Consider the following 56,642-nt stretch of genomic DNA (forward strand, 5'->3'; position numbering starts at 1 on the left):
TGGGACGCGAGCAAGGTCAACGTCAACGGCGGCGCCATCGCCCTCGGCCACCCGATCGGCGCCTCGGGCTGCCGGGTGCTGGTAACCCTGCTGCACGAGATGCTCAAGCGCGATGCCAAAAAAGGCCTCGCTACCTTGTGCATCGGCGGCGGCCAGGGCGTGGCGCTGGCCATCGAACGCTAACCCGGCCGCTCCTACAGGGAAGGCCGAAGCTGGTAGACTGCCCCGCCCAATCACTCGCAAGGCGCCCGCATGTCTTCCTTGAATCAGGCGCTGCGCGCCGCCCTCGATCATCGCCAGGACCTGCTCGTCGAGCTGCATCAGCAAGGCACCGACTGCTATCGGCTGTTCCATGGCAGCCAGGAAGGCGCCGGGGGCCTGACCATCGACCGTTACGGCCCACAGCTGCTGGTGCAAAGTTTTCACCAGACGCTGGAACGCGATGCCTTGCTGCAATTGCATGAGACTGTCCAGGAGCAGCTGGGCCTGGAAACCCTGCTGGTCTATAACGATCGCTCCCGGGGCAACTCACGCATCGACCGCGAAGATCCGGTTTACCGCGCCGAAGAAGAGGCACTGAAAGACCTGGTCGGCCACGAATGGGGCTTGAACTACCGGGTACGCGGCCGCCATGCCGGCCAGGACCCGCTGCTGTTTCTCGACCTGCGTAACGCCCGTGGCTGGGTCAAGGCCCACAGCGCCGGCAAAAGCGTGCTGAACCTGTTCGCCTATACCTGCGGCGTCGGCCTGAGTGCCGCGGCAGGTGGCGCCCGCGAGGTGTGCAACCTGGACTTCGCCGAGGGCAACCTGGCCGTCGGCCGCGAGAACGGCCAGCTCAATCCGCAATTGCCGGCCATGCAATTCGTGCAATCGGATTACTTCCCGGCGATCCGGCAACTGGCCGGCCTGCCCATCACCCAGCGTCGTGGGCAAAAGCTGCCCAGCTACCCACGCCTGGAACAACGCCAGTACGACCTGGTGCTGCTCGACCCTCCGGCCTGGGCCAAGAGCGCATTCGGCACGGTCGACCTGCTGCGCGACTATCAGAGCCTGCTCAAGCCGGCCCTGCTGGCTACCGCCGACAATGGCGTGCTGATCTGCTGCAACAACCTGGCGAAAGTCTCGATGGACGACTGGCGCGAACAGGTGCTGCGCTGTGCCGAAAAAGCCGGGCGCCCGGTACGCGAATCGCAGGTGCTGACACCCGGTCGCGACTTCCCGTCCATGGACCAGCAACCGCCGCTCAAGACCCTGATCCTGCAGCTCTGATCCCCCGGCAGGAATCTGAACAATCCTGTTTGCGACAGGATTGGGATTGTTTCGGAACCGGAAACGCGTGCCATACTCCAACGCACTCCCGATATCAGATAGATGAAGCCTCGCATGCCCAAAGGATTGATCCGCGCTATCGGCGCCTTGTTGACCGCTCTCGCCCTGTACAGCCTGTTGGGCTTTCTGATTTTGCCGGGCATCGCCTTGCGGGTGGCCAATCAACAGTTGGCCAACTACGCGACGGTACCGGCGAAGATCCAGCGCATCGAACTCAACCCGTTCAGCCTCGAACTGACGCTCTGGGGCCTGAACATCGGTGAGCCGGGCAAGGAGCAGGTGGCCTTCGAGCGTCTCTACGCCAACCTGCAACTGGACAGCCTCTGGACCCGCGCGCTGCACCTGGCCGACGTCGAGCTGGACAAACCCAAGAGCGAGATCCTGTTCGCCAAGGACGGCAAGCTCAACCTGCTGGGCCTGTTCAACCTGCCCGCCAGCGAACCCACTCCGGACGACCCCGAGGCCAAGCCGTTCCCCCTGCGTATCGAGCGCATCAAACTGGCGGGCGGTTATGTGCACTTCCAGGACACGCGACCCAGCGAGCCCATCGACTTCCTCTACGACAAACTTGATCTCGAACTGAAGAATCTCAGTACCCTGCCCGACGACAGTGCCGACATGACCCTGGTCGCCGTTGGCCCCGCGGGCGGCCAGATCGATTGGAGCGGCAATTTCAGCCTGACCCCGATCGCCTCCGAAGGCACCCTGAAAGTCACCGACGGCCAGATGAAAGCCTGGTGGCCCTATGTCCGCGATGCCTTGCCGCTGGTCCTCGAAGACGGCGTGCTGAACCTCAACACCCGCTACAAGCTGAACCTGGCCAAGGAAACCGAACTGCTGCTCAGCGATGCCTCGGTAAGCGTCGCCCCTTTCGCCATCAAGGCCCCTGATGGTCGGCCACTGGCCCGCCTGGAGCGCCTGGACGTCAGTGAAACCACGGTCGACCTGGCCAAGCAGCAAGTGGTGGTCGGCAAGATCCGCAGCCAGAAACTGGAAACCTGGGCCGCCCTGGAGGCCGATGGTCAACTGGACTGGCAGAAACTGTTCGCCAGCCAGCCGGCCAAACCGGCCGCCAAGCCCGCTCCGGCCACCGCCGATACGCAGCCGGCGACCCCGGCGCCAAGCAAACCCTGGCAGGTGCTGCTCAAGGACGTGCAACTGCGCAATTACCAGGTGCACCTGGCGGACCGCCAGGCCAAGCCGGCGGTGGCGCTGGAGGTCGGGCCACTGAACCTCGATGTGCAGAACTTCGACAGCCTCAACCAGTCGCCTTTCAACCTCAAGCTCGACACCGGGGTGGGCAAGCAGGGCAAGATCCTCGCCAGCGGCGTGGTCAACCTGCAACCGGTCACCGCCAAGCTGGCGGTGCAAACCAAGGACATCGACCTGCGGGTCGCCCAGTCCTACATCAGCCCGTTCATTCGCCTGGAGTTGCGCAGCGGCATGCTCGGCAGCGACCTGGCGGTGGACCTGAAAAACATCGACCCCCTGACATTCAGCGTGACCGGCCGCGCCCAGGTCGACCAGTTGCATACCCTGGACACTCTGAAAACCCGTGACTTCGTGAAATGGCAGCAACTGGTGCTCGAAGGCCTGAACTATCAGCACGGCGACAGCCTGACGATCAACAAGGTCAACCTGTTGCAGCCCTATGCGCGCTTCATGATCAACGATGACCGCACCACCAACATCGATGACCTGCTGATCCCGCAACCGGCCGACAGCGCGCCGAAGAGTGCCGCCAAGCCGGCCGCCAAGGAAAAACCCCTGGGCATCCATATCGGCCAGATCGCTATCAACGACGGTTCGGCCAACTTCGCCGACTTCAGCCTGACCCCCAACTTCGCCACAGCCGTCCAGCAACTCAACGGCCAGATCGGTACCATCGACAGCCGCCAGGCAAAACCGGCCAGCGTCGATATCAAGGGCAAGGTCGATCGTTATGCGCCGGTCACCATCAAGGGCAGCGTGAACCCCTTCGATCCAATGGCCGCGCTGGACATCGCCACCAGTTTCAAACGCGTCGAACTGACCACCCTGACCCCCTACTCCGGCAAGTTCGCCGGCTACCGTATCCGCAAGGGCCGGCTCAACCTCGACCTGCACTACGTCATCACCAACGGCCAGCTCAAGGCCGAAAACAAAGTGGTGGTCGAACAACTGGAGCTGGGGGAAAAAGTCGACAGCCCGGATGCCGTGAGCCTGCCACTGAAACTGGCGGTCGCCTTGCTCAAGGATGTCGACGGCAAGATCTCCATCGAACTGCCGGTGACCGGCGACCTCAACAACCCGCAATTCAGCGTCATGCCGATTGTCTGGCAGACCCTGCGCAACCTGATCGTCAAGGCCGCCGCAGCCCCGTTCAAGCTGATCGGCGGACTGGTCGCTGGCGGCGGTTCGGAAGACCTGGGCAGTGTCTCCTTCGCCCCCGGCTCCAGTGACCTGAACCCAGAATCGGAAGCGGCGCTGGTCAAGCTGTCCAACGCGCTCAAGGAGCGTCCGGCCCTGCGCCTGGAGATCGAAGGTACCGCGGCGCAGAGCAGCGATGGCCCGCTGATCGCCGAGCAACGCCTGGAGCGGGAATACCAGTACAACTACTACAAGATGCTCCAGCGGCGCGGCGACAAGGTACCGGCCCAGGCATCCTTGCTGAAGGTGCCGGAAGGCGAGAAAGGTCCTCTGCTGGAAGGCATCTATCGCACCCGCCTCAAGACCCAGCCACCAGCCGAATGGAAGGATCTGGGCAAGGAAGAGCGCACCGCGAAAATGCGTGAAGGCGTGATCCAGTTCTGGAGCGGCAGCGATGTGCTGTTACGCCAGCTGGGCCAGGAACGGGCCAGCAGCATCAAGGACTTCCTGGTGGACAAAGGCCAACTGACGGACGACCGGGTGTACTTCATCGACGCCAATCTCGGCCAGGCCGAAAGCGACGGCCGGGTCATTACCCCCATGCACCTGGACGCCGAATAACCGCCCTCCCCGCCGCCCCGGAAACGGGTCGGCCTTGCGGTTTTCCCCGCCATGAACAGAACAGGCCCCGACACACTGTGCCGGGGCCTGTTCTGTTTACAAAAGGAGCCACCTCCCTGTGGCCATTCGCATGAACCTTCAAGGAAGCGGTAGATGAACCCTCTACCGCCTCTTCTCCCTGTCCAGGAAAGACGCTTGCGGCTTACTCGGTTTTCAGACCGTCAGCCGATACTGCCTTCACGCCTTTGATGTTCTTGGCGATGTTGACTGCGGTTTCTTTCTGCGCCGCGGTCAGAGCAGCGGTGGAGGACAGGGAAACCACACCCTTGTTGGTTTCGACCTTGATGTCGGTACCTGGAATGCCTTTTTCAGTTACGAGATCCGCTTTGACTTTGGTGGTGATCCAGGTGTCGGAAGTGGCTTCCTTGGCCTTGGTCACTTCACCCGCCGCGAGCACCATTGGCGCCTGAGTAGCTTGAGTGGTCTGGGCAAATGCGACGTTAGCCATGGTCAGGGTCAGAGCGGTAGCAGTTGCAGCAGCGATAGCGAACTTCTTCATACGAGTAACTCCTGTTCTTCTGGAAAACCTGCTCCAGGTCCTGGCAGCAGGGTTACTTAAGTAGATTGCAGGCGTTATGCCAAGTTCATAAAAACAGTAATCACTTAAATATCAATAACTTACAGATCAACCAAAGTATCCGCGATCATGCAAAATGCATGACCGGCGAATAATCTGCATGCAAGTTGCATTTCTCAGTGGCCGAGCTAACTTCCTGAATTTTCGATACTTTCCACAAAGACGCGGTGGCGCGTGACGTTTCACGCGCCGAGCACGCGAGAACCGGACTCAGCTGCCGCTGGCGGCGCAGCCTTTGGGGGAGTAATCCGCGGGAACAGTGGTGGTGCAGACCCAGCCATCGGCTGTGCTGCGGGTCAGGGTGAGGGTCTTGTTCAGCACCGGCGCCGGTGCATTGAGGATGGTGCAGCCAATGGTTCCCGCTCCGGTCGAGGCGGAACCCGCGGCGGTCATGGTGCAGTTCGACGTCGCCGCCTTGCCCCCCACCAGCTCCAGGGTCGGGTCGCTACCCTGGTTCAGCACGTCCTCGAAGTTGACCTTCAGTGCCGAGGCTTCGGCCAACGCCGCGGTGACCTTGGCCCGCGCCTGGTATTTGGAATACAGCGGCATGGCAAAGGTGGCCAGGATGCCGATGATCGCCACAACGACCAGCAGCTCGATCAAGGTAAAACCTTTCTGATACTTCATCTATCTGCTCCAAGCAGGGGATATCCAAGGGTCTGGGCACTCGCCACACAGCCATAGCACAGCCTGTGCCAGCGCCTGCGCCCCCGGGCGAACGGGGCTTTAGCGGCGCGGACCGGCGGCAGTGAGCGCCAGAAGTCGCACTATCTGACACTTTTTGTCAGCCAAGTGCCCTGGGCCGGTCGCCTTGGCGAGCTACGCTGTCACTCGACCATCGATTGCATTCACTGTCCGCCCCGTCCAAGGAACGTATCGGGCCATTCAAACTCTATGAGCCGGACGCCGCGCCGCGCGCAGCGCTCCACTCGCTAACGCACAGGGCATTGCCGGCCCTGAGGACATCCATCACTACCGGGACTCGACACCATGGCGGTCAAAGCAGCAAAAGTCAGTGTTTACCTGTGGGAAGGCACCGACAGGCAAGGCAGCAAACTGCGCGGCGAATTGAGCGGCCATAACCCCTCGCTGATCAGGGCCCAGTTGCGCAAGCAAGGCATCAGCCCGGCCAGGGTCAGGAAGAAATCCAGCTCGCTGTTCCAGCGCACGCCCCCGATCAGGGCCCGCGACATCAGCCTGTTCACCCGGCAGCTGGCGACCCTGATCAAGGCCGGTGTGCCGCTGCTGCAATCGTTCGACATCATTGCCGAGGGCTTCGACAACCCGAACATGCGCAAACTGATGGCCGAGCTGAAGCAGGACATCGCCGCCGGCAGCAGCTTCACCACAGCATTGCGCAAGAGGCCGCGGTACTTCGACGAGCTGTACTGCAGCCTGGTGGATGCCGGCGAACAGGCCGGGGCCCTGGAAACCCTGCTGGAGCGGGTGGCGACCTACAAGGAAAAAAGCGAAAACCTCAAGACGCGCATCCGCAAGGCCATGACCTATCCCCTGGCGGTGATCTACGTGGCGCTGGTGGTCACGGGCATTCTGCTGGTCAAGGTGGTGCCGCAATTCCAGTCGATGTTCCAAGGCTTCGGCGCGCAACTGCCGGTGTTCACCCAACTGGTCATCGCCCTCTCGGAGTTCGTACAGCACTGGTGGTGGCTGTTGGCGGGCGGTCTGTTGCTCAGCGTGTTCGGCCTGCGCCATGCCCACCGGCACTCGCCGCGCTTTCGCCAGTGGCTGGACGTGGGCCTGCTGAAACTGCCGTTGGTAGCGCCGCTGATGTACAAGTCCGCGGTGGCCCGCTACGCCCGCACCTTGTCCACCACCTTCGCCGCCGGGGTACCACTGGTGGAGGCCCTGGGCTCGGTGGCCGGGGCCACCGGCAATCAGGTGTTCAAGCATGCGGTGAACCGCATCAGGCAGGACGTGGCGACTGGCATGCAGTTGCATTTTTCCATGCGCGCGTCCGGCATCTTTCCCGGCATGGCCATCCAGATGACTGCCATCGGCGAAGAGTCCGGGGCCCTGGACGGCATGCTGGAAAAAGTGGCGATCCACTATGAGGAAGAGGTCGATACCCTGGTCGACACCCTGAGCAGTCTCATGGAACCCGTGATCATGGTAGTTTTGGGCACCCTCGTCGGCGGCCTGGTGGTCGCCATGTACTTACCCATCTTCCAACTCGGTACAGCGATCTGAACATGTCATTGACTGAGGTCCTGGCCAGCTACCCGCTGGTCTTCGTAGCATCGGTGCTGGTCCTGGGCCTGATTGTCGGCAGCTTCCTCAACGTGCTGATCTGGCGGCTGCCAAAGATGCTCGAGCGCGACTGGCATGCCCAGGCCCGTGACATCCTGGGGCTGCCCGTCGAACCTGCCGGGCCGACCTACAACCTGTTGCTCCCGCACTCCCAGTGCCCTCACTGCGCGCACCCGATCCGCCCCTGGGAAAACATCCCAGTGTTCAGCTACCTGCTGCTGCGCGGACGCTGCTCCGCGTGCAAGGCACCGATCGGCCGGCGCTATCCGCTGGTGGAGCTGACCTGCGGCCTGGCCTCGGCGTTCGTGGCCTGGCATTTCGGCTTTGGCTGGCAGGCCGGCTTGATGCTGCTCCTGAGTTGGGGCCTGTTGGCGATGAGCCTGATCGATGCCGACCATCAACTGTTGCCCGACGTGCTGGTACTGCCCCTGTTGTGGCTGGGGCTGATCGTCAATGGCTTCGACCTGTTCGTCAGCCTCCACGATGCGCTGTGGGGCGCCGTGGCCGGCTACCTGTGCCTGTGGTCGGTGTACTGGCTGTTCAAGCTGCTGACCGGCAAGGAAGGCATGGGGCACGGCGATTTCAAGCTGTTGGCCATGTTCGGCGCCTGGGGCGGCTGGCAGATTCTGCCGATGACCCTGCTGCTGGCCTCACTGACGGGGGCCCTGGCCGGGGTCGCCATGCTGCGCCGCAACCGCGCGCAAATGTCCACGCCTATCCCTTTCGGTCCCTTTCTGGCCATTGCCGGCTGGATTGCCTTGCTCTGGGGTGGTCAAATAACCGGCTCCTATTTGCAGTTTGTCGGTTTCAGATGACCAAGCCTGTTTTCAAACCCTGGATCCTCGGCCTTACCGGCGGTATCGGCAGTGGCAAAAGTGCCGCGGCCCAGCACTTCATCGACCTGGGCATCCACGTGGTGGATGCCGATCACGCTGCCCGCTGGGTGGTGGAACCCGGCCGTCCGGCCCTGGCCCGCATCGCCGAGCATTTCGGCGACAGCGTGCTGCAGGCCGATGGCCAGTTGGACCGCGCCGCGCTGCGCAAGCTGATCTTCGAGGTGCCGCAACAACGCCTCTGGCTGGAAGCCTTGCTGCATCCCTTGATTGCCGATGAGATCGCCGCGCACCTGGCCCGCGCCGAGTCGCCCTACGCGATTCTGGTGTCACCGCTGTTGATCGAATCCGGGCAATACGCGATGACCCAGCGGATCCTGGTGATCGATGTGCCGCAGCAACTGCAGATCGAGCGGACCCTGCAACGCGACGGGATCAGCGAACAGCAGATCCAGGCGATTCTCAAGGCCCAGGCAACCCGCGAAGACCGCCTGAGCCATGCCGACGATGTGCTGGTCAACGACCGCGACCTCGCCTGGCTGCACAGCGAGGTCGAACGCCTGCATCACTTTTACCTTACCTTGCGTGGAGGCCAGTCATGAGCCAACCCCTGACCGTGGAATGTCCAACCTGCGGTGCGCCCGTGGAATGGACCGCGAGCAACGTCAACCGTCCGTTCTGCTCGGACCGCTGCAAACTGATCGACCTCGGCGCCTGGGCTGCCGAAGAACACAAGATTCCGGTCAGCCCGGATGCCGAGGACGATCTGTTTTCCGACGACCTGCCGCCTCGCGCCCACTAAAGCCTCAAGGCCGCATGAAACCGTAATCCTGCGTATCGTCGAGGTTCTCCGCGAGAAACTGCAACTCGTCGGCCAGATCCTCGGCGCTGCGCACCCGCCGACTCTCCTGCACCACCGCGCTGAGCAGGGCGCGCAGGCTCAAGCCCGGTTCGAAACCCTCTTCCTGCGCAGTATCCAGACTCTTGCGTACTTCCTGCCGTGCCCATTCATACACACTCATGACCCTGCTCCCGAACGGTTTTCGCCGAGCATGGGACCGCGCCCGCCGAACGTGTTTGATATGGATCAAGAACGCGGATCGTCGTCCTTCCACGGCGCCGACAGGTAACGGGTGCGGTTGAAGGTTTCCAGCCATTCGGGGCAGAACACCACCAGGGCGCTGACCACCATGCCGTTGATGAAGGCCTCGGGAAAGATGATCAGCCACAGGTAGCCGACGAAGTCCTCCAGCCATTCCGGCATGGCAAAACGCCCGTCGAACCACAGCAGCCCCAGGCCCACCAGCAGGCACAACAAGGCCGACAGCGCGGCGGCAAAAAAACCGGAACAGAAGATATACACAAAGGGATTACGCGGCTGCGCGCGCTCCACCAGGATCGCGCAGCATTCGGTGACCAGCACCGGCAGCAGGATCAGCAAGGCGCCGTTGATGCCGACCGCCGCCAGATCCTGGCGACCCAGCGCGACCAGCCCCACCTGGGCAATCAGCCCGCCGACGATCGCCAGCGGCCAGTCCAGCAACAGGGTCACCGCCGTCATGCCGATGAAGTGGTAGGACACCCCGGTATCGAAATCCCGGCGCACCAGCCACAACATGAACAACGCGAACACCGTACCGAACAGCAGATGCTGGCGCCGGCTATCGCTGAACAGCTCGACCCAAGGCGCGCGCCAGGCGGCCCAGAGCAGCACCGGCACATAGATCAACCAGCCCACGCCGAGGGTCAGCGGCGACAGCAGCGCCGCACTGATCATGGCTGCGCCTGCTCCAGCGCTGCGCGCAGTTCGGCGGCCGTACCGTACTCCCGTTGAGCGACCAGCCGGCCATCGTCGAGCTGCAGCCAAAGGACTTTATCCACAGCCCCGGCGTAACGCGGCGCCACCCGCCCGTCACGGTCGAGCATGATCCGGTAGCCATAATCACGCATCGCCGGAACCGCGAACATCTTGGCGATCACCGCCGGCATGCGCTGGATGTCCGCGACGAATACCGTGTGCCGGGCTTCCAGATAACCCGCAGGCCGATCCTGCAACGCGGCGTTGACCAGCTTGGCGCCATCCATGCTGCGCGCCACCAGCAGGGTCCGGGTCTGCCCGTCGAGGCTGTAGGCCCGGTCGAATTGATCGAGCAAAGTCCAGGGCGCCAGACGCTCACCGACTTCCACCGCGTGCGCCAGCAATGGCACGCAACCCAGCAACAGCAATGACCAATACCTCACAGTTTCTTCCCCTTCCTTTGGTTAGTTCGGCAGCGCCCAGTCTACACCGCCAGAGCACCCCGCCGGAGGGCTGCGCCAACCATCAAGAACCCCGCAATCACGAGCGAAAGGGAATAAATAGCCACCGGTTGGACAAGAGCCCCCCCCTGAACAACACTCCACTTATCCGTCACGCCCTCGCTCACGAATGAGCCAACTTCGTGACACATGCCCAGGCTTCCATTCGTCCTGGATGCGCCAAACCGTCAAAAAACCGATGCATAATGCAAAAAAAAGATTAATCTGCCAGAATTAGTCAATTAGTTGACCATCAAAGCGGAAAAATAGTATTGTTTGGCCATCATAGGCCGCCAAAAAACAGACTTTTTTGCAGTAAGCCTTAGTTTTTTCAGCCTGCCTCTGTAGTGGCTTTACCCTTATCAGAGCTGGGTTTTACCTGGCAGCGACGGGATTCGATGCTTACAAAATCGATTGATAGCAGGTTTCTGACCCGAACCGGATTCATGGAACTCTTCATTTCGGGGGTGAAACTGACGCATGCCCTGTCTGCTGCCCTGCCTGGCATCCTGCTGCTCCTGAGTCTTGAATCCGCCAGCGCGGATATCTGGCCAACCGTACTTGGCCTGCTGCTGTTCTTTGCCGTGATCACCGTCATCCTGTTCCAGGCCCAGGGGGTCTACTCCGAAGAGTTCTTCAGCAATCGCCTGCGTCTGCGCACGATGCTGGTGGCCTGGACCTCCGCCTTCTGCATCCTGCTGGTCATGTACCAGGGGCTGCACCTGCTGCCGGTCTTCAGCCTGCAGGACTTGGCTGTCTGGTTCATCGCCAGCCTCGTGCTGTTTGGCATCGAGCGCCTGTTTCTGCTGCGCCTGTTCCATTCGTGGATGGCCAGGGGCAAATACCTGCAACGCACGGTGATCCTCGGCTTCAGCGAGAGCGCGCTGTTCCTTGCCGAACACATGCAGCGCCACGGCGATATCCGCTCCGGCCTGATCGGTTTCATCGACGATCGCAGCGACCGCGTGCCCAAGGCCTTCTGCGACCTGCCCTTCCTGGGCAACACCCAGAACCTGGAAGAGCTGATCCGTTCCGAGCAGGTCAACCAGGTACTGATCGCCCTGCCCTGGGCCGCGCACGCGCGCATCGGCGGGCTGGTGTACCGGCTGCGGCAGTTGTCGGTGAATGTCGCCCTGGTGCCCGACATCACCACCCTGCGCTTCGGCCACAACCGCATGACCGATGTCGGCGGCATCCTGATGTTCAACACCTCGGAGCTGCCATTGCGCGGCTGGGCGCCGCTGATCAAGCGCTGCGAAGACATCCTGCTCGCCCTGCTGGGCCTGGTCCTGTTGTCCCCCGTGCTGCTGGCCACCGCCGTGGCGGTGAAGCTCGATTCCAAGGGCCCCGTGCTGTTCCGGCAAAAGCGCTATGGCTACAACGACCGGTTGATCCGCGTGTTCAAGTTCCGCTCTATGTATGTCGAGCAGGCGGACCTCAATGCCGAGCGGCAGACCACTCGGGAAGACCCGCGGATCACCCGGGTTGGGCGCTTCATTCGCAAAACCAGCATCGATGAACTGCCCCAGCTGTTCAATGTGCTGATGGGCAACATGTCGATTGTCGGGCCTCGCCCACATGCCACCGCCACCAAGGCGGCGGGAGTGCCGTTCGAACAGGCGGTGCGCGAATACAGCTCGCGCCATCGGGTCAAGCCCGGCATCACCGGCTGGGCGCAGATCAATGGCTACCGGGGAGAAACCGACACACTGCAGAAAATCCAGAAACGAGTGGAGTACGACCTCGATTACATCTCCAAGTGGTCGGTCTGGCTGGATCTGTACATCGTTTTCATGACGGTTCCGGCCGTCCTCTCGACGAAGGAAGTCTACTGATGAGCGCATTCACTGGATTGATCCCTTGCATTATTTCCGGCGGCTCCGGCTCGCGCCTGTGGCCCGTCTCTCGGCAGAACATGCCCAAGCCATTCATACGCATGCGCGATGGGCAGAGCCTGCTGCAAAAGACCTTCGTCCGCGCCAGCAGCCTGCCGGACGTCAGCTGCGTGGTCACGGTGACCAACCGCGACCTGCTGTTCCGCTCGCTGGACGAGTACCGCAGCGTCAATCGGGGCAAGCTGGACCTCGACCTGCTGCTCGAGCCCTTCGGGCGCAATACCGCGGTGGCCATCGCCGTGGCGGCCCTGCATGTGCGCGAGCACTGGGGCGACGAGGCGCAGTTGCTGATCCTTCCGGCCGACCACCTGATCCTCGACCAGAACGCCTTCGCCACCGCCGTGGGCAAGGCGCGCAGCCTCGCCGAAGCAGGTTATCTGACGACCTTCGGCATTCAGCCCGACAAACCCGAGACCGGTTTTGGCTACATCGAACAGGGCCCGGCGCTGAAGGAGGGTTTCGAGGTCGCGCGCTTCGTCGAAAAACCCAACCTGGTCACCGCCCAGGCCTACGTCGACAGCGGCGACTACCTGTGGAACGCCGGGATGTTCTGCTTCCGCGCCGATACCCTGCTGCAAGAGCTGACCCTGCACGCTCCCGAGGTGCTGAGCGCCGCCCAGGCCTGCCTGGAACAAGGCATGACCCTGGACAACAAACACTGCCGCCAGCGTGAACTCGACGCCGACAGCCTGGCCCGCGCCCCGGACGTTTCGATCGACGTGGCCCTGATGGAGCGCTCCGAGCGGGTCGCCGTGGTGCCCTGCGACCTGGGCTGGAGCGACATCGGCTCCTGGGATGCGCTGCGCCAGCTCACCCCGAGCGACGCCGCCGGCAACCAGGTCAACGGCGAAGCCATCCTGCATGACGTGAGCAATTGCTATATCGACTCACCCAAGCGTGTACTGGGCGCCGTTGGCGTCAGCGACCTGATCATCGTCGACACCCCCGACGCGCTGCTGGTGGCCGATGCCTCGCGGACCCAGGACGTGCGCCATATCGTTACCGAACTCAAGCGCCTGGGCCACAGCGCCTACAGCCTGCACCGCACGGTCACACGGCCGTGGGGGACCTACACCGTGCTGGAGGAAAGCAGCCGCTTCAAGATCAAGCGCATCATGGTCAAGCCCAAGGAGTCGCTGTCGCTGCAGATGCACCATCACCGCAGCGAGCACTGGATAGTGGTCAGCGGTGCGGCCCTGATCACCAATGGCGACCAGGAGATCCTGCTCAACAGCAACGAATCCACCTATATCCCCGCCGGCCATAAACACCGCCTGACCAACCCCGGGATCATCGACCTGGTGATGATCGAAGTGCAAAGCGGCGAGTACCTGGGCGAAGACGACATCGTGCGCTTCGAAGACATCTACGGCCGCGCCCCGGTGCAGGTAAAACCATGATGAAGGTGGCGCTGATCATTCCCGCCCGCAATGCCGGAGCGCACCTCGATCGGTTGCTCCCGGCGCTGACCGCCCAGACGCTGCAACCGGACACCGTGCTGGTGGTCGACAGCAGCTCGACGGACGACACCGTCAGCCGCTTCCGGCAGTTCGGTGCCCGGGTGGAGGTCATCGCCGCCCAGCAGTTCAACCATGGCGGCACCCGGCGCTGGGCGAGCGAACAGGTGGATGCCGACGCGCTGATCCTGCTGACCCAGGATGCGATTCCGGCCTCGCCCCAGACCTTCGCCAACCTGATCCAGGAGCTGGAGGAGGATCCGCGGATCGGCCTCGCCTACGGTCGTCAGCTGCCGCACCCCGGGGCCGGGATTCTCGAGGCGCAGTCGCGCCACTTCAACTACAGCCCGCAGAGCCGCAGCAAAAGCCTGGCCGACGCCGGGGAGCTGGGGATCAAGACCTGCTTCAGTTCGGACTCGTTTTCCGTCTATCGGCGCAGCGCCCTGCAAGCGGTGGGCGGCTTTCCCGAGGATGTCATTGGCAGCGAGGACGCCCACGTCGCCGCGCGCATGCTGCTCAACGGTTATCTGGTGCGCTACGCCGCCAGCGCCTGCGTGCAGCATTCCCACAGCTACAGTCTGATGCAGGAGTTCCGCCGCTATTTCGATATCGGCGTGTTTTATGGCCGCGAGCCCTGGATCCGCGAAGCCTTCGGCACCGCGGGCGGCGAAGGCAAACGTTACGTCCAGGCCGAGTTGCGTGCCTTGCGTGACGCCGGCCAGTTGCAACGCGTACCCGAAGTGCTGCTGCGCAGCGCGCTGAAACTGTTGGGCTATCGCCTCGGCCACGCCGAACAGCATCTGCCGACACCGCTCAAGCGCCGCTTGAGCATGTTCTCAAACTACTGGACCTGAGCTGTCAATGATGACTACTAACCGACCTTCCCGGCTTTGTCTGTTGAGCATCCTGACCGCCTCCCTGTGGCTGGGCGGTTGCTCGACTCCCGCCCATGTCGCGCTGCCCGACAGCGACACCCTCAAGGCCCGCCATGAGGCGGCACTGACCCTGGCCGACCTGCCGCCAGCCCAGGTGCTGATCCAGAGCGGCGACACCCTGCGCATCGTGCGCGATGCCCAGGAGCCGGCCAGCTCCGACGACATGACGATGTTCGTGGTGCGACCGGACGGTTTCATCTCGATGCCCAACATCGGCCGGATCAAGGCCGCGCTGCTGACCCCGGAAGACCTGGGCAAGGAAATCACCAAACGCTACACGCGTGTCTACCGCGAGCCCGAAGTGACCGTGAACATCGCCGTTGCCCCGAGCAACCGGGTGTTCATCGGCGGCGCGGTGGCCAACCCGTCGTTCTTCAACCTCGCCGGCACCGTGTCGGTGGAACAGGCCCTGCTCAGTTCCGGTGGCGTCCTGCCCTCGGCCGACAGCTCCAACATCGCCTTGCTCAGGACCGGCCCCGACGGCAAGTACAAGATGTACTTCGTCAACCTCAGCAACATGCTCAGCAACCCCAATCATCCGCTGGTCGCCCTGCAGCGCGGCGACCTGATCTACGTGCCGCAATCGACCATCGGCAGCACGGTGGAAGCGGTGGACATGTACTTCACCAAGCTGTTCCCGATCAACAAGGGGATTGGTGTCGGCTTCAACTATGACCTCAACACCCAGGACGTGAAAAACAGCGGTAACACCATCAACAACTTCACCAGCAGTTCCACCGGTACCGGGACGGGGCAGTAAACAGGATCGATACGTTTGATCGGCCTCCATCAGCCACTGCTACAAGTACTATCAACGGAGTGATCCCGTGATCGAAATACGCTCTCTACGCGACCTGTTGCGCCTGTTCTTCATATTCCGCCGCGAGTTCAAGCTGGCGGTCATCACCACCATCGTGGTCGCGGTGCTGGGCGCCTTCCTGCTGCCGACGCGCTACGAGTCGGACGCGCGCCTGCTGGTCAAGCCCGGGCGCGACAGCACCACGGTGCCGATCGAGGCCGGCAATCGCCAGACGCTGATCTCGCCCAGCACCCAGCACGACCCGATTGTCGATGAGGAGAAGATGCTCACCGGCCGGCCTATCGTGCACATCGTCGCCCAGCGCTACCTGGAACTGAGTGCGGCCGCCGAACCCCAGGGTATCTGGAAGACCCTCAAGTTCTACGCCAAGAAAGCCATGGGCACGGCCATCGATGCGCTGCGCAGCCTGCTGCAACTGGTCGGTCTGTCGGAGCCGCAGAGCCCGCTGGACCGCCTGGCGACCCGCCTGGAAAAGAACTTCCAGGCCAGCCATGAAGCGGGCTCCTCGGTGATCGATATCAGCTTTACCTGGGACGACCCGGAAGTCGCACAGCAAGTGGTGAAGATCTGGGTCGACACCTTCCTTGAGGAACGCGCCCGGGTACTCGGTCGCAAAAGCCTCTATGCCTTCTATGAGGGCGAAGGCAACAAGGTGGCCGCGCAAATCCTCAGCCTCAAGGAACAGTTGCAGGGCCGCCTGAAGCAGATCGATTCGATCAGCGTCGAAGCTCGCCTGGAAAACCTCACCAGCCAGATCGACCGGCTGACCGATGCCCGGGTCAATGCGCAGAACCAGCTGTCCGGGATCGGCAGCTTCCTGATCAACGCCCGCCAGCAGATCCTCGATCAGCCCGGCGAAGTGGTGACCAGTCGCGAGACCAGCCTCAACCCGACCCAGCTCGACCTCAAGCGCCAGCTCAACACCCTGCAGGTGGAACGCGCGCGCTTGCTGCGCACTTATTTGCCCGAGGCGCCGGCGGTCAAGCAGATCGAACAGAACATCCACGACCTGCAAGCCCTCAGCGAACAGGAAGAGACCCGCCTGGAGCGCTCGAAGAACGTCGCGCCCAACAGCCTGGTGACCAACGTCAAGCAGCAGGTCATCGATGCCCAGCTGCAACAACGCCGGCTGACCGGGCAGATCGAGGACTATGACAAGACCCTTGCCGCCCTGCGTACCGAGCGCGACCGGGTACTGACCGACGAGCCTGAACTCAACCGCCTGACCCAGCAGTTGCGCACCGCTGAAAAGAGCTACGCGCTGTACTCGGAAAACCTGGAACAGGCGCGTATCGACCACGAGCTCGACAGCAGCCAGATCAGCAACATCGCGATCATCGAGCACGCCACCTTCAACCCCGCGCGGGTCTTCCCCAAGAGCCTGCTGATCCTGCTGTTCGCCATTCCCGCGGGGATCGCCGTGGGGCTTTTGACCATCTATGTCTGCTACCTGCTGGACCAGCGCATCCACGACGGCTCGCGCCTGCCGGAGCTGTTCCAGGTGCCGCTGTGGGGCAGCGTGCCGGACCTCGAGGACGCCACGCCCGCGGCGATGACCGCGAGCATCTACCGGCTCTACAGCCTGTTGCCCATGGACCGCATCGAGAGCCAGGGCTTGACCCTGGGCCTGACCTCGGCGCGCCATGGCGAAGGCGTGAGTTTCATCCTCGAACGCCTGCGCCGCCTGCTGGAGGAGCGCGGCCAACGCGTGCGGGTCAACGACAGCGCGCCGGCCCAGCCCGGTGAGGTGCTGCTGCTGGATGCCTCGGCCCTGTTGTCGAACCAGGAGGCCTTCCTGATCCTGCGCCGCGCCGACCTGATCGCCCTGGTGATCGAGGCTCGGACCAGCACCGTGCCGATGATCGAAAATGCAATGTCGCTGCTGACCACCGCCTTCGGCAAGGTCGACGGGCTGATCCTCAACCGTCGCCGCTTCGAAGTACCGTCCAGGGTGCTGGAGCGGATCAACAGCTGGCGCGGTGCGGCCTGATGCGTATCGCCTTGCTGGCCCCGCTGCCGCCGGAACAGACCGGTATCGCCGACTACGCCGCGCATTTCAGCAATGCGCTGCGCGGCCTTGGCATCGAAGTGCTGACACCGCTGGCCGGCTGTCACGATCCAGCGGAGCAGCTGACGCGCCTGCGCGCCTTCGACTGGACGGGCGTCGACCTGGTGCACGCCGAACTCGGGGGTGGCCGCTTCGGCGAATTCCAGGCGCTTAACTACCTGAGCACCGAACAACCGCGGATCCCCCGCACGGCTACCGTGCATGACCCGGAACGCCTGATCTGGCGGCGCGCCCGGCTGTTCTGGCCGCTGACCCTGCTCGAACGCTTGCCGCACCCGCTGCCGCAAGCGGCGGCGCTGCTCGCCGACCCGCTGACCCTGCACGAAGAACGGCGCCTGGCCCGCGGCATGCGCCGGCTGATTACCCTGACCCGGCTGGGCGGCGACTGCCTGCGCCAGCGCATGGGCCTGCAACCGCAACAGGTGGCGGTGATCGCCCACGGCAACCTGCCGATCCCTGCGGCCGAGCTGCCGCCGCTGGTGCCGTTGCGCCTGCTGTACTTCGGTTTCATCTACCGCGGCAAGGGCATCGAGGACCTGATCGAAGCCCTGGCCCGCACCCTGGCGGCCAACCCGCAGTGCCGCGGCCAGGTCCGCCTGACCCTGGCCGGCGGCACCGCCCCGGAAATGACCTTCGACCCGGCCGGCAACTACCTCGACGGCCTGCGCCAGCGCATTCGCGAACTGCAGCTGGACGATGTGGTGGACTGGCAACTGGACCTGCCGTCCGCCGAGATCGCCCGCACCATCCAGGCCCACCATGTGATGGTGCTGCCGTACCGGGAGTCGAAAAAACTCGCCTGGCTCGGCCAGATGCGTGGCACCAGCGGCGCCCTGTCCTGGGCCAATGCCTGCGGTCGCGGAGTCGTCACCTCCAATGCCCGGGCCTTTGCCGAGGAGGTTGCCGGCGGCAATGGCGTGACCTATCAGCAAGGCGATGTCGAAGCGCTGAGCCAGCACCTGAGCCGCCTGGTGCTGGAGCCCGAACTGGCCCGCCAGTGGGCCGCGCGGGCCAGCGAGGCCGGGCAACAACGCGAGTGGAGCGCCACCGCGCGGCGCTTCGCCGAACTGTTCAATGAAGTGTGCAAGGAGCGATCGAAATGAAGACCCGACCAGGCCTTGAACGTCGCCCTCTATTGCGCTATCTGCCGCTGGTGGCCGCTCTGGCGGTGGGCGGCGCCCTGCTGCTCAGCGAACAGGTCGATGCCACGCCGATCAACCTGGCTCCCGATCGCACCCTGGTGTGGAAGGACTACCTGGGGGTCAACGCGCACTTCCTGTGGTTCACCCCGCAGCAATACCGCAAGCAGATCGCTGCCTATAAACAGCTCGGCCTGCAATGGGTGCGGGTCGACCTGCACTGGGACCGGCTCGAGCCCACCGAAGAGGGTTACCAGCTCAGCACCCTCGACGAACTGGACCGGACCCTGAGCGATTCGAAACTCAAGTCGCTGTTCTACCTCGTAGGCTCGGCGCCCTTCGTCACCACCGCCCCCAAGGGCGGGCCCTTCCAGGATCAGTACCCGCCGCGCGATCCGAAAGTCTTCGCCACGCGCATGGCGATGCTGGCCCAGCGTTACCCGAACATCGACGCCTGGCAGGCGTGGAATGAACAGAACATACCCAACAACTGGCGGCCAAAACCCGATGCCAAAGGCTACGGCGAGCTGTTGCTGGCGACTCATCAGGCGCTGAACCAGGTGGCGCCGGACAAGATCCAGGTCATGGGCGGCATGGCCTACTACAGCCAGATGCCTACCCAGCGCAACGCGCTGATGTTCGAAAAGCTCGGCGAGCTGGGCGTGCAGAGCCTGGGCATGGTCGCCGCCTATCACCCGTATTCGGAAACCCCGGAAAGCGATGAGCCGGGCAAGAACGAAGTGCTGCTGCGCGGCAAGCAGCTCAACGACATGCTGCACGGCGCCGGCCTGAAGAGAATCTGGGCCACCGAGTGGGGCTGGTCGAGCTACGCCGGGCCCAAGGAGATGCAGCGGCTGATCGGCGTCGACGGCCAGGCCGACTACACCCTGCGCCGCCTGGCATTGATGAGCGACCAGGACTACGAGCGGATCTTCCTCTTCGCCCTTTCCGATCTCGACTCGCGCGCCTCGGCCCGCGACCAGCATTACGGCCTGCTCGACCTCAACGGCGAGCCCAAGCCGGTGTACAAGGCCCTCGCGCGGTTTCTCGAGATCACTGGCGCGCGTCTCAAGCCCGGCAAGACGCCCGTGCTGGAAAACCTGCCCGACACCTTCTACAGCGTGTCCTGGACCCGCGACGACGGTAAGCGCCTGCTGATGTTCTGGAGCGCCAAGGGCGGCACTATCCGCTTGCCCCAGGTGCAGCAGGCCGAGCTCTACGATCCGCTCAGCGGAACCCGGGCCAGCCTCGACGCCCCGGACGGCATCCAGCCGACCGTGAAATCGTCCCTGCAGATTCTCGTGTGGTAATCGATCTCGACCTGGAGTGCCGTACGTGAAGATTCTCTGGATTCTCCCCTACCTGCCCTGGCCTATGACCAGTGGAGGCAAGACTCGCCAGTTTCACTTGCTCCGGACCTTGAGCGAGCGGGGTCACCGCATCACCTTGCTGGTGCAATCGAAGACCGAGGCCGATGCCGCCACCCGCGCCGCCCTCGAGCCCTGGCTGGAACGCCTGATCCTGGTGCCACGGCGCCCACTGAAACACCCGGTCACGCTGCTGGCCGGGCTGTTCGCGCCCTGGCCGCTGCTGACCACGGTCAACGGCGTGTCGCGCCCTTTGCGCGAGCGCTTCGACAGCCTGCTGCAAGAGCCCTGGGATGTGATCCAGGTCGAGCACAGCTACAGCCTGCAACCCTATCTGCAACCGCTGCGGCGGGCCGGCCGGGACTTCGTGCTCACCGAGCACAACCTCGAATCCAGCCTGGGCGGCGCGACCTATGACCGCTTCCCGGCCTGGGCCAGCCTCTTCGTGCGCTACGACCAATGGCGCTGCCGGCAGTGGGAACGCAAGGCGTTCGACGCGGCCCGCCAAGTGGTCGCGGTGACCGAAAGCGACGCCCAGGCCATGCGCCAGCTGACCCGTACCCCGGTCGAGGTGGTGGTCAACGGCGTCGACAGCCGCAGCTTTGCCGAGGTCTCCGCCGACCCTCAGAGCCAGCGGGTGCTGTTTGTCGGCAACTACGAATACGCACCGAACCTGGACGCCGTGCAGTGGATGCTCGACGAGATTTTCCCGCGGGTCTGGAGCCACTGCCCCGAGGCGCGCCTGGCGGTGGCCGGGTATGCCTTGCCGGCCAACTGGCCCGAACGCTGGACCGACAGCCGCATCGAGTGGGTCGGCTTCGTGCCAGACCTGCCCGACCTGCAACGACGTTGCGCGCTGTTCATCGCACCGTTGCGCCATGGCGGCGGCTCCAAGCTCAAGGTGCTCGAAGCCATGGCCGCCGGCCTGCCGCTGGTCAGCACCGCACAAGGCGCCTCGGGCCTGGCCATCCGCCCCGAGGAACATTACCTGGCAGGCGACAATGCCCAGGCCCTGGCCGATGCCGTGATTCGCCTGTTGCGCGAGCCGACCCTGGCCGCCCAACTGGCCGGCGCCGCCCGCCTGTATGCCCGCCAGCATCATGACTGGGCCGTGGCCGGTGACGAACTGGAACAGATCTACCGGACTCTGCCCTCCACACAGGAGCATCCCGCATGCGTGTAGCCCTCGATTATCGTCCGGCCACGGTCGCTCCCTCCTCGGGCATCGCCCGTCAGGTCAAGGCACTGGAACAGGCCTTGCGCGCCCGTGAAAACACCGAATTGCTGCTGGTGAGCGAAGCGCCACTGGAGCATGAGCAACGCCAGACCGCCTTCTGTCCGGCCTGGCCGAGCCCCCTCGATGGTGTGCAACGCCCCGGCGTGCGCCTGCGCTTCGAACGCAAATTCTTGCCGGCGACCATTCGCGAGCAGTCGGTCGACCTGTACATCGCCACCGCCAACATGGGCCTGCCCATCGGCCACAAGCCGGCGGGAACCCGTTATGTGCTGATCCTGCATGACCTGTTCCAGCTGACCCAGCGCAACTTCCACCGCTCGCAGCTCAAGGCCCTCGCCTATCGGCTGATCGATGCCGTGTCGATCGCCTGGTCGATCTGGGTCGCCGATGAAGTCTGGTGCCCTTCGCGCTTTTCCTGCAGCGAAGCGGCCCGGCTGTTTCCCTGGGCACGGCCGAAGTTCCGCGTGTTGAACAACCTGGTACCGGAGTTCCAGGGCGCTATCGGCCCACTGCCGGCGGGCCTGCCCGAGCGCTACTGGCTGGCCGTCGGGACGCGGGAGCCGCGCAAGAACATGCCGTTCTTCATCGAGCAGTGGCAGCGCTGCCGCCAGGAAAACCCGCAAGTACCGGAGCTGGTCCTGGTCGGGCATGCCAGCGACCTGCCGGCGAACCTGAGCCAGTTGCCCGGGCTGCATTGGGTCAGTGGCATCAGCGACGAGCAGTTGCAGGCCCTGTACCAGCATGCCGATTGCCTGTGGCAACCCTCCTACGCCGAAGGCTTCGGCCTGCCGGTGGTCGAGGCGCTGTGGCAGGGTACGCCGGTCGCGGTGGCCAGGGGCTCGGCCCTCGACGAGGTCTCTCCGCCCGGCGCGCGACGCTTCAATGCCCGTGATCGCGCCAGCCTGCGCAACGCACTGATCGAACAAGCCCAGGACAGCAGCAGACCGGATCCGGACACCCTGCGCGACTGGGCCCGGCAATTTGCCGAATCGACCTACCGTCAGCGCCTCGATACCTTGCTCACAGGGCTCTTTCACTGATGCTGCCAGGAAAATTCATTGGCCTGACCCTGGGGTTGATCTTCGGGATTCTGTTGTGGGCCCTGCCACCGGCAAAAGTCATATTCGTGGTGATCGGCCTGGCCGTGACCCTGACGCTGATCCGCAAGCCGCTGTGGGGCCTGCTGCTCTTCGCTGTGCTGGCCACCTGCATTCCCTACACCACGCTGCAACTGGGGATTCGCACCACGGTCAGTGAAGCGGTACTGGGCCTGACGTGGGTCGGGTTGTTCTGGCAATCCTTCATCGGCAAGACCCGCAACCTCATGCTCTGGCGTCCCACCGAACGGGCCATGGTCTGGCTGATGCTGTTCAGCGCCATTCCCTTTGTCTGGGGCATGCTGATCATTCATGCCGATGGCAACGGCCCGGTGAACTGGGTGCGCTGGCTGATGAACCTGTCGCTGCTGTTCATGGTGCCGTTGCTGCTGCGTACCGATGCCGACCGCGACAAAGTGGTGATCGCCCTGCTGCTGGGCACTCTGCTGATGCTGCTGTTGTCGATCGGCATGTTCATCAAGTCGCGCAACGCGATGTCGATGATCCCGATCCTCACCGACCTCAAGTACGCCCACCCGGAAGCGGTGAAGGACATCTTCTCCGCCAACTACCAGCGCATGGCATCGCCCTGGGTTCACCCCAACCTCACTGGCGGCGTGCTGGTGCTGTTCATTCCCCTGGCACTGCTCTATGGCTGGACCCGGACCGGCGCGCGGCGGGCCCTGGGGCTGGCGGTGGCGATCCTGGGTTGCGCGGGGCTGCTGCTGAGTATTTCCCGCGGGGCGATCCTGGCCCTGGCCCTGGTGCTGCTCTGGCTGACCTACAAGCGCGTGCCCTACAGCGGCCGGATCATCGGCCTCGGGGCTGCCTTCGCGGTGGCCCTGGTGATGTTCTATCCGCCGCTGCAGGAACGCCTGATGACCATGTTCTCGGCGACCAACGCCAGTACCGAAGTACGTTTCGAGGAATACGAGAAATTCCCCGAGGCGATGATGCGCTACCCGCTGGGCATCGGCTTCAAGGTCGATCCGCCGGTACCGGGCACCGACCTGCCGGGCATCTCCAACCTGTGGCTGAACTTCATCTACAAGATCGGCATTCCGGGAATGCTGCTGTTCATCGCCGTCACCCTGATGTGGTGGCGCGAGGTGCGCCCACTGGCGCCGATCCGTCAGATAACCGCTGACAACGCACTGTGGCTGGGCTGCATTTCCGGCCTGTTGGCGGCGTTGCTGACGGGTTTGTTCGACCACTACTTCAGCTTCACTTTCGTGCTGATCGGTCTGTTCTGGCTGTTGATGGGCATGAGCCTGCAACAGGTCCGGTTACGCCCGGCCATCACCCATCCCCTCATCAACCCCAAGGATAGCCAAGCATGAAACACCGTATTTTCCATTCTGCGGATCTGCCGGAACGCCTGCCTGCCCTGGCCTCGGAGCTGGGCGTCAGCCACGATGAACTGCTCGAGGCCTACAGCTGGGGGCTGAACAACGACGTACTGTTCGTCGAGGGCGACGGCGAGCAGGCGCGCTACAGCATCTCCTCGGTGGACATCGAACAGATCATCGAACATCCCCTGGCCCGAAGCCTGTATCGCCGCTTGAAGCAGGACATCCCCACCACCCTGGTGCCGCGCTACGGCAAGAACCTGGCCACCCTCAAGGACCGCTGGCTGCGGGCCTGGGAACAGGCCTACAACATCCTGATCAACAAGATCCCCAGCCACCACGTACGCATCGCCTGGCTGCGCCTGGGCGGCGCGAAGATCGGCAAGGGCTCGACCATCTGGCGCAACACCGAGGTGCTGGGGGTGGAAAACCTGGTGATCGGCGATGACAGTGTGGTCGCCTGGCATTGTCAGGTCGACGCCCGGGCCGGGCTGATCATCGGCGATCATGTGACGATCGCCTCTCACGTGCTGATTCTCGCCGGCGGCCATGACCCGATGAGCCCCGAGTTCTGGTCGATATCCGCGCCCATCTACATCGATGACTACGCCTGGATCGCCACCCGGGCGCTGATCGCCCATGGCTCGCACATCGGTCGCGGCGCGGTAGTGACCGCCAACACCCTGGTGGCCAAGGCCGTTCCGCCCTACAAGATCATCGGTGGCAGCGGTGCCAAACCCATGGGCGAGCGCCCTCACGACCTGAACTACAAGGTGGGTGGCAAAGGCCTGTTCACCCTGTTCTATTGATGCTCGGCAGCACCCTGCTACTGACCCTGGCGACCCTCGCCGGGCTGCTCGCCGGTTTTGCCCGCGAATGGCTGCTGGTGGCGGCCTGGGGCGCGGGCAGCCGCAGCGATGCGTTCCTGGTCGCGGTGTTCATTCCCGAAGCCCTGCGCATGACCCTGGCGGCCGGTATCCTGGCGGCCGCGGCCCTGCCGCTCTATCAGGAGCGCGACGCCCGGCGCCAGCACGCCTGGCTGGCCGGTCTGAGTCCGCGCCTGCTGGGCCTGGGACTGGGGCTGTATGCCCTGCTGGCCTTGAGCGCACCACTGTGGATCCGCCTGATCGGTCCCGGGCTCGACAGCGCAGCCCAGGCCGAAGCCGCCGCCAACTTGCGCAGCCTGGCCGCCTGTATCCCCGGCCTGCTCCTGCATGCGCTGTTCAGCATTCCGCTGCACGCCCGGCAACGTTTCGTCCTGCCGGGGCTGGGCTCGCTGCTGTTCAACCTGCCTCCGGTGCTTTATCTGTTTTTCTACGGCCAGGCGAGCCTGGGCTCCGGCCTTTCGCTGGCGTTTTTTCTCGGCAGCCTGCTGATGTGCCTGTCGCTGGTGCCGGCGATCTGGCAAACCGGCTGGCGCCCCTGGCAGGTCCGCGGGGACGTTGGAGCCAGCCGTGAATTGCTGGTGCGCCTCGGCCCGCTGCTGACCAGCAACCTGGCCAGCCAGGGCCTGGCGCTGGTGGAACGGGTGGTCGCCAGCTACCTGGGCGAAGGCGCGGTGACCTGGGTCAACCTGGCGCGCAAGCTGATCAACCTGCCGTTGATTGCCTTGATGAGCCTGAACCAGGTCCTGCTCGGCTTGATGAGCGGCAAGTCCGGCGATCAGCGCCTGGGGCTGCTGCATCGCGGGCTCGACGCCGCGACCCTGCTGAGCCTGCCAGCGGCCCTCGGCCTGGTGGGCGCCAGCCCGGCGCTGATCCACTGGTTGCTGCCCTCCCAAAGCGCCGACGGACCACTGCCGGCACTGCTGGGCTGGTTTGCCGTGTCCCTGGTGTTCGGCGCCTGGAACGCCATGCTCGCGCGCTACGCCTATGCCGCCGGCGATACCCGAACGCCGCTGTACTGCGAACTGCTCGGCAGCCTGCTCAACGCCCTGCTGCTGGCGGGCTTGCCGCTGATTGCGGGGTTGAATGCAATTCCCCTGGCCGCCCTCGGCGGCGTAATCCTGACCAACCTGTTGCTGATGCAGCGCCAACAGTTGCTCAGCCTCATCAGCTGGCCAGTGCGCTGGGCCATCAGCGCCGTTCTGCTGAGTGCCGCGGCGCTGCTGTTGCATCCGCTGCCGAACGTCTGGCTGCAACTGGGGCTCAGCACCGTGGCCGGAATGCTCCTGCTGATCGCCCTGGGTCTCTGGCTGAAACCCTGGCGGGCCTGAACGAGCGGCAGAGGGTTGACCTGATGTCACACTTATCCGTTATAAGTGCAGTCAGCCCCCGCCGACCCGGCAGAGTGTATTTCTTGGATCAGCGTTTGGACGCTAAGCTTGGACTATGGATGACTCAGATTACCTGCGCCTGCTCACCATTCAGGCCGAACAAGCCAATGCGTTCCTGTCCAATGCGCGCAAATGGGAGCGTGAGCGTTGGGTCTGCCAGCGCCTGCTGCAAGGCTTGAACATCCCCTACCGTGCCGACGAGTTCACGCCCGCCGGGCAGGAACCGCCGGACGTACTGTTTCGCGAAGCCTGTTTCGAGGTGTTCTTCGTGCTGGACGAAGGCCGCCGCCTCAACGACGAATGGCGCGACGAGTTGCAACGGCGCCGCAGTGCCTTCTCCCTCAGCCAACTGGTGCGGCGCGAGGCCAAGCCCAAGCGCATTCCGGCCAACGAACTGTTGCTCAGGCTGGCCCCGACCCTGCGCAAGAAAGCCCACAACTACAAAGAACGCGGCATGGACCTGGGGGAGCTGGACATCATCGCCTTCGCCAGCCTCAAGCGCGAAGTGCTCGACCTCAACAGCCACTTCCCGCCGCCGACCGAGTATCTGCGCCAGGGCTGGCGTTCGTTATCGCTGGTCGGGCCGACCTTCGCCCGCGTGCTGTTTGCCCATCCCGACGCGCCGGACTTCCTGCGCGGCAACCTGGGGCGCAGCATCCTCTTCGACGTCGGTATCAGCCTGTAGGCCGCCTGGAGCGGAATTTCCTGGGCCCCTTCAGGCCATCGTGGCATGGCGCAAACACCCTGCGAGTGTTACAAAGCGCAATCACTCGCGCGATGACAAGGTCCGCATCCGCGAGCAGCTATGCTCCGTTCCATGTCGCATAGCCCGACAAGATGGCACTGCGCTGTAACCTTCATACTTTTCGCAACGTCTAGCTGACGAGGCTTTTTATGACCAGCCGCCTGAACCCCGACGACCAACGCCATGTCGAAGAATACCTGCAACTGGCCCAGCACCGAGTCGAGCGCCGGCCCTTCCGGCCGTGGATGCTCCTCGTGATAGTCGTGACCATCACCATTGGCCTGGGCTTGCTGAGCCGACTTATCAGTTACCTGACGCTATGAGCTGCATCGCGCTCGCTCGGGTAACCGTACCGATTTCTTTTAGCCTTGCGAGATATCCCCATGACTCATCGTATTGTCATCGTTGGCGGCGGCGCCGGCGGTCTGGAGTTGGCTACCCGTCTGGGTAAGACTCTGGGCAAGCGCGGTACCGCCAGTGTGATGCTGGTCGACGCGAACCTGACCCACATCTGGAAGCCCTTGCTGCATGAAGTGGCCGCCGGTTCGCTGAACTCTTCCGAAGACGAACTCAACTATGTCGCCCAAGCCAAATGGAACCACTTCGAGTTCCAGCTGGGCCGCATGAGCGGGCTTGATCGTCAGCAGAAGAAAATCCAGCTGGCCGCCACCTACGACGAAAACGGCCTGGAGCTGCTGCCGGCCCGCGAGCTGGGGTACGACACCCTGGTGATCGCCGTGGGCAGCACCACCAACGACTTCGGCACCCAGGGCGCCGCCCAGCACTGCCTGTTCCTCGACACGCGCAAGCAGGCCGAACGCTTCCATCAACAGCTGCTCAACCACTACCTGCGCGCCCACGCCGGGCAGACCGATGTGGTCGAGCAGATCAGCGTGGCTATCGTCGGTGCCGGCGCCACGGGCGTCGAACTGGCCGCCGAGCTGCACAACGCCGCCCATGAGCTGGCGGCTTACGGCCTGGACCGGATCAAGCCGGAAAACATGCACATCACCCTGATCGAGGCCGGGCCACGGGTACTGCCAGCCCTGCCGGAGCGGATTGGTGGGCCGGTACACAAGACCCTGGAAAAACTCGGGGTCAAGGTGATGACCAATGCCGCGGTCAGCGAAGTGACCGCCGACAGCCTGATCACCGCCGATGGCCAGGTGATTGCCGCTAGCCTGAAAGTCTGGGCTGCCGGGATTCGCGCACCGGGTTTCCTCAAGGATATCGACGGCCTGGAAACCAACCGCATCAACCAGCTGCAAGTCTTGCCGACCCTGCAGAGCACCCGCGACGAGAATATCTTCGCCTTTGGCGACTGCGCCGCCTGCCCGCAACCAGGCACCGATCGCAACGTTCCACCGCGGGCCCAGGCGGCTCACCAGCAGGCATCGCTGCTGACCAAGTCGCTGAAACTGCGCATCGAAGGCAAGGCCCTGCCGGAGTACAAATACACCGACTACGGTTCGCTGATCTCGCTGTCGCGTTTTTCCGCCGTGGGCAACCTGATGGGCAACCTGACCGGCAGCGTGATGCTCGAAGGCTGGCTGGCGCGGATGTTCTATGTGTCGCTGTACCGCATGCACCAGACGGCGCTCTACGGCCCGTTCCGCACCGCCATGCTGATGCTCGGCAGCCGGATCGGCCGCGGTACCGAGCCACGACTCAAGCTGCACTGAGTCAGTCGTTCAAGACAGGAATGCCCCGAGCGATCGGGGCATTTTTTTTGCGTCCGGTTCAATGCTGACTCAGGCCATTGCCCCACTCGGGAGCAACAGGGGAGTTGCTAGAGATCGAAGAAAAAAGAAACTTTCCTTAGTTGATATCCGACTTTTCTGAACAGTACACAGCCAATCTATCCGCTGGGTTAAAAGACTTGTCCGGTCTTATTTTTAGCACTCAGAAGTTACTCCCTCTAGCGCAAACAATGCATATCCCCGCTTCCAGCAGCGCCTTTTAAAGCAACATATAGATAGTTGATCCAACAAAGTACCCAAGGCAACATTCGCGCGCCACCTAGTTGTATCGACAGTTAGCTTAATCCTCCTCCGAACTCGCCCTCAGTCCAATGGGTCTGCCTTCTTGGCTCCCCCCCACAACGATCGAAGGCAATACCAGTCGCCCTCCTGCTTGTCAGGCCAGACAGATAGCCTCTCCAAAGTTTCGTTGCCCTACAACTTTTTAAGAATCTTCTTATTGAAATCCTATCAATCAACAAATTATTAGCGACCATTCAAAATCATAGACTACGCAATAGTTTAAGAATGGTCTTATTGTAGCGACTGAAGTGAAGACGCAAGATTGCACCTCCAACTTTAGCAGGTACATGAAATGTCCAAACTTCTCAAAAGCATCGTCTCCATGGCTATCGCTGGCGCAGTCAGCACTTCCGCTCTCGCGGCAGACGGCACCATCAACTTCACCGGCGATATCGTCGCCGCCTCCTGCACAATCGCTGGCGGTGCCGGCACCAACGTTGGTGGTGACAAGGGCAACCAGAACATCGATGTCAGCCTCGGCAAGGTCAGCAGCGACTCGCTCACCGGCGCTGCCGCAGGTGGCATCGTCGGCGGTAAGAGCATCAACCTGAACCTGGATTGCGGCGGCACCGCAGAGGGTCTGAAATCCGTCAAGCTGCAATTCGACCCGAGCAGCGGCTCCGGCGTCGACAGCGGGAACGTCTCGCTGCTGAAAGTCACCGGTGGCGCAGAAGGTGTGGGTATCGGCCTTTACAACAGCAGCAACAAGCTGGTGAACCTCGGCGCGAACGAAACCATCGATGGCGCGCTGGTGCCAGCCACCGCAGAAGGCAAAACCACGTACACCGCCAATCTGAACCTGCGTGCAGGTTATGTGGCAAACGGCGCTCCGATCAAAGCTGGCCCTGCAAACGGCACCCTGCCGTTTACCTTGTCCTACGAGTAACCCGCGCCAAAGGGAGGGGCCCGCGCCCCTCCCTCCGACCTGGAGCCGCTATGAAAACCTCACTATTGACACGTCTTGCACTCGCCAGTGCCATGACGCTCTGTGCGTCAATGGCCAGTGCCGGCATTACGCTGGATGGCACACGCGTCGTCTTTGCTGCGCCAGCCAAGGAAACATCCGTCGTCGTCAGGAACCAGGGCTCGAACGACATCATGGTCCAGTCCTGGGTCGAGCCAGACAGCAGCGGGCCCGCGACCGACGTACCGTTCGCCATTACCCCTCCCCTCGTTCGCCTTGGAGGCAGCAAGCAGCAGATCCTGCGCATCCTCTATCAAGGCCAGGGGCTGCCGACCGATAAGGAGTCCGTGTTCTGGCTCGCCGTGCAGGAGATTCCGCAAAAAGCCAAGGACCAGAACAGCCTGCAAATCGCCATACGCCAGCGCGTAAAACTGTTCTACCGCCCGGCTAACCTGCCGGACACCGCGGCCAATGCAGCCAAGAGCCTGCAATGGAGGCTGGTGGAACAAGGCGGCAAAACCGCGCTTTCAGTGAACAACCCTTCCGCGTACCACGTGTCTTTTTCCGGTAGCGCCGTGAAGTTGCGCACTGGCAAGGACGCTGGCACCTATACCGCTGCCGCAGAAATGCTCGCACCAGGAGCAACACGCGTAGTCGCGATCAAAGGTTCGCCTAGCGTGAGTTCCAGAGCCGCAACAGTGGAATTCGACAGCATCAACGATTACGGCGGGCTGGACCGAATCACCAGCAAGCTTTCCAACTAACGAAAGCACAGCCGTCATTCGCGCCGCTCGCCAGCGCGCAAAGCTTTACCTATCCGACTTTTTACTCAGGTCAGTGCCTCGGCCCTCCGATGCATGATCGAAAGGATTTCGCATGCCCATTTTTCAGAGAGAGCTCAGTTTCAGGATCGCCCGACGGGCGTGCGCGACCTGCCTCGTGGCAGTGGGACTGACCTCGAAACTGTCTGCCGCAGAGGTCGAGTTCAACAACTCCTTTGTGAAAATGGAGGGTGCTCCGGTGGACCTCAAATATTTTGAGAAAGGCAGTTCCGTTCCGCCAGGCACCTACAGCGTTGACCTCTACCTGAACAACGTGCTGATCAAGCGCCAGGAGATCACCTTCAGCGCCGACGCATCCGGGCAGGCCAAACCCGTCCTCTCGCTCGGGCTGCTCAAAGAGCTCGGGCTCAACGCGGGCAAAGCCCAGCAGGACGGGCTTATCGCCGCTGACGCCAAGGAGGAGCTGCCATTCGACGTCAGCGCCCAGATCGCCGGTGCCGCGGTGGACTTCGACGTCACCAACCTGGCATTGCAGGTCAGCATCCCGCAGGCCTACGTCCAGCGCTATTCCCGTGGTTATGTCGACCCGTCGGTCTGGGACGAGGGCATCACCGCCTTCTACAGCGACTATCAGGCCAACTTCAACCGCAACACCAACCAGGGAACGAAGAGCGACTACCACAACCTGAACCTGCGCAACGGCTTCAATATCGCTGGCTGGCGCTTTCGCAACGAATCCGCCCTGACCGGCGGCACCGGTACAAAAAGCGAGTTCAAGAGCAACCGCACCTATCTGGAACGCGACGTTCGAAGCGTCAAGGGCAAGCTTTCCCTGGGTGAGCTGTACACCCCCGGCGAGATCTTCGACAGCGTGCGTTTTCGCGGCGCACAGATCGCTTCGGACCTCGGCATGCTGCCTGACAACGAGGTCGGCTACGCACCTGTGATCCGCGGCATCGCTGAAACCAATGCCACCGTCGAAGTACGGCAAAACGGCTACGTAATCTATTCCGCGTCGGTGCCGCCTGGCGCCTTCGAGTTCACCGACATCTATCCCAGCGGTTCCAACGGCGACCTGCAGATCAAGATCATCGAAGCAGACGGCCGTGTCCGTGAATACCAGCAGTCCTATGCCTACCAGCCGGTCATGACCCGCCGCGGCAACCTTCGCTACGCCTTCACTGCCGGTGAATATCGCTCCAACGACCAACCGTCACCATCGTTCACCCAGGGCACGGCGGTCTACGGCGTAACGGATAACCTCACCGGTTATGGTGGCGCGTTGCTCGCGCAAGACTATCGCGCCGTCAACCTTGGCGCGGGCGTGAACTCCGGCATCGGCGGCATTTCCTTCGACGTGACCAGCAGTGAATCGAAGACCCTGAACGGCAGGACAAACAAGGGGCACAGTGCGCGCTTCCTGTACTCCAAGACGCTGAACGCCACCGATACCACTTTCACCATGGCCGGCTACCGCTATTCCACCGAAGGTTTTCGCAGCTTCAGCCAGCATGTGGACGACCTCATGTATCAGGAGCGTGCCGGCTTCAGCGCACAAAAGAGTCGAATCAACCTGCGCGTGAACCAGACCCTGTCGCAACGAGGGTCGCTGTATCTCAGCATGGATGAAACCAGCTACTGGAATCAGCAGGGCCGCACGCGCAACTGGCAATTTGGTTATGGCAGCAGCATCAACAGCGTCAGCTACAACCTGGCGGTGTCACGCACCCAGAGCGATCCCATGAACGGTGGTTCGGATACACAACTTACCGCCAGCATCAGCCTGCCGCTGGGAGGGAGAGGTAGTTCTCACCGCCTCTCCAGCAACGCCATCAGCTCGAGCAAGGGCGACTCCTCGCTGCAGTCGAACGTGTCCGGCTACCTGGACGACCAGGCCACCCTCAGCTACTCGGCACAGGCCGGCCACAGCAAAAGAAACGGCAGCACAGCCGGCGCCGGCCTGGACTGGGATACCCCCGTCGCCAAGCTGCGTGGTGGCTACAGCCAGGGTCGCGATGACAAGCATATCGACCTGGGTGCTTCTGGCTCGCTGCTGGTACACAGCGGCGGCGTTACCCTCGGCCAGCCGCTTGGCGAGACCTTCGGTCTGCTGGAAGTTCCGGACGTCAACGGCGTCGGGGTATCCGGCTGGAACGGCGTACGCACCAATGGCAAGGGTTACGCGGTGGTGCCCTATATGCAGCCTTATCGCTACAACTGGGTGAACCTGGACACCCAGACCCTGGGGACCGATACCGAGATTAACGAAACCTCCAAGGTGCTGGTGCCGACCCGTGGCGCTATCGTCAAAACAACTTACGCCGCACAGACCGGTCGCCGCCTGCAGTTCGTACTGCGCGCGGAGCAAGGCAGCACCATCCCCTTCGGTGCCCAAGGCTACGACGAGCAAGGCAAGCCCCTGGGCATGGTCGACAACCTGTCGCGCCTGCTGGTCTTCGGCGTTGCCGACAAGGGCCGGCTGGAGATTCGCTGGGCCGAGGGCTCCTGCACAGTGGACTACACCCTACCGGCGGCCAACAAGGAATTGGCATACGAACGCGTGGATGGTCTTTGCCGGGCTTTGTGAGCACCGTAGACGCCCCTCGCAACGAGGGGCTGGCCACAGAGATATAATCTGATCACTCCCACATTGCGCTTATTGGTATGAGCCTGGCCAAGCCAGCGCTCCCAGCCAGTACATCCCCCCTACTCACCTCATCTATATCGAATATGCCCGCCAGGCAGCGTACAGCGGCGAAACAAGGGGCACCAAGGGAGACCTACTGAACGACAAGGGAGCAACCCTAATCTCCCCAAACAAAAATGCCCCGAATGATCGGGGCATTTTTTTTGCACCGCGCGAAAGACACAACCAACACCAAATTCCGGGCAAAAAAAATCCCCGTATCTTTCGATACGAGGATTTTCAATATGGTCGGGGTAAGGGGATTCGAACTCCTGACATCCTGCTCCCAAAGCAGGCGCGCTACCGGACTGCGCTATACCCCGGTAAAAAAAAGGCACCTTTTAAAGGCGCCTTCTGCGAACAGAGCTTTTGGCGTCTGATCTTAAGATTCGATTCCAGCGAACTGGTTTCAAAAATGGTGGGTCGTGTGGGATTCGAACCTACGACCAATTGGTTAAAAGCCAACTGCTCTACCAACTGAGCTAACGACCCAAATATGGTCGGGGTAAGGGGATTCGAACTCCTGACATCCTGCTCCCAAAGCAGGCGCGCTACCGGACTGCGCTATACCCCGGCTTGAAATTGGCTCCGTGACCAGGACTCGAACCTGGGACCCAATGATTAACAGTCATTTGCTCTACCGACTGAGCTATCACGGAACTGAACATTTCAATTTACAACAGGCTTTTATTTCTAGAAGCCTCCTCGTTGACCCTGTCCGTATCGCTACGTTCGTGTCTCTGAGGCGCGCTATTCTACAATCTTAAAAACCTCTGTCAACCCCCTAAATTGCTTTCAAGACAATGATTTGCAACTTATTTCAGTTTTTTCCTCAGGGAGGAAAAAGCCTTGGGGTGACGTACTGCGGGGCGCACTTTACAAGCCTTTGCCTTACAGTTCAACGCCCTATGCAAAAAAAGGCCTCGCAATGCGAGGCCTCCTTCATAACGATGCCCTATCCGGCTCAGGCGAAGACGATTTCGTCGTTCTCCACCTTGGCCGTCACAGTGGCCCCCGGCAGGAAACTGCCAGACAGAATCAACTGCGCCAATGGGTTCTCGATCCAGCGCTGGATCGCTCGTTTGAGCGGACGCGCGCCATAGACCGGGTCGTAACCCACGGCAATCAGTTTGTCCAAGGCCTCGCCACTCAGCTCCAGCTTGAGCTCACGCTCCGCCAGGCGACCGCGCAGGCGACCCAGTTGGATCTCGGTGATGCCGGCGATCTGATCCCGGGCCAATGGCTCGAAGATCACCACTTCGTCGATCCGGTTGATGAACTCCGGACGGAAATGGGTCGACACCGCATCCATCACCGCCGCCCGCTGGGCTTCGCGATCCCCCACCAACTCCTGGATCTGCGCCGAGCCCAGGTTGGAGGTCATGACGATCACCGTATTACGGAAATCCACGGTACGCCCGTGGCTGTCCGTCAGGCGGCCGTCTTCCAGCACCTGCAGCAGGATGTTGAACACGTCTGGATGGGCCTTCTCGACCTCGTCCAGCAGGATCACCGAATAAGGCTTGCGCCGCACCGCCTCGGTCAGGTAACCGCCCTCCTCGTAGCCGACGTAGCCTGGCGGCGCACCAATCAACCGAGCCACGGAATGCTTTTCCATGAATTCGGACATATCGATGCGCACCATCGCCTCTTCGGTATCGAAAAGGAATTCGGCCAGCGCCTTGCACAGCTCGGTTTTACCCACACCGGTCGGGCCGAGGAACATGAACGAGCCACTTGGCCGGTTCGGATCGGATAACCCGGCGCGGGAACGCCGCACAGCGTTGGCCACCGCCACCACGGCTTCGTTCTGGCCGATAACACGCTGGTGCAGCAGGCTTTCCATTTTCAGCAGTTTGTCGCGCTCGCCTTCGAGCATCTTCGACACTGGAATACCGGTCCACTTGGACACGACTTCGGCGATTTCCTCTTCGGTCACCTTGCTGCGCAACAGCTGGTTTTCGCTTTGGCCATGCTGGTCGACCATCTGCAGGCTGCGTTCCAGGTCCGGGATCACCCCGTACTGCAACTCGGCCATGCGGTTCAGGTCACCTTTGCGGCGCGCAGCCTCCAGTTCCTGACGGGACTGCTCGATTTTCTGCTGAATCTGCGCCGAACCCTGCACTTCGGCTTTCTCCGAGGCCCAGACTTCTTCCAGATCGGCGTATTCGCGCTCCAGGCGGGTGATCTCTTCCTGGAGTTTCTCCAGGCGCTTGATCGCCGCTTCGTCGTCTTCCTTCTTCAGGGCCTGGGATTCAACCTTCAGTTGAATCAGGCGCCGCTCCAGACGGTCCAGCACTTCCGGCTTGGAGTCGATCTCCATGCGGATACGGCTGGCGGCTTCGTCGATCAGGTCGATCGCCTTGTCCGGCAACTGCCGGTCGGTAATGTAGCGATGGCTGAGCTTGGCCGCGGCAATGATCGCGCCGTCGGTGATCGCCACCTTGTGGTGCACCTCATAACGCTCTTTCAGGCCACGCAGGATGGCGATGGTGTCTTCTTCGCTCGGCTCATCCACCAGGACTTTCTGGAAGCGCCGCTCGAGGGCCGCGTCCTTCTCTATATATTGGCGGTACTCGTTGAGCGTGGTGGCGCCGACGCAATGCAGCTCGCCCCGGGCCAGGGCCGGCTTGAGCATATTGCCCGCATCCATCGATCCTTCGCCCTTGCCGGCGCCGACCATGGTGTGCAGTTCGTCGATAAACAGAATGATCTGCCCTTCCTGCTTGGACAGCTCGTTGAGCAGGGACTTCAGGCGTTCTTCGAACTCGCCGCGGTACTTGGCGCCAGCGATCAGCGCGCCCATATCCAGGGACAGCAGGCGCTTGCCTTTCAGGCCGTCCGGCACTTCGCCATTGATGATGCGCTGGGCCAGGCCTTCGGCAATCGCGGTTTTACCCACGCCAGGCTCACCGATCAGCACCGGGTTGTTCTTGGTCCGACGTTGCAGCACCTGGATGGTCCGACGGATTTCGTCGTCACGGCCGATCACCGGGTCGAGCTTGCCCTCTTCGGCGCGCTTGGTCAGGTCGACGGTGTATTTATCCAGGGCCTGGCGCGACTCCTCGACGTTGGCGTCATTCACCGCCTCGCCGCCACGCAGGTTATTGATGGCGTTTTCCAGCGCTTTTTTGCTGACACCCTGGCCCAGCAGCAATTTGCCGAGCTTGCTGTTTTCGTCCATGGCCGCCAGCAGCACCAGTTCGCTGGAGATGAACTGGTCGCCTTTCTGTTGCGCCAGGCGATCGGCCTGGTTCAGCAGGCGCGCCAGATCCTGCGACATATTCACGTCGCCGGTGGGGTTCTGGATTTTTGGCAAGTGGTCGAGCTCTTTGCTCAACTCCTTGCGCAGGCTGTTCACGTCGAAGCCCACTTGCATCAGCAGTGGCTTGATCGAACCACCCTGCTGCTCGAGCAGGGCCTGCATCAAGTGTGCAGGCTCGATAGCCGGATGATCGAGGCCGACCGCCAGGGATTGAGAATCGGATAATGCCAGCTGCAGCTTGCTGGTTAATCGGTCTATACGCATTAGTCACCTTCCTTTTGAGCAGGTCGGAGCGATGGACACACCTAAATAGAGAAACCTGCCAGATACCCCTGTAGATGCGGTCGATTCTGGAAGATTCAAGCCTGTCGAGCTTGACACAGGTCAGAAGAGTCTAGCGTTCCAGCCAGATCAGGGAAGCGAAGCGCCCGGTACGCGGGCTGCGGCGGTAGGAATAGAAACGTGGATCGCTCACAGTGCAGAAACCACCGCCATACACGGCCGTGACGCCGCATGACGCCAGGCGCAGGCGGGCCAGTGCATAGATGTCAGCCATGAGCTTGCCGGGATTCTGGCTCGGCACAAAGGCCTGCTCGGTTTGCGGTAGGTGCCGGACGAACGCGTCACGAACTTCCGGCCCGACCTCGAAGGCTTGCGGACCAATGGCCGGCCCCAGCCAGACCAGCACATCCTCAGGCGCAACCTTCAGGTTATCGAGCGTTGCCTCCAGCACTCCGGCCGCCAACCCGCGCCAGCCGGCATGGGCCGCTGCCACACGGGTACCGGCGCGGTCGCAGAACAGCGCCGGCAGGCAATCGGCGGTCATGGCGCTACAGGCGATGCCCGGCGTCGCCGTCCAGCAGGCATCGGCGGTGGCAACGACGGACGGATCCGCCTCGACCACATCAATGCCATGGACCTGCTTCAACCAGGCTGGCTGCATGGAGAAACGATCGGTCAGGCGACGGCGGTTTTCGGCCACCGCCTGCGGATCGTCGTCGACATGATCGCCCAGGTTGAGGCTGTCGAACGGCGCCAGGCTGACGCCGCCCGCACGGGTGGTGACACAGGCTTTGACCCCGGCCGGCGCGGGCCAGTCAGGAATCAGCCAGTCACTCATCCGACAAAAGCCTCGCGATCCTGTTTGAGCAGGGTCAGCAGCCAGACGAAATCTTCCGGTAGCGGCGACTCCCAGCTCATGCGTTCGCCGGTGGTCGGATGATCCAGCTCCAGGAAACGCGCATGCAGCGCCTGACGCGGGAAGTGCTTCAGGGATTCGACCATGGTCGGGTTCGCCGCCGGCGGAATGCGGAAGCGACCGCCGTAGGCCGGATCGCCGACCAACGGGAAGTTGATGTGCGCCATGTGCACGCGAATCTGGTGGGTACGGCCGGTTTCCAGCTTGACCCGCACATGGGTGTGGGAACGGAAACGCTCGAGCACGCGGTAATGGCTGACGGCCTGCTTGCCACCTTCCATCACGGCCATGCGCTGGCGCTGCTGGCCATGCCGGCCGATCGGCGCATTGATCTTGCCACCGGCGGTGACCACGCCGATCACGATGCATTCATAGATGCGGCTGACGCTGCGGCTCTGCAACTGGGCAACCAGCTGGGTCTGCGCCTGGATGGTCTTGGCCACCACCATCAGACCGGTGGTGTCCTTGTCCAGGCGGTGGACGATGCCGGCACGCGGCACGTTGATGATGTCCGGGACATGGTGCAGCAGGGCATTGAGCAGCGTGCCATCGGCGTGACCGGCGGCGGGGTGGACCACCAGGCCGGCGGGCTTGTTGATGACCAGGATATCGTCGTCTTCATAGACGATATCCAGCTCGATGTCCTGAGCGATCCATTCTCCCTGAGCTTCCTGCTCGGCGGTCAGCTCAAGAACCGCGCCGCCATGGACGATGTCTCGCGGGCGGATAACCGCTCCATCCACAGTCAGGCGGCCGTCTTTGATCCAGGCGGAAAGGCGCGAGCGCGAGTGCTCAGCGAATAATTGGGCGGCGACTTGATCGAGGCGTTGGCCGCCCAGTTCGGACGGCACCTCTGCGCGAAGTTCAATTTTATCGGACATGCTCAGACTAGGCGTCGGCACAGCCTTTGGTTTCGGCTGCGCGCTTGTGGTTAAATACGGCGTCTTTTGCCCCGAGGCTTTTTCAACGGGGCGCTCATCATAACAGGACGGCCCCGCCCAAGACAGCGGCCGTCATAGGGACGCAAGCCGCCATGCAAGTGAAACACCTGCTGCTGATCGCCATCCTCGCACTGACCGCTGCTTGCTCATCGAAGGAAGTCGTTGACGAAAACCTGAGCGAGGTCGAGCTGTACCAGCAGGCGCAGACCGACCTGGACAACAACAGCTATACCAGCGCCACAGCCAAGCTCAAGGCCCTGGAGTCGCGTTATCCGTTCGGCCGCTACGCGGATCAGGCACAGCTCGAACTGATCTATGCCAACTACAAGAACGCCGAGCCGGAAGCTGCCAAGTCCGCCGCCGAGCGTTTCATCCGTCTGCATCCACAACACCCGAACGTGGACTACGCCTACTACCTCAAGGGCCTGACCTCCTTCGACCAGGACGTCGGCCTGCTGGCGCGCTTCCTGCCGCTGGACATGACCAAGCGTGACCCGGGTGCCGCCCGCGACTCCTACAACGAGTTCGCCCAGCTCACCAGCCGCTTCCCGAACAGCCGCTACGCGCCGGACGCCAAGCAGCGCATGATCTACCTGCGCAACCTGCTGGCCTCCTACGAAATCCACGTGGCCGACTACTACCTGACCCGTCAGGCCTATGTAGCCGCCGCCAACCGTGGCCGTTACGTGGTGGAAAACTTCCAGGAAACCCCGTCGGTGGCCGATGGCCTGGCGGTGATGACCGAGGCTTACCAGCGTCTGCACCTGGACGAACTGGCCGCCACCAGCCTGGAAACCCTGAAACTCAACTACCCCGATCACCCGACTCTGGTCGACGGCCAGTTCGTGCCACGGGTCGCCGAGGCGGACAACCGCTCCTGGCTGAGCAAGGCCACCCTGGGCCTGATCGAGTCCCGCCCGCCGCTGCCGCCGGGAGAAACCCGCGCCAACCAGGATGTGATGAAGCAATACCAGGACGCCAAGGATGCGATTCCGGCCGAGCTCAAGCCTAAAGACGCCAATGGCGACGCTGTCGAAGAAGAACAGCACGAAGCCGAAGGCAACAACAGCGACCGTTCGTGGTTCAGCTACATGACCTTCGGCGTGTTCGACTGACACCGCCGCGGTTACCAAAAAGGGAGACTTTCGAGTCTCCCTTTTTTTGTCCGCGGATTTCAGCGCTGATTACACTGTGCGCCCGGCATGAGCTTGGCTAAACTGCCGGTTCCTCACTCACATAGCTGGCTACCATGCTTCGTTTACTGTTCTGGATCGCCCTGATTGCCGCTGCGGTATGGCTCTGGCGCAAATTCAAGCAGCCCGCCTCCGGCACCGCTGCGCCCCGCGAACCCAGCACCACGCCCATGGTGCGCTGTGCCCACTGCGGCGTGCACCTGCCCCGTGACCGGGCCCTGAGCCTCGAACAGCAGTGGTATTGCAGCCAGGCCCACTTGGAACAAGGCCCGATCTCCCGCGACCGCTGAGCCTCAACAGGCAGCAGTGCATATAACGTCGAAAGCGCGTTGTTTGCACTGCTGAATAATTCGCTACAAAAAAGCCACCACCCCACCCTCGCCTCGCATCCGGCCGGCAACCCTCGGCAAACCGGGCATATCACCCTGCACATCGTCCTGAACCCGGCCAAACAGCCCGGCCTTGAGCGGGGCGAACAGCTTCAAGCCTGCCTAGACTTCAGGACACGCCAGGATGGCGGGTGCTCTCGCACCTCTTTCGCTCACGGATGAAGCAGTAAGCGGCATGAGCCCACGGCAAAAAGTCCTGATCGTCGATGACGATCCAGGCGTTCGCGAATATCTGGAAATCAGCCTTGGCCGGATGCAACGCCATACCCGCAGCGCCCGCACCCTGGGCGAAGCGCGTCACTGGCTGGCCCGGGAAGGCTTCGACCTGTGCCTGAGCGACCTGCATCTGCCCGACGGCACTGGGCTGGAATTACTCGAGCATATCCAGCACCGTCGGCTGCGAATGCCGTTGGCGATACTCAGCACCTGCGCCCGCCAGGAAACCGCGGTCCAGGCCCTGAAGGCCGGTGCCATCGACTTCCTGAGCAAACCCGTGGTCCTGGCCCGCTTGCGCGAACTGCTGAACAGCGCCCTGCCCGGATCGACACCAGCGCCCCCTGCTACCGGCCCCTTGCTCGGCGATTCGGCCGCCATGCACAAACTGCGCGAGCAGATCGGCAAGCTGGCCCAGAGTCAGGCCTCGGTCTATATCAGCGGTGAGTCCGGCAGCGGCAAGGAATTGGTCGCCCGTGCCATCCACGACCAGGGGCCACGGGCCAACCGCGCCTTCGTGCCGGTCAACTGCGGGGCCATTCCGCCGGAACTGATGGAGAGCGAGTTTTTCGGCCATCGCAAAGGCAGCTTCAGCGGTGCCATCGAAGACAAGCCCGGCCTGTTCCAGGCGGCACACGGCGGCACCCTGTTTCTCGATGAGGTGGCCGATCTGCCGCTGGCGATGCAGGTCAAATTGCTCCGTGCGCTCCAGGAGAAGGCCGTGCGCTGTGTCGGCGGGCAGCAGGAAGTCCAGGTCGATGCGCGCATTCTCTGCGCCACCCACAAGGCATTGCAGGCGGAAGTGCATGCCGGGCGCTTTCGCCAGGACCTCTACTACCGCCTGAACGTGATCGAACTGCCGGTGCCACCGCTACGGGCACGCAAGGACGATATCGAGCCCTTGGCCACAGCCATCCTCGAACGCCTGGCGCAGGGCGACGGCCAACCGCTGGCACGGCTTCAGCCAAGCGCGCTGCTGGCACTCCAGGGTTACGACTTTCCCGGCAACGTGCGCGAACTGGAGAACCTGCTCGAACGGGCGCACACCCTGTGCGCGAGCCGGAAGATCGACGTGCAGGATCTGCGCATGACACCAAATAGCACCCACCCAGCCATCGCGCCCGACCCGGCCCAGGTGATCGACCTTGAAGACCATCTGCAAGAAATCGAGCGCCGGCTGATCCTCCAGGCCCTGGAGCACACCCGCTGGAACCGCACGGCGGCGGCCCAGCGTTTGAGTCTGTCGTTTCGTTCGATGCGCTACAGGCTGAAGAAACTCGGCCTGGATTAGATCCGTCCGCCAGGCGCATAAGGCGCCGGATCGATGATCGGCTCCTGGCCTAGCATCAGGTTGGCAAACAATTGGCAGGACGCCGGCGCCAGGACCAGACCGTTGCGGTAATGCCCGCAGTTCAACCACAACCCCGCCAGCCCCGGCACCGGGCCGATATAAGGAATGCCCTCGGGCGAGCCCGGACGCAGCCCCGCCCAGTGCCCCACCACCTCGGCCTGCGCCAGCGCCGGGATCAGTTCGATGGCCGACGCCTTCAGGCTTTCCAGGGCCGAGGAGGTCGGGGTCTTGTCGAAGCCTTCGTGCTCCAGGGTGCTGCCGATCAGGATGTGGCCGTCGCGCCGGGGAATCGCATAACGTCCCTTGGCCAGGACCATGCAGGACAGAAAGTCCGAGGCGCACTTGTAGAGGATCATCTGGCCTTTGACCGGCTCCACCGGCAACACCAGACCGAGGCTCTTGAGCAATTCGCCGCTCCAGGCCCCTGCCGCCAGCACCACCTGATCGCCACGGATTTCGCCCAGGGAGGTCTGCACCCCGAGGACCCGCTCCCCTTCGCGGATAAACCCGCTGACTTCGCACTGCTCGTGAATGGTCACCGCCGGCAGGGCCGCCAGGGCGGCCTTCAGCGATTTGACCAGGCGCGGATTACGCACGTTGGCCACATCGGCCATGTAGATCGCCCGCGAAAAACCGCCGCCCAGCACCGGCACCGCGTCATGGGCCGCCGAGATATCCACAGCGCTCAATGGCCGCTGTTCGCGCTGGGCCCAGGCCAGCGCTTCGGCTTCGTCGTCGAGGTCCAGCCAATACAGGCCGGTGGTATGTACTTCAGGATCGACACCGGTCGTGGCAAACAGGCGCTCGGCCAGCTGTGGATAAAAATCCTGCGACCAATGCGCCAGCGCCGTGACCGCCGGGCTGTAGCGCCACGGGTACAGCGGCGAGACGATCCCGCCGCCGGCCCAGGAGGATTCCTGGCCGACATTCGAGCGCTCGAGCAGCACCACCTGCTGCCCGGCGGACGCCAGGTTGAACGCGGTCAGCAGGCCGATCACTCCACCGCCGACAATCACCACTTGCTGTTGCTTTGCCATAGTCCAGTCCAGGAAATAAAAACACCGGGCGCCACCCGCACCCGAGAAGGTTGCTCAGCGTCCCCAGCAGTCTTTGCTGGTCACCCCGTCGGCCAGATTGTTGTTGCCCATGGCACCGGTGTGACTGAGGGTGAACTCGCCGCACTTGTCGCCGGCCATCATGCTCTCGCTTTTCGGCGTCGCGGTCAGGGTGAAGCTCTGGTCGGCCAGGACTGGTGTGATGCTGTAGTCATCGTTGCCGGCGCTGAGACCCGGAGCGTTGCTGTAGACACCGCCCTTGGAATGAAAGCGCTCGAGGCTCTGCGCCTGTTCCGACAGCAGGCCGGCAATCTGCGTGCGGTGGGTTTTCTTCACGTACTCGGTGATGCTGGGAAGGCTCAGGGTGACGACGAGCCCGATGATCGCAATCACGATCATGATTTCGATCAGGGTAAAACCTTGGTTGGATCTACGCATGCCTCACTCTCACTTACTGTATTTGTCGCCACATGATGCGGCGGCTGCCACCGCCCGGTTTCTCGACCAGGGAGGCAATACCGCCGCCGGAATTGCTGACAATTTTGCGGGTAGCGCGGTTAAGCACAGCGCTCAACGCAGGAATGCCGCCGGTAAAGATGACACCGCTGGAAGGCGTGTCCAGGCCATCGACCACTTCGTCACCGTTGGTGTCGAGCACCGCGTCATCGAGCATCTTACCGCTGAATGCGTCCAGCTCGACCAATTTGCCGTTGCCCGCGCTGGAACAAGGATCACCCGCCTCGACAGCAGCGGAGCTGAAGACAATGCGACCCGCCACCAGCGTGGCCGGGTTGATGACCCGCTCACCGCTCGACGCCTCTCCCAGCGGCAGGTACCAGCCCATCTCGGTCGGATAACTGACGTCCGCCCTGGTGCTGGTGATATAGGAACCCGCACTGCCGGCAAACAGCCCGGTGATCGCCTGCGCCTGCAGATCAGCCACAGTGATCCGGCCCTCCCCGCCCGGGGCATCCCAGACCGCGTAGAAGCCCTGGGCATCCTTGTTGCGCTTGTCGGCCAGTTCGCTGAGTTTGCCGGTGCCGAACAGCACCAGCTTGCCGCCCTCGGGATGATCCACCAGTAACGGCTGCGCCGTGATCGGCTGAGTCGCGCCACCCGGAGCGCTGAATAACGGAGCGCCGCCAAAGGCCAGCCCCCAACTGTCCGGCGCCGGACCGCTCAAATCGAACTTCCACAGATGGCCCTGGAGATCGCCACCATAAGCCGCCTGGACCACATTCTGGCTGTCCACCCGCAACTTCACCGAGGACAAGCCGTTCTCCTGCCCATTGCCGTCGACCAGGATTTTCCTGATCAGCGAGCCGTCGCGAATATCCACCACATACAAGGCGGCCACCCCAGAATGGCTGCCATAGCCATTGCCGATGAAGGCCGCCCAGCGCCCGTCGGCCAAGCGTGCCACTTCCGGGCGAGCGTAGGCATAACCCAGATCATTGAATGGGTGGCTGATATCGGCTACCCCAGGCGCGGCGATTTCCCACAGCGCCTGGGGCGTATTGCCGGCCTGGCCATACAGCTGCACCGCGTAAAACACCTTGCCGCCGGCCCCCGTGCCCGCCAGCGCCAGGGTTGCCCAGGCCGTGTCGAGCTGGGCATCGAATACCGCCACCGGACCATCGGCCAGGAACCGATGACGATCGCCATTGGCATAACCGGGATCGGCGATGTGATGCAGCAGCGGCAAGGCACTGGAGGGCATATAGGCGTAGCGGCGCCGGCCATTCTCCGGGTCGATCAGCGAAAGCAGGCCGTCATTGGCGTTGACCAGCAGACTCGAGGTCATGCCTTGGGCCTTGCTCGCCAGGTAGGCGCTGTAGCCGCTGTCGCCCTGCAGATCGGCGGCGTCCTGCGCGGCCGGCGCCGCCATGACCAGCGGCGAGTTGACGATGTCCCCCAGCAGGTGGGTACGCACCTTGAGCCCAGCCCGGTTAACCCCCTGGCTCCAGGCCAATAGATCGGCCGTGGTTATGCCGGGTGGCAGGTTCTGGGCAAGCGCGGCCTGCTGCGCGCCGGATAGTTGGTCATCGCGCAAGGCAACGGCGGCCCGGGTGGCGCTGTTCCAGGTCTGGAAGATCCCCGGCGACACACCGGGGACCAGGGTCGAGTCCGTGCTCCATAGCGGCGTACCGGTATCGATCGAACCGGCTGGGCTGATGCCGTATGCCCTGATGGTGCCGTGCCAATCGACGGGGTCATAAGACGCCTGGAAATAACTCGAACCGCTGGCCAGCCCGGCGGCACCGGCCGAGGCACTGCCTGCCTGGGCCGCGGAAGCCGAAACCTCGCCCAGGGCCGAGGCTAGTGCGACATCGAGCCCAGCCTTGTCAGTCACCGGATAGAACTTGCCCCGGCCATAGTTCGCCGCATCCACCAGCATCGGGTACTGCGCGTTGAGACCGATGGTGTAGGTGTTCATGTGCTGTTGCGCGAAACCCGCTGAATCCCAGCTTTTACCTGCGATATCCAGGCCTGCTGCGCGCATATCGATATCCACCGCCAGCTTGGCGATGTCATCCAGATACAGGCTGCTGCCCTCCTCGTTGCCTCCGGGATCAATGCCGTCATTGGACACCCCGTCCCAATCGGGCAGGCGGGCTGCCCCCTGGGGTTCACGGGAGGGAAAACTGTGGTCGTAACTGGGCAAGCCATCGGTCACCACCAGGCCGTAGTTGCGCTGACAGCGGTACTGGATCGGGCTGCCATAGGTGGACGGCGTGCTGTTGTAGTAAGGCGTCAAGCCACGAAAATAACGACTGATCTCGTAATAGGTTTCCGCCAGCGGCGCCTCGGCGGAGGCCCTGAGCCCGCCGATAGCGGACAGCAATGCCTGGTAGTTGCTGTCGGCCTGAGCCTGGCTGACCTGATCGCCGACCGGTGCCAGATCGCTGATGGCGCGCACGATACGCCCACCCGGCGCCAAATCGCCGCCCGTTGGCGGGTTGAAGCTCGCCAGGCCGATGCGCAGCGCACGGTTGTCAGCCACCAACCTGCTGGCGGACTCACGAACCAGGGTCATCCGGTCCTGAGCGGGAATAGAACCATCGGTGAAATCCCGGTCGCGGCCGTCGGCCAGGGCAAGCAGATAGGCCAGGTACGCGGCCGAATAACGAGTGCTGCCGCGCCCCGCCGGATCGGGCAGTTTGAGGCACAGCGGCCGGGCATTGTCGCGGTAGAACCCGACATAACCGCTGGCGCAGCCCGCCTGGCTCAATGTTGAAAGGGCAATCGAATCCGCGCTCGGACTGGCACCGGCCAGGCACTCGCCCGCCTGCATCCGGCAGGGCCGGACCGGCGCCCGCGCCAGCCCGGGATCGAAGCCCGGGGCATAGACAATGCTGTTCATGCTCTGCGAATCGTCGAGCAGCAGCATCACATTCGGCGCCACCGCCGCCGCATTCGCCAAGGGCGCCTGGGCCGGGGTGAAGCCATAGGCTGGAGCACTCAGATACAGGCTCAGTAAAGCGCCAGTCAGCAATCCTCTAGGCCTTTCAGTACTTGGCATAGATGCTCTCCAGCACGCTGCGCGAGTGGCCGGCCAACCCGACGGCAGTCACCCGGTACAGGGTCGCCGAAGTGTTGCTCGGCACATTGACCGCCCCCAGCGTCGTGCCGATGTTCTGCACACCGTAAAAGCCGTTAGCGGTAGCGATCCAGGTCACACCCGAATGGCTGTTGTGGCCTGCTGCGCTAATTAGCGCGGATTCGCCCGGTGGCGTGCACTGGCCGCCGGTACAGACCGGCAACGAATAGCTGTCCTGCTGCACCGCGCTCTCGCCAATGCGCAGGGCCATCTCCGCCGCCTGGAACGACTGATTGCGCAGCCACAGGCCGCCGGACATCTTTTCCTGCAAGGTGGCGTTCTGCATCGACGAGATGCCGATCAAGGTCAGCAGCAACAGAAACACCAGGCTCATCAGCAGCGCCATGCCGCGCTGCCCCTTCGGAGACGTTCGATACGAAATCATCGGCAACTCACTCACAACAGGCGATTGCGCAAGGCGGCCACCACGTTGAACGTCTGCGGCCGCACGCGCGCCTGGGGATCGCTCAGGGTCAGGCTCAAACGCACGCTGCGGATCCGCGCCGGGTCGCCTGGATCGCGGCTGTAGCGGGAGGCCGCGACATCGGTGGCGGTACTGGCGATGCCGAACGACACATCGAAAGCGCTGACATTGTTCACCAGCACCGCCTGACTGGAGCCGGTGCCGGTACCCATCAGCAGTTGATCGTTCTTCAGGCTGTACACCAGGCGCCGCACCGCAAACGCCTGCTGCCCCGAGGGGGCCTTGCGGGCTCCGGTGTAGGCGGTGGCGCTGTTGCGACAATCGGTCAGCACGGTCCAGGTCGGGGCGCCACCGCTGTCGCCGATATCGGTCGTGACCAGCGTCAGCCGGTGGTTGGCGTTGTCCCAGCGGATCGGTGTTTGTGCATGGTCGGCGAAGTCCGAGGCAGTGCTGGAATCGGCGATGTTCTGCAGGCAACCGAACATACCGACCATGCGTATTTCCTGGAGCATCTTGCTCAGCACAAAACGCGCGTCCTCTTGCAGGCCGGCCGAAGCGTTCTGGCTGAGGTAGGTGTTTTTGGCCGAGATGAAAATCTGCGTCACGCCCAAGGCCACGATCAGGCTCAACGCCAGCGCCACCAGCATTTCGATCAGGCCGAAACCTCTGCTCCCGTACCTCATTGCTTGCCCCCCGGATCCACCGCCACCCGACTGCTCAAGACAAAACTGCGGGAGCCCTCAGCAGGCTCGGCAGAGGCATGGGCGGCGCGGGAGTCATCCCAGGTGATGCTGATGGTGAACACACCCTGCTTGAGGCTGATATGGCCCTCGGCGGTCGGCCCGCCAAAGCTCTCGATATTGCGCTTGAAGTCATAGAGGTCCTGGTCCCGAACCACGCTGAAATTGCCGGTATCGGGTGCCGCCACGCTGTAGTCCGCGGCGCTGTTGGCGCGGATGCGATCGAGCATGTCATAGGCAATGAAGCTGGCCTGGCTGGTCATCAATGCACTGTCGGTGTAGCGCAGGGCATTGAGCTGGACAGCCGCCGCACCGAGCAGGCCCACGCCGAGAATCAGCACCGCCACCAGCACCTCGATCAACGTCATCCCGAGCTGCCCGCTCCTGCCCGTCATTTGCACTCCCCGTTTACCGCTATCCGTCCGTTCAGGCACAGCGTGATCGTCCTGTGTTGCCCGCCCAGCACATAGGTCATGACCGGCGGGACCGCTGCCGATACGCCGCCCAGCGCGTTGAATCCGATGCTGTCGAATTCAGAGGTTAGCGTCAGCCGGGCGTCGCGACTGACCGCGGGAACAACCCGCAATACATTCATCGCCGCTCCGTCGCCTTGATAAATCGACAGCCCCCGGCTCCAGTCCGAATCCACGGCAGCCGGGCGCAGGTGAATAGGCAAGCCACGGTCGATCGCCTCCAGACGCGCGTAATTCAAGCTGCGCAGCAGTTCGCTGATGTCGCTGTCAGCCTTGGATCGCTGCGCCATCTGACTGAACGCCGGAACCACCAGGGTCAACAAAACCGCCGAAACTGCCAGGGCGACCAGCAATTCGATCAGCGTGAACCCCTCTGTGCGGTAACGCATGCCATCCCCTTGAGCGGCCAGCGGCTATAACTGGCTCTAGCACTTCGAACCTTCATAGACCGAGGGTTCGCGGTTTTGCTCAATGGCCGGACAAGGATTGTCCGGACCTGTCGCGCTCCATGGAGGGAGAACCATGCTGCAGAAGGGTTTCGGCCTGATCGAAATAATCGTCGGCCTGGCGCTCGCCAGCCTGCTGATGCTGTTTGCCACCACCTCATTCGGGGAGCTGTTCCAGTCGACACGCCGGCTGGATGCCGCACAGATGCTTGCCAGCGGCATACGCAATGCGCGCACCGAAGCCATCCTGCGTCAGCAGCAGACGGTCATTCACGGGGTGAACGACGACTGGAGCCAAGGCTGGCGGATCATTCTGGATATCAGTGGCGAGGGTTCGCAGGACAGCGATAACCCGGTGCTGCTTGAACGCCGGGGGGACGCCCGGGTGGCGATTGTCGGCAATCGCCCGGTGCAGCATTTCGTGCGCTTCAGTGGCCTGGGCGATCCACAGCTGCCCAGCGGCGCCTTTCAGGCCGGGACGCTGCACATCTGCGGGGCCGATCCGGGAACGAGCCAGCACCAGGTGGTGCTTTCCCGCAGTGGACGGGTCAGCCTGCGCAGCGACAGGGCTGCACAGACGTTATGCGACAGGCGGGACTGATCAGAGCAGCGAACGAACGCGCAGCTCTTTGGGCATGGAGAAGGTGATGTTTTCTTCACGACCGGCCAGTTCGTCGGCGCCGGTGGCGCCCCAGGCGTGCAATTGCTCGATCACGCCACGCACCAGCACCTCGGGAGCCGAAGCCCCGGCGGTGATACCGATGCGCTCGACGCCGTCGAACCAACTGCGCTGCATATCCTCGGCACCGTCGATCAGGTACGCCGGCGTGGCCATGCGCTCGGCCAGCTCACGCAGGCGGTTGGAGTTGGAGCTGTTCGGGCTGCCCACCACCAGCACCACATCGCACTCGTCGGCCAGTTGCTTGACCGCGTCCTGACGGTTCTGCGTGGCGTAGCAGATATCGTCCTTGCGTGGCCCGCCAATGGCCGGGAAACGCTCGCGCAGGGCATCGATGACCCGGCTGGTGTCGTCCATCGACAAGGTGGTCTGGGTCACGAACGCCAGCTTTTCAGGATTGCGCACCTGCAGGTTGGCGACGTCTTTCTCGTCTTCCACCAGGTAGATCGCGCCGCCATTGCTGGCGTCGTACTGACCCATGGTGCCTTCGACTTCCGGGTGGCCGGCATGGCCGATCAGGATGCATTCGCGACCGTCGCGGCTGTAGCGCGCCACTTCGATATGCACCTTGGTCACCAGCGGGCAGGTCGCGTCGAAGACTTTCAGGCCACGGCCCGCCGCTTCGCTGCGCACGGCCTGGGAAACGCCGTGGGCGCTGAAGATCACGATGACGTCATCCGGCACCTGGTCCAGCTCCTCGACAAAGATCGCTCCGCGAGCGCGCAGGTCTTCGACGACAAATTTGTTGTGCACCACTTCATGACGCACGTAGATCGGCGGCCCGAAGACCTCCAGGGCGCGATTGACGATTTCGATCGCGCGGTCCACGCCAGCGCAGAAGCCACGGGGGTTGGCGAGTTTGATTTGCATGCTGTGCCTCGTGTCTTGCGGGCAAGGAATATTCGGTGCAACCGCTTCGCGATTGCTCGCACGCCAGCTCGCGCCTACAGCAACCCTGTGGAGACTGTAGACGCGAGCCGGCTGGCGATGCCTTTAAAGCGCTTTAACGTCGATGATCTCGACATCAAAGGTCAAGGTTTTACCGGCCAACGGATGGTTGAAGTCAACCGTCACCTGGACGTCGTCGAAGGCTTTGACCACACCTGGCAGCTCGGTATTGGCCGCATCGTTGAAGATCACCAGCAGGCCTTCGGACAGCTCCATATCCTGGAACTGCGAACGCGGGATGATCTGCACGTTTTGCGGGTTCGGCTGGCCAAAGGCGTTTTCCGGCTCGATGGTCAGGTTACGCTTGTCGCCCGCCTTGAAACCGAACAGGGCCGCTTCAAAACCTGGCAACAGGTTGCCGTCACCGACCTTGAAGGTCGCCGGGGCCTTGTCGAAGGTGCTGTCCACCGTGTCGCCGTTCTCCAGGCGCAATGCGAAATGCAAAGTGACTTCCGTGTTCTGGCCGATGCGTTGTTCAGCCAATACCTGTTCAGTCATGAACGGCTTCTCCGGTTTTCTTGCTTTTGAACATATCCAGCGCAAGCATCACCGCACCCACGCTGATGGCGCTGTCGGCAAAGTTGAACGCCGGGAAATACCAGCGGTTCTGCCAATGCACCAGGATGAAATCGATCACATGGCCCAGGGCGATGCGGTCATACAGGTTGCCCAGCGCGCCACCCAGCACCAGTGCCAGGGCGACCGCCAGCCAGGTTTCGTTGCGCCCCAGGCGCTTGAGCCAGACCACCAGCACAGCGCTGACCACCACCGCGATCAGGGCGAACAACCAGCGCTGCCAGCCCGAGCTGTCCGCCAGGAAGCTGAACGCCGCACCGGTGTTGTAGGCCAGGGTCCAGCTGAAGTAATCCGGGATCACCACGATCTGCTGGTACATCGACAGCGAGCTTTCGAAGTGCAGCTTGCTGGCCTGGTCGATGACCAGCACCAGCACGCTTAACCACAGCCAGCCCAGACGGCCGAAACGGCCCGCGGCATTAGGCATAGTGACGAACCTCGCCTTCGCCGCTGATGTTGTCGACGCAGCGACCGCAGATTTCCGGGTGCTCAGGGTGCACGCCGACATCTTCACGGCAGTGCCAGCAACGGGCGCACTTGGCGAAGCCCGACTTGACCACTTTCAGCTTGAGGCCGGCGACTTCGGTTTCCACCGCATCCGCCGGAGCCTGCACGAAAGGCGCGACGCTGGCGGTGGAGGTGATCAGCACGAAGCGCAGCTCGTTGCTCAGCTTGGCCAGGTCGGCGCTCAGCGCGTCTTCGGCATACAGGGTCACTTCGGCTTGCAGGTTGCCACCGACGGCCTTGGCCGCGCGCTGGATCTCCATTTCCTTGTTGACCGCGACCTTGACCGCCATGATCCGCTCCCAGTAGGCACGGTCCAGCTCGAAGCCTTCCGGCAGCTCGCTGAGGCCCTGGTACCAGGTGTTGAGCATTACCGACTCGTTGCGCTCGCCCGGCAGGTACTGCCACAGCTCGTCGGCGGTGAAGGCGAGGATCGGCGCGATCCAGCGCACCAGCGCTTCGGAGATGTGGAACAGCGCGGTCTGGCACGAACGACGAGCCTTGCTGTTGGCGCCAGTGGTGTACTGGCGGTCCTTGATGATGTCCAGGTAGAAACCGCCCAGCTCCTGCACGCAGAAGTTGTGCACCTTGGAGTAGACGTTCCAGAAGCGGTATTCGCCGTAGTGCAGCTCCAGCTCGCGCTGCAGCAGCAGGGTACGGTCCACGGCCCAACGGTCCAGCGCGAGCATTTCCTCGGCCGGCAGGATATCGGTGGCCGGGTTGAAGCCGCTCAGGTTGGAAAGCAGGAAGCGCGCGGTGTTGCGGATACGCCGGTAGGCGTCGGCGCTGCGCTGCAGGATCTGATCGGAAACCGCCATTTCACCGGAGTAGTCGGTGGCCGAGACCCACAGGCGCATGATGTCGGCACCCAGGGTGTCGTTGACCTTCTGCGGCGCGATCACGTTGCCCAGGGACTTGGACATCTTGCGGCCGTTCTCGTCGACGGTGAAACCGTGGGTCAGCAGTTCGCGGTACGGCGCATTGCCATCGATCGCGCAGCCGGTCAGCAGGGACGAGTGGAACCAGCCGCGGTGCTGGTCGGAACCTTCCAGGTACAGGTCGGCACGCGGACCGCTGGCGTGGCCCATCGGGTGCGAGCCGCGCAGTACGTGCCAGTGCGTGGTACCGGAGTCGAACCAGACGTCCAGGGTGTCGCTGATCTTGTCGTATTGCGAGGCTTCATCGCCGAGCAACTCGGCCGCGTCCATCTTGAACCAGGCTTCGATGCCTTCGTGCTCGACACGCTTGGCAACGATTTCCATCAGCTCGACGGTGCGTGGGTGCAGGTCGCCGCTTTCCTTGTGCAGGAAGAACGGGATCGGCACGCCCCAGTTGCGCTGACGGGAGATGCACCAGTCCGGACGGTTGGCGATCATCGAATGCAGGCGCGCCTGGCCCCAGGCCGGAACGAACTGAGTCTCTTCGATGGCCTGCAACGCGCGCTGGCGCAGGGTGTTGCCGCTGGTTGGCTGCTTGTCCATGCCGACGAACCACTGCGCGGTGGCGCGGTAGATCAGCGGGGTCTTGTGGCGCCAGCAGTGCATGTAGCTGTGGCTGATGGTTTCGGTGTGCAGCAGCGCACCGACTTCAGTCAGCTTGTCGACGATGGCCGGGTTGGCCTTCCAGATGAACTGGCCGCCGAAGAACTCCAGCGAGCTGGCGTACACGCCATTGCTCTGCACTGGGTTGAGGATGTCGTCGTTGACCATGCCGTAACGCTTGCAGGTCACGAAGTCGTCTTCACCGTAGGCTGGCGACGAGTGAACCACACCGGTACCGGCGCCCAGCTCGACATATTCAGCCAGGTAGACCGGCGACAGACGATCGTAGAACGGGTGACGGAAGTTGATCAGCTCCAGCGCAGAACCCGGGGCGGTGGCGATGACCGAGCCTTCCAGGTTGTAGCGGGCCAGGCAGGATTCCACCAGCTCTTCGGCCAGGACCAGCAGCTTGTCGCCAGCATCGACCAGGGCGTAGTTGAACTCAGGGTGAACGTTCAGCGCCTGGTTGGCCGGGATGGTCCACGGAGTGGTGGTCCAGATCACGATCGAAGCCGGCTTGCTCAGCTTGGCCAGGCCAAAGGCGGCGGCCAGCTTGTCTGCGTCGGCGATCGGGAAGGCCACGTCGATGGTCGAGGACTTCTTGTCCTGGTACTCGACTTCCGCTTCAGCCAGGGCCGAGCCGCAGTCGAAACACCAGTTCACCGGTTTGAGGCCCTTGAACACGAAGCCGCCCTTGACCATTTCCGCCAGGGCACGGATTTCCCCGGCTTCGTTGGCGAAGTCCATGGTCTTGTACGGGTTGGCCCAGTCGCCCAGCACGCCCAGGCGGATGAACTCGGCTTTCTGGCCCTCGATCTGCTCGGTGGCGTAGGCGCGGCATAGCTCACGGGTCTTGTCCGAGGACAGGTTCTTGCCGTGGGTGACTTCAACCTTGTGCTCGATCGGCAGGCCGTGGCAGTCCCAGCCTGGAACATAAGGCGCGTCGAAGCCCGCCAGGGTCTTCGAGCGGATGATCATGTCCTTGAGAATCTTGTTGACCGCATGACCGATGTGAATCGAGCCGTTGGCGTAGGGCGGACCGTCGTGAAGAACGAACTTCGGACGATCCTTGCCAATTTCGCGCAACTTACCGTACAGGCCAATGCTGTCCCAGCGCTGCAGAATCTGCGGTTCGCGCTGAGGCAGGCCGGCCTTCATTGGGAAGGCGGTGTCCGGAAGGTTTAGCGTGGCTTTATAGTCGGTCATTTAAGGCTCTTCATTAGCGATTGGCGCTATGGATACGTGCAACTTCGGCACGGGCGGCGGCGACATCCGCATTGATCGCCGTCTTCAGCGCCTCCAGAGAGGCGAAACGCTGCTCTTCACGCAGCTTGTGGTGGAAAACCACCGTCAAACGCCGGTCATACAGATCGCCGGCAAAATCTAAAAGATGGACTTCCAGGTGGGCCTTGCCATCACCTGCTACCGTCGGCCGCACGCCAATGTTAGCAACGCCCGGCCAGGTCTTGCCGTCGATGTCGACATTGACCAGGTACACCCCGGACAGCGGTACACGACGGCGTTTGAGCTGCACATTGACGGTGGGCGTACCCAACTGGCGCGCCAGCTTCTGTCCATGCAGGACCCGCCCGGCGATGCGGAACGGGCGACCGAGCAGACGCTCGGCCAATACGAAATCGGCAGCCGCCAGGGCATTGCGGACCTGGGTGCTGCTGACGCGCAGGCCATCCAGTTCGACGGTCTGCGCGGCCTCGACGGTAAAACCCTGGGTGATACCGGCCTTTTGCAAAAAGTCGAAGTCACCGACCCGGTCGCAACCGAAGCGAAAATCGTCGCCGACTTCCAGGTGCTGTACACCCAGGCCGTCGACCAGGATGGTCTCGACGAATTCACTGGCGCTGAGCTTGCTCAAGCGCTGGTTGAACGCCAGGCACAAGACTCGGTCGACGCCCTCCTCGGCCAGCAGCTGCAGCTTGTCGCGCAAGCGTGCCAGGCGGGCCGGAGCGGTGTCCGGAGCAAAGAATTCGCGCGGCTGCGGCTCGAATATCACCACGCAGCTGGGCACGCCCAACTCAAGCGCACGCTCACGCAGCCGGCCCAGGATAGCCTGGTGACCACGGTGAACACCGTCGAAGTTGCCAATAGTGGCGACACAGCCCCGATGCTGGGGGCGCAGGTTGTGGAGGCCTCGGACCAGCTGCATAACGCGCTTCTTGCTCATAAAGTGGTCGATTATAACCACACCCGACGGCCGGTGACAGGCAACAGCACGCGCCAAAGTGATCGAACCGACAAAACCACTGCCTTGCCGGCGTTCAAGTGCCCCAGGACCTCAGTGCAACGCCTTGCGATTGAAGTCGCGCAGGCGGAAGCCGAGCAACGCCAGCATGCCGAAATAGGCCACCACACCTGCCACCACCAGCACGCCCAGACGCAGGAAGCGTGCAAGCATATGCCCCTGATCCCAGGCCGGCATGAACTGCATCAACCCCAACAAGACCGCCGTCATCACGCTCACCGCGACGATCAGCTTGAGGGCAAACTTGCCCCACCCCGGCTGCGGCAGGAACATCTGTTGCTTGCGCAGTTGATAGAACAGCAAACCAGCGTTGATACAGGCCCCGGCGCTGATCGCCAGCGCCAGGCCCGCATGTTTCAGCGGACCGATGAACGCCAGGTTCAGCAGTTGCGTGACGATCAAGGTGAAAATCGCGATTTTCACCGGGGTACGGATGTTCTGCTGGGCATAGAAACCCGGCGCCAACACCTTGATCACAATGATCGCGAGCAAGCCGACGGAGTACGCGACCAACGCACGCTGGGTCATCGACGCATCGAAGGCGCTGAACTGGCCGTACTGGAACAGCGATACCGTCAGTGGCTCGGCCAGAATCCCCAGCGCCAGCGCGCAAGGCAGCACCAGCATGAAGCACAGGCGCAGGCCCCAATCGAGAATCCGCGAATATTCATGCCGATCCTTGTTGGCGTATGTCTTGGCCAGCGTCGGCAACAGGATCGTGCCCAACGCTACCCCCAGAACCCCCGAAGGCAGCTCCATCAGGCGATCGGCGTAATACATCCAGGACACCGAGCCGGCCACCAGGAACGAGGCGAAGATGGTGTTGATGATCAGCGAAATCTGACTCACCGAGACTCCGAGAATGGCCGGCAGCATCTGCTTCAGCACCCGCCAGACCCCAGTGTCGCGCAGGTTCAGGCGCGGCAGCACGAGCATGCCGATCTTCTTAAGATGCGGCAGCTGATACAGCAACTGCGCCAGGCCACCCGCCAGCACCGCCCAGCCCAGGGCCATGACCGGCGGATCGAAATAAGGTGTCAGGAATACCGAGAAGACGATCATGGCGACGTTCAGCAACGTCGGCACGAACGCCGGGACCGAAAAGCGGTTCCAGGTATTGAGGATCGCCCCCGCCAGGGAGGACAACGAGATCAGCAATATATAAGGAAAGGTCACACGCAGCAGGTCAGTGGTCAGCGTGAATTTTTCCGGGGTATCGACAAAACCTGGCGCCGTCACCCAGATCACCCAGGGCGCGGCAAGGATCCCCAGCGCCGTCACCAGCGCCAGTACTAACGTCAGCAGACCGGAGACATAGGCAATAAAGGTCCGGGTCGCTTCCTCACCCTGCTGGCTTTTGTATTCCGCCAGGATAGGCACAAAGGCCTGGGAGAAGGCGCCCTCGGCAAAGATGCGGCGCAGCAGGTTGGGCAGCTTGAAGGCGATGAAGAAGGCGTCCGTCGCCATGCCGGCGCCGAACGTACGCGCAATGATGGTATCGCGCACGAACCCCAGAACCCGGGAAAGCATGGTGATAGAGCTGACAGCGGCCAACGACTTGAGCAAGTTCATGAAAAGGTTTTTTGCCTGTAGATAAACAGCAGGCGAACAATGCGCCCACTTGTGCGATACTCCGCGCCGCAACAGCACAGAGCCAAAGCTCGCGAGTTTACAGGTCAAGCGCCGGAAATAAATATCCCGCCTCTTCAGAT

General features: G+C 62.7%; 49 protein-coding genes, 4 tRNA genes and 1 pseudogene. 29 read left to right on the forward strand and 25 right to left on the reverse strand.

Annotated features, from left to right (window positions below; all coding sequences use genetic code 11):
* The 3 genes and pseudogenes from J4D52_RS20415 to J4D52_RS20425 all read left to right on the forward strand — a co-directional run.
* A pseudogene (locus J4D52_RS20415) lies at positions 1-183 on the forward strand (acetyl-CoA C-acetyltransferase); the annotation flags it as partial.
* A gap of 69 nt (positions 184-252) precedes the next feature.
* On the forward strand, positions 253-1,269 hold the full coding sequence (locus tag J4D52_RS20420) for a class I SAM-dependent rRNA methyltransferase (protein ID WP_102677064.1): 1,017 nt from the start codon (positions 253-255) through the stop codon (positions 1,267-1,269).
* A gap of 114 nt (positions 1,270-1,383) precedes the next feature.
* Positions 1,384-4,299 carry a DUF748 domain-containing protein gene (locus tag J4D52_RS20425; protein ID WP_173678550.1) on the forward strand — a complete coding sequence of 972 codons (2,916 nt, stop codon included), beginning with the start codon at positions 1,384-1,386 and terminating at the stop codon, positions 4,297-4,299.
* Positions 4,300-4,501: 202 nt separating this feature from the next.
* On the opposite strand, the gene J4D52_RS20430 is transcribed toward J4D52_RS20425, so the two are convergent.
* Positions 4,502-4,858: a BON domain-containing protein gene (locus J4D52_RS20430; protein WP_025807489.1), complete on the reverse strand. Its 357-nt coding sequence runs from the start codon at positions 4,856-4,858 to the stop codon at positions 4,502-4,504.
* Between the two features lie 288 nt (positions 4,859-5,146).
* The gene (locus J4D52_RS20435) at positions 5,147-5,563 is read right to left on the reverse strand and encodes a pilin (RefSeq protein WP_025807491.1); all 417 of its coding nucleotides are present in this window, start codon (positions 5,561-5,563) and stop codon (positions 5,147-5,149) included.
* 363 nt (positions 5,564-5,926) lie between these two features.
* Here J4D52_RS20435 and J4D52_RS20440 point away from each other — a divergent pair, with 363 nt between their 5' ends.
* The 4 genes from J4D52_RS20440 to yacG are packed head-to-tail and all read left to right on the forward strand — an operon-like array spanning position 5,927 to position 8,839.
* Positions 5,927-7,144, forward strand: coding sequence for a type II secretion system F family protein (locus J4D52_RS20440; RefSeq protein ID WP_102677065.1), 1,218 nt, complete (start codon positions 5,927-5,929; stop codon positions 7,142-7,144).
* A gap of 2 nt (positions 7,145-7,146) precedes the next feature.
* Complete coding sequence (locus J4D52_RS20445; RefSeq protein ID WP_102677066.1) at positions 7,147-8,019, forward strand: A24 family peptidase; 873 nt, start codon at positions 7,147-7,149, stop codon at positions 8,017-8,019.
* Positions 8,016-8,639 carry a dephospho-CoA kinase gene (coaE, locus tag J4D52_RS20450; protein ID WP_102677067.1) on the forward strand — a complete coding sequence of 208 codons (624 nt, stop codon included), beginning with the start codon at positions 8,016-8,018 and terminating at the stop codon, positions 8,637-8,639. Before J4D52_RS20445 ends, coaE begins: the two co-directional genes overlap by 4 nt.
* The gene (gene yacG / locus J4D52_RS20455) at positions 8,636-8,839 is read left to right on the forward strand and encodes a DNA gyrase inhibitor YacG (RefSeq protein ID WP_009045670.1); all 204 of its coding nucleotides are present in this window, start codon (positions 8,636-8,638) and stop codon (positions 8,837-8,839) included. The genes coaE and yacG overlap by 4 nt, the downstream gene beginning before the upstream one ends.
* Before the next feature lie 4 nt (positions 8,840-8,843).
* Here yacG and J4D52_RS20460 read toward each other — a convergent pair whose 3' ends face one another.
* The 3 genes from J4D52_RS20460 to J4D52_RS20470 all read right to left on the reverse strand — a co-directional run bounded on the left by J4D52_RS20460 (position 8,844) and on the right by J4D52_RS20470 (position 10,278).
* Positions 8,844-9,059: a hypothetical protein gene (locus J4D52_RS20460; protein ID WP_097305131.1), complete on the reverse strand. Its 216-nt coding sequence runs from the start codon at positions 9,057-9,059 to the stop codon at positions 8,844-8,846.
* A 65-nt stretch (positions 9,060-9,124) separates the two neighbouring features.
* Positions 9,125-9,814 carry an energy-coupling factor ABC transporter permease gene (locus tag J4D52_RS20465; protein WP_063433053.1) on the reverse strand — a complete coding sequence of 230 codons (690 nt, stop codon included), beginning with the start codon at positions 9,812-9,814 and terminating at the stop codon, positions 9,125-9,127.
* Complete coding sequence (locus J4D52_RS20470) at positions 9,811-10,278, reverse strand: FAD/FMN-containing dehydrogenase (RefSeq protein WP_102677068.1); 468 nt, start codon at positions 10,276-10,278, stop codon at positions 9,811-9,813. The genes J4D52_RS20465 and J4D52_RS20470 overlap by 4 nt, the downstream gene beginning before the upstream one ends.
* 455 nt (positions 10,279-10,733) lie before the next feature.
* On the opposite strand from J4D52_RS20470, the gene J4D52_RS20475 reads away from it, so the two are divergent.
* The 18 genes from J4D52_RS20475 (at position 10,734) to J4D52_RS20560 (ending at position 33,034) form a co-directional block, all read left to right on the forward strand.
* A complete protein-coding gene (locus tag J4D52_RS20475; RefSeq protein ID WP_102677069.1) occupies positions 10,734-12,170 on the forward strand; it encodes an undecaprenyl-phosphate glucose phosphotransferase in 1,437 nt (478 codons plus the stop codon).
* The gene (locus tag J4D52_RS20480) at positions 12,170-13,630 is read left to right on the forward strand and encodes a mannose-1-phosphate guanylyltransferase/mannose-6-phosphate isomerase (protein ID WP_025807502.1); all 1,461 of its coding nucleotides are present in this window, start codon (positions 12,170-12,172) and stop codon (positions 13,628-13,630) included. Before J4D52_RS20475 ends, J4D52_RS20480 begins: the two co-directional genes overlap by 1 nt.
* A complete protein-coding gene (locus tag J4D52_RS20485) occupies positions 13,630-14,541 on the forward strand; it encodes a glycosyltransferase family 2 protein (RefSeq protein ID WP_025807504.1) in 912 nt (303 codons plus the stop codon). The genes J4D52_RS20480 and J4D52_RS20485 overlap by 1 nt, the downstream gene beginning before the upstream one ends.
* 7 nt (positions 14,542-14,548) lie before the next feature.
* Entirely contained in the window at positions 14,549-15,382 is an 834-nt protein-coding gene (locus J4D52_RS20490; RefSeq protein ID WP_102677070.1) for a polysaccharide biosynthesis/export family protein, read from the forward strand.
* 67 nt (positions 15,383-15,449) lie between these two features.
* The gene (locus J4D52_RS20495; protein ID WP_102677071.1) at positions 15,450-17,432 is read left to right on the forward strand and encodes a GumC family protein; all 1,983 of its coding nucleotides are present in this window, start codon (positions 15,450-15,452) and stop codon (positions 17,430-17,432) included.
* Positions 17,432-18,613 (forward strand): glycosyltransferase, encoded by a 1,182-nt coding sequence (locus tag J4D52_RS20500; RefSeq protein ID WP_025807507.1) that lies wholly within the window; start codon positions 17,432-17,434, stop codon positions 18,611-18,613. Before J4D52_RS20495 ends, J4D52_RS20500 begins: the two co-directional genes overlap by 1 nt.
* On the forward strand, positions 18,610-19,959 hold the full coding sequence (locus J4D52_RS20505) for a beta-xylosidase (protein WP_102677073.1): 1,350 nt from the start codon (positions 18,610-18,612) through the stop codon (positions 19,957-19,959). Before J4D52_RS20500 ends, J4D52_RS20505 begins: the two co-directional genes overlap by 4 nt.
* A gap of 25 nt (positions 19,960-19,984) precedes the next feature.
* Complete coding sequence (locus J4D52_RS20510; protein WP_102677074.1) at positions 19,985-21,199, forward strand: glycosyltransferase family 4 protein; 1,215 nt, start codon at positions 19,985-19,987, stop codon at positions 21,197-21,199.
* Positions 21,190-22,293 (forward strand): glycosyltransferase family 1 protein, encoded by a 1,104-nt coding sequence (locus J4D52_RS20515; protein ID WP_025807512.1) that lies wholly within the window; start codon positions 21,190-21,192, stop codon positions 22,291-22,293. Before J4D52_RS20510 ends, J4D52_RS20515 begins: the two co-directional genes overlap by 10 nt.
* Positions 22,293-23,690, forward strand: coding sequence for an O-antigen ligase (locus J4D52_RS20520; protein ID WP_102677075.1), 1,398 nt, complete (start codon positions 22,293-22,295; stop codon positions 23,688-23,690). The genes J4D52_RS20515 and J4D52_RS20520 overlap by 1 nt, the downstream gene beginning before the upstream one ends.
* Positions 23,687-24,508 (forward strand): acyltransferase, encoded by an 822-nt coding sequence (locus J4D52_RS20525; RefSeq protein WP_025807516.1) that lies wholly within the window; start codon positions 23,687-23,689, stop codon positions 24,506-24,508. Before J4D52_RS20520 ends, J4D52_RS20525 begins: the two co-directional genes overlap by 4 nt.
* Positions 24,508-25,914: a lipid II flippase MurJ gene (locus J4D52_RS20530; protein ID WP_102677076.1), complete on the forward strand. Its 1,407-nt coding sequence runs from the start codon at positions 24,508-24,510 to the stop codon at positions 25,912-25,914. The genes J4D52_RS20525 and J4D52_RS20530 overlap by 1 nt, the downstream gene beginning before the upstream one ends.
* Before the next feature lie 115 nt (positions 25,915-26,029).
* The gene (locus J4D52_RS20535; RefSeq protein ID WP_007924708.1) at positions 26,030-26,659 is read left to right on the forward strand and encodes a DUF1780 domain-containing protein; all 630 of its coding nucleotides are present in this window, start codon (positions 26,030-26,032) and stop codon (positions 26,657-26,659) included.
* Between the two features lie 209 nt (positions 26,660-26,868).
* Positions 26,869-27,042: a DUF3094 family protein gene (locus J4D52_RS20540; RefSeq protein ID WP_009050926.1), complete on the forward strand. Its 174-nt coding sequence runs from the start codon at positions 26,869-26,871 to the stop codon at positions 27,040-27,042.
* 60 nt (positions 27,043-27,102) lie between these two features.
* Positions 27,103-28,401 (forward strand): NAD(P)/FAD-dependent oxidoreductase, encoded by a 1,299-nt coding sequence (locus J4D52_RS20545; protein WP_102677077.1) that lies wholly within the window; start codon positions 27,103-27,105, stop codon positions 28,399-28,401.
* Positions 28,402-29,053: 652 nt separating this feature from the next.
* Positions 29,054-29,647: a fimbrial protein gene (locus J4D52_RS20550; protein ID WP_025807523.1), complete on the forward strand. Its 594-nt coding sequence runs from the start codon at positions 29,054-29,056 to the stop codon at positions 29,645-29,647.
* A 50-nt stretch (positions 29,648-29,697) separates the two neighbouring features.
* On the forward strand, positions 29,698-30,429 hold the full coding sequence (locus J4D52_RS20555) for a molecular chaperone (protein ID WP_102677078.1): 732 nt from the start codon (positions 29,698-29,700) through the stop codon (positions 30,427-30,429).
* A gap of 112 nt (positions 30,430-30,541) precedes the next feature.
* Complete coding sequence (locus J4D52_RS20560; protein WP_102677079.1) at positions 30,542-33,034, forward strand: fimbria/pilus outer membrane usher protein; 2,493 nt, start codon at positions 30,542-30,544, stop codon at positions 33,032-33,034.
* A gap of 345 nt (positions 33,035-33,379) precedes the next feature.
* Here J4D52_RS20560 and J4D52_RS20565 read toward each other — a convergent pair.
* The 7 genes from J4D52_RS20565 to rluD all read right to left on the reverse strand — a co-directional run bounded on the left by J4D52_RS20565 (position 33,380) and on the right by rluD (position 38,477).
* Positions 33,380-33,456, reverse strand: a tRNA-Pro gene (locus tag J4D52_RS20565).
* A 93-nt stretch (positions 33,457-33,549) separates the two neighbouring features.
* Positions 33,550-33,625, reverse strand: a tRNA-Lys gene (locus J4D52_RS20570).
* Between the two features lie 5 nt (positions 33,626-33,630).
* Positions 33,631-33,707: transfer RNA gene (locus tag J4D52_RS20575), tRNA-Pro, on the reverse strand.
* A gap of 9 nt (positions 33,708-33,716) precedes the next feature.
* Positions 33,717-33,792: transfer RNA gene (locus J4D52_RS20580), tRNA-Asn, on the reverse strand.
* Between the two features lie 305 nt (positions 33,793-34,097).
* The gene (gene clpB / locus J4D52_RS20585) at positions 34,098-36,662 is read right to left on the reverse strand and encodes an ATP-dependent chaperone ClpB (RefSeq protein ID WP_102677080.1); all 2,565 of its coding nucleotides are present in this window, start codon (positions 36,660-36,662) and stop codon (positions 34,098-34,100) included.
* Positions 36,663-36,792: 130 nt separating this feature from the next.
* Positions 36,793-37,518: a peptidoglycan editing factor PgeF gene (gene pgeF / locus J4D52_RS20590; protein ID WP_102677081.1), complete on the reverse strand. Its 726-nt coding sequence runs from the start codon at positions 37,516-37,518 to the stop codon at positions 36,793-36,795.
* Positions 37,515-38,477 (reverse strand): 23S rRNA pseudouridine(1911/1915/1917) synthase RluD, encoded by a 963-nt coding sequence (rluD, locus tag J4D52_RS20595; protein WP_025807530.1) that lies wholly within the window; start codon positions 38,475-38,477, stop codon positions 37,515-37,517. Before rluD ends, pgeF begins: the two co-directional genes overlap by 4 nt.
* A 152-nt stretch (positions 38,478-38,629) precedes the next feature.
* Between rluD and J4D52_RS20600 the strand changes: the two genes are divergently transcribed.
* From J4D52_RS20600 to J4D52_RS20610, 3 genes are all read left to right on the forward strand, one after another.
* Entirely contained in the window at positions 38,630-39,652 is a 1,023-nt protein-coding gene (locus tag J4D52_RS20600) for an outer membrane protein assembly factor BamD (RefSeq protein WP_007924720.1), read from the forward strand.
* Between the two features lie 134 nt (positions 39,653-39,786).
* Positions 39,787-40,020 (forward strand): PP0621 family protein, encoded by a 234-nt coding sequence (locus tag J4D52_RS20605; RefSeq protein ID WP_007924721.1) that lies wholly within the window; start codon positions 39,787-39,789, stop codon positions 40,018-40,020.
* A gap of 274 nt (positions 40,021-40,294) precedes the next feature.
* Entirely contained in the window at positions 40,295-41,623 is a 1,329-nt protein-coding gene (locus tag J4D52_RS20610; protein WP_102677082.1) for a sigma-54 dependent transcriptional regulator, read from the forward strand.
* Here the strand turns inward: J4D52_RS20610 and thiO are convergent.
* From thiO to J4D52_RS20645, 7 genes are read right to left on the reverse strand one after another with little or no spacing between them, the layout of a single operon-like run.
* A complete protein-coding gene (gene thiO, locus J4D52_RS20615; RefSeq protein WP_102677083.1) occupies positions 41,620-42,720 on the reverse strand; it encodes a glycine oxidase ThiO in 1,101 nt (366 codons plus the stop codon). The two genes, J4D52_RS20610 and thiO, sit on opposite strands and share 4 nt — an antisense overlap.
* A gap of 54 nt (positions 42,721-42,774) precedes the next feature.
* Positions 42,775-43,176 carry a type IV pilin protein gene (locus tag J4D52_RS20620; protein ID WP_097305151.1) on the reverse strand — a complete coding sequence of 134 codons (402 nt, stop codon included), beginning with the start codon at positions 43,174-43,176 and terminating at the stop codon, positions 42,775-42,777.
* Between the two features lie 13 nt (positions 43,177-43,189).
* A complete protein-coding gene (locus tag J4D52_RS20625) occupies positions 43,190-46,261 on the reverse strand; it encodes a pilus assembly protein (protein ID WP_102677084.1) in 3,072 nt (1,023 codons plus the stop codon).
* Positions 46,248-46,724 (reverse strand): PilX N-terminal domain-containing pilus assembly protein, encoded by a 477-nt coding sequence (locus J4D52_RS20630; RefSeq protein WP_025807538.1) that lies wholly within the window; start codon positions 46,722-46,724, stop codon positions 46,248-46,250. The genes J4D52_RS20625 and J4D52_RS20630 overlap by 14 nt, the downstream gene beginning before the upstream one ends.
* Before the next feature lie 11 nt (positions 46,725-46,735).
* Positions 46,736-47,446 (reverse strand): PilW family protein, encoded by a 711-nt coding sequence (locus tag J4D52_RS20635; protein ID WP_102677085.1) that lies wholly within the window; start codon positions 47,444-47,446, stop codon positions 46,736-46,738.
* Complete coding sequence (gene pilV / locus J4D52_RS20640) at positions 47,443-47,898, reverse strand: type IV pilus modification protein PilV (RefSeq protein WP_025807541.1); 456 nt, start codon at positions 47,896-47,898, stop codon at positions 47,443-47,445. The genes J4D52_RS20635 and pilV overlap by 4 nt, the downstream gene beginning before the upstream one ends.
* Positions 47,895-48,365: a GspH/FimT family pseudopilin gene (locus J4D52_RS20645; protein ID WP_102677086.1), complete on the reverse strand. Its 471-nt coding sequence runs from the start codon at positions 48,363-48,365 to the stop codon at positions 47,895-47,897. Before J4D52_RS20645 ends, pilV begins: the two co-directional genes overlap by 4 nt.
* Positions 48,366-48,498: 133 nt before the next feature.
* On the opposite strand from J4D52_RS20645, the gene J4D52_RS20650 reads away from it, so the two are divergent.
* Positions 48,499-49,023: a GspH/FimT family protein gene (locus tag J4D52_RS20650; protein WP_102677087.1), complete on the forward strand. Its 525-nt coding sequence runs from the start codon at positions 48,499-48,501 to the stop codon at positions 49,021-49,023.
* Here the strand turns inward: J4D52_RS20650 and ispH are convergent, their stop codons facing one another.
* The 6 genes from ispH to murJ form a co-directional block, all read right to left on the reverse strand.
* Positions 49,024-49,971, reverse strand: coding sequence for a 4-hydroxy-3-methylbut-2-enyl diphosphate reductase (gene ispH, locus J4D52_RS20655; RefSeq protein ID WP_025807544.1), 948 nt, complete (start codon positions 49,969-49,971; stop codon positions 49,024-49,026).
* 123 nt (positions 49,972-50,094) lie between these two features.
* Positions 50,095-50,532 carry an FKBP-type peptidyl-prolyl cis-trans isomerase gene (gene fkpB / locus J4D52_RS20660; protein ID WP_169915671.1) on the reverse strand — a complete coding sequence of 146 codons (438 nt, stop codon included), beginning with the start codon at positions 50,530-50,532 and terminating at the stop codon, positions 50,095-50,097.
* A 7-nt stretch (positions 50,533-50,539) separates the two neighbouring features.
* On the reverse strand, positions 50,540-51,052 hold the full coding sequence (lspA, locus tag J4D52_RS20665; protein ID WP_025807545.1) for a signal peptidase II: 513 nt from the start codon (positions 51,050-51,052) through the stop codon (positions 50,540-50,542).
* Complete coding sequence (gene ileS / locus J4D52_RS20670; RefSeq protein WP_102677089.1) at positions 51,045-53,876, reverse strand: isoleucine--tRNA ligase; 2,832 nt, start codon at positions 53,874-53,876, stop codon at positions 51,045-51,047. Before ileS ends, lspA begins: the two co-directional genes overlap by 8 nt.
* A 13-nt stretch (positions 53,877-53,889) precedes the next feature.
* Positions 53,890-54,834: a bifunctional riboflavin kinase/FAD synthetase gene (gene ribF / locus J4D52_RS20675; protein WP_025807547.1), complete on the reverse strand. Its 945-nt coding sequence runs from the start codon at positions 54,832-54,834 to the stop codon at positions 53,890-53,892.
* 129 nt (positions 54,835-54,963) lie between these two features.
* A complete protein-coding gene (gene murJ / locus J4D52_RS20680) occupies positions 54,964-56,502 on the reverse strand; it encodes a murein biosynthesis integral membrane protein MurJ (RefSeq protein WP_025807548.1) in 1,539 nt (512 codons plus the stop codon).
* Positions 56,503-56,642 lie beyond the last annotated feature (140 nt).

The sequence above is a fragment of the Pseudomonas sp. GW460-12-10-14-TSB1 genome (assembly GCF_017349775.1).
In the GTDB taxonomy this organism is placed as follows: Bacteria; Pseudomonadota; Gammaproteobacteria; order Pseudomonadales; family Pseudomonadaceae; genus Aquipseudomonas; species Aquipseudomonas piscium.

What these genes read in the sequence shown, in the direction of transcription:
- J4D52_RS20420 (WP_102677064.1), top strand. Translation starts at nt 253, where the DNA reads ATGTCTTCCTTGAATCAGGCGCTGCGCGCCGCCCTCGATCATCGCCAG.
- J4D52_RS20425 (WP_173678550.1), top strand. Translation starts at nt 1,384, where the DNA reads ATGCCCAAAGGATTGATCCGCGCTATCGGCGCCTTGTTGACCGCTCTC.
- J4D52_RS20430 (WP_025807489.1), bottom strand. Translation starts at nt 4,858, where the DNA reads ATGAAGAAGTTCGCTATCGCTGCTGCAACTGCTACCGCTCTGACCCTG.
- J4D52_RS20435 (WP_025807491.1), bottom strand. Translation starts at nt 5,563, where the DNA reads ATGAAGTATCAGAAAGGTTTTACCTTGATCGAGCTGCTGGTCGTTGTG.
- J4D52_RS20440 (WP_102677065.1), top strand. Translation starts at nt 5,927, where the DNA reads ATGGCGGTCAAAGCAGCAAAAGTCAGTGTTTACCTGTGGGAAGGCACC.
- J4D52_RS20445 (WP_102677066.1), top strand. Translation starts at nt 7,147, where the DNA reads ATGTCATTGACTGAGGTCCTGGCCAGCTACCCGCTGGTCTTCGTAGCA.
- coaE (WP_102677067.1), top strand. Translation starts at nt 8,016, where the DNA reads ATGACCAAGCCTGTTTTCAAACCCTGGATCCTCGGCCTTACCGGCGGT.
- yacG (WP_009045670.1), top strand. Translation starts at nt 8,636, where the DNA reads ATGAGCCAACCCCTGACCGTGGAATGTCCAACCTGCGGTGCGCCCGTG.
- J4D52_RS20460 (WP_097305131.1), bottom strand. Translation starts at nt 9,059, where the DNA reads ATGAGTGTGTATGAATGGGCACGGCAGGAAGTACGCAAGAGTCTGGAT.
- J4D52_RS20465 (WP_063433053.1), bottom strand. Translation starts at nt 9,814, where the DNA reads ATGATCAGTGCGGCGCTGCTGTCGCCGCTGACCCTCGGCGTGGGCTGG.
- J4D52_RS20475 (WP_102677069.1), top strand. Translation starts at nt 10,734, where the DNA reads ATGCTTACAAAATCGATTGATAGCAGGTTTCTGACCCGAACCGGATTC.
- J4D52_RS20480 (WP_025807502.1), top strand. Translation starts at nt 12,170, where the DNA reads ATGAGCGCATTCACTGGATTGATCCCTTGCATTATTTCCGGCGGCTCC.
- J4D52_RS20485 (WP_025807504.1), top strand. Translation starts at nt 13,630, where the DNA reads ATGAAGGTGGCGCTGATCATTCCCGCCCGCAATGCCGGAGCGCACCTC.
- J4D52_RS20490 (WP_102677070.1), top strand. Translation starts at nt 14,549, where the DNA reads ATGATGACTACTAACCGACCTTCCCGGCTTTGTCTGTTGAGCATCCTG.
- J4D52_RS20500 (WP_025807507.1), top strand. Translation starts at nt 17,432, where the DNA reads ATGCGTATCGCCTTGCTGGCCCCGCTGCCGCCGGAACAGACCGGTATC.
- J4D52_RS20505 (WP_102677073.1), top strand. Translation starts at nt 18,610, where the DNA reads ATGAAGACCCGACCAGGCCTTGAACGTCGCCCTCTATTGCGCTATCTG.
- J4D52_RS20515 (WP_025807512.1), top strand. Translation starts at nt 21,190, where the DNA reads ATGCGTGTAGCCCTCGATTATCGTCCGGCCACGGTCGCTCCCTCCTCG.
- J4D52_RS20520 (WP_102677075.1), top strand. Translation starts at nt 22,293, where the DNA reads ATGCTGCCAGGAAAATTCATTGGCCTGACCCTGGGGTTGATCTTCGGG.
- J4D52_RS20525 (WP_025807516.1), top strand. Translation starts at nt 23,687, where the DNA reads ATGAAACACCGTATTTTCCATTCTGCGGATCTGCCGGAACGCCTGCCT.
- J4D52_RS20530 (WP_102677076.1), top strand. Translation starts at nt 24,508, where the DNA reads ATGCTCGGCAGCACCCTGCTACTGACCCTGGCGACCCTCGCCGGGCTG.
- J4D52_RS20535 (WP_007924708.1), top strand. Translation starts at nt 26,030, where the DNA reads ATGGATGACTCAGATTACCTGCGCCTGCTCACCATTCAGGCCGAACAA.
- J4D52_RS20540 (WP_009050926.1), top strand. Translation starts at nt 26,869, where the DNA reads ATGACCAGCCGCCTGAACCCCGACGACCAACGCCATGTCGAAGAATAC.
- J4D52_RS20545 (WP_102677077.1), top strand. Translation starts at nt 27,103, where the DNA reads ATGACTCATCGTATTGTCATCGTTGGCGGCGGCGCCGGCGGTCTGGAG.
- J4D52_RS20550 (WP_025807523.1), top strand. Translation starts at nt 29,054, where the DNA reads ATGTCCAAACTTCTCAAAAGCATCGTCTCCATGGCTATCGCTGGCGCA.
- J4D52_RS20555 (WP_102677078.1), top strand. Translation starts at nt 29,698, where the DNA reads ATGAAAACCTCACTATTGACACGTCTTGCACTCGCCAGTGCCATGACG.
- J4D52_RS20560 (WP_102677079.1), top strand. Translation starts at nt 30,542, where the DNA reads ATGCCCATTTTTCAGAGAGAGCTCAGTTTCAGGATCGCCCGACGGGCG.
- clpB (WP_102677080.1), bottom strand. Translation starts at nt 36,662, where the DNA reads ATGCGTATAGACCGATTAACCAGCAAGCTGCAGCTGGCATTATCCGAT.
- pgeF (WP_102677081.1), bottom strand. Translation starts at nt 37,518, where the DNA reads ATGAGTGACTGGCTGATTCCTGACTGGCCCGCGCCGGCCGGGGTCAAA.
- rluD (WP_025807530.1), bottom strand. Translation starts at nt 38,477, where the DNA reads ATGTCCGATAAAATTGAACTTCGCGCAGAGGTGCCGTCCGAACTGGGC.
- J4D52_RS20600 (WP_007924720.1), top strand. Translation starts at nt 38,630, where the DNA reads ATGCAAGTGAAACACCTGCTGCTGATCGCCATCCTCGCACTGACCGCT.
- J4D52_RS20605 (WP_007924721.1), top strand. Translation starts at nt 39,787, where the DNA reads ATGCTTCGTTTACTGTTCTGGATCGCCCTGATTGCCGCTGCGGTATGG.
- J4D52_RS20610 (WP_102677082.1), top strand. Translation starts at nt 40,295, where the DNA reads ATGAGCCCACGGCAAAAAGTCCTGATCGTCGATGACGATCCAGGCGTT.
- thiO (WP_102677083.1), bottom strand. Translation starts at nt 42,720, where the DNA reads ATGGCAAAGCAACAGCAAGTGGTGATTGTCGGCGGTGGAGTGATCGGC.
- J4D52_RS20620 (WP_097305151.1), bottom strand. Translation starts at nt 43,176, where the DNA reads ATGCGTAGATCCAACCAAGGTTTTACCCTGATCGAAATCATGATCGTG.
- J4D52_RS20625 (WP_102677084.1), bottom strand. Translation starts at nt 46,261, where the DNA reads ATGCCAAGTACTGAAAGGCCTAGAGGATTGCTGACTGGCGCTTTACTG.
- J4D52_RS20630 (WP_025807538.1), bottom strand. Translation starts at nt 46,724, where the DNA reads ATGATTTCGTATCGAACGTCTCCGAAGGGGCAGCGCGGCATGGCGCTG.
- J4D52_RS20635 (WP_102677085.1), bottom strand. Translation starts at nt 47,446, where the DNA reads ATGAGGTACGGGAGCAGAGGTTTCGGCCTGATCGAAATGCTGGTGGCG.
- pilV (WP_025807541.1), bottom strand. Translation starts at nt 47,898, where the DNA reads ATGACGGGCAGGAGCGGGCAGCTCGGGATGACGTTGATCGAGGTGCTG.
- J4D52_RS20645 (WP_102677086.1), bottom strand. Translation starts at nt 48,365, where the DNA reads ATGCGTTACCGCACAGAGGGGTTCACGCTGATCGAATTGCTGGTCGCC.
- J4D52_RS20650 (WP_102677087.1), top strand. Translation starts at nt 48,499, where the DNA reads ATGCTGCAGAAGGGTTTCGGCCTGATCGAAATAATCGTCGGCCTGGCG.
- ispH (WP_025807544.1), bottom strand. Translation starts at nt 49,971, where the DNA reads ATGCAAATCAAACTCGCCAACCCCCGTGGCTTCTGCGCTGGCGTGGAC.
- lspA (WP_025807545.1), bottom strand. Translation starts at nt 51,052, where the DNA reads ATGCCTAATGCCGCGGGCCGTTTCGGCCGTCTGGGCTGGCTGTGGTTA.
- ileS (WP_102677089.1), bottom strand. Translation starts at nt 53,876, where the DNA reads ATGACCGACTATAAAGCCACGCTAAACCTTCCGGACACCGCCTTCCCA.
- ribF (WP_025807547.1), bottom strand. Translation starts at nt 54,834, where the DNA reads ATGCAGCTGGTCCGAGGCCTCCACAACCTGCGCCCCCAGCATCGGGGC.
- murJ (WP_025807548.1), bottom strand. Translation starts at nt 56,502, where the DNA reads ATGAACTTGCTCAAGTCGTTGGCCGCTGTCAGCTCTATCACCATGCTT.